At 72.6% G+C, this 56,196-nt stretch carries 53 protein-coding genes (2 of these 53 cut by a window edge); 27 read left to right on the top strand and 26 right to left on the bottom strand.

Going from position 1 to position 56,196, the window contains the following annotated elements; all coding sequences use genetic code 11:
- The 3 genes from ACF08F_RS06250 to ACF08F_RS06240 form a co-directional block, all read right to left on the bottom strand.
- Window positions 1–303 carry the 5' portion of an MFS transporter gene (locus tag ACF08F_RS06250; protein ID WP_392297334.1) on the bottom strand. Its footprint begins 882 nt before the window's first position, so 303 of the gene's 1,185 nt are visible here — the first part of the coding sequence; its start codon is at window positions 301–303; its stop codon lies beyond the left edge, outside the window.
- Window positions 304–521: 218 nt separating this feature from the next.
- Window positions 522–2,147 carry a GAF domain-containing protein gene (locus tag ACF08F_RS06245; protein WP_392297297.1) on the bottom strand — a complete coding sequence of 542 codons (1,626 nt, stop codon included), beginning with the start codon at window positions 2,145–2,147 and terminating at the stop codon, window positions 522–524.
- A 63-nt stretch (window positions 2,148–2,210) separates the two neighbouring features.
- A complete protein-coding gene (locus ACF08F_RS06240) occupies window positions 2,211–3,272 on the bottom strand; it encodes a rod shape-determining protein (protein WP_150270593.1) in 1,062 nt (353 codons plus the stop codon).
- 354 nt (window positions 3,273–3,626) lie between these two features.
- Here ACF08F_RS06240 and ACF08F_RS06235 point away from each other — a divergent pair, with 354 nt between their 5' ends.
- Window positions 3,627–4,550, top strand: a complete 924-nt coding sequence (locus ACF08F_RS06235) for a hypothetical protein (protein ID WP_392297296.1) — start codon at window positions 3,627–3,629, stop codon at window positions 4,548–4,550.
- 76 nt (window positions 4,551–4,626) lie between these two features.
- On the opposite strand, the gene ACF08F_RS06230 is transcribed toward ACF08F_RS06235, so the two are convergent.
- Window positions 4,627–5,061 carry a MarR family winged helix-turn-helix transcriptional regulator gene (locus tag ACF08F_RS06230; protein WP_392297295.1) on the bottom strand — a complete coding sequence of 145 codons (435 nt, stop codon included), beginning with the start codon at window positions 5,059–5,061 and terminating at the stop codon, window positions 4,627–4,629.
- Window positions 5,062–5,167: 106 nt separating this feature from the next.
- Between ACF08F_RS06230 and ACF08F_RS06225 the strand changes: the two genes are divergently transcribed.
- The 4 genes from ACF08F_RS06225 (at window position 5,168) to ACF08F_RS06210 (ending at window position 8,504) form a co-directional block, all read left to right on the top strand.
- Window positions 5,168–6,187, top strand: a complete 1,020-nt coding sequence (locus ACF08F_RS06225; RefSeq protein WP_392297294.1) for an NADP-dependent oxidoreductase — start codon at window positions 5,168–5,170, stop codon at window positions 6,185–6,187.
- A 63-nt stretch (window positions 6,188–6,250) separates the two neighbouring features.
- A complete protein-coding gene (locus tag ACF08F_RS06220) occupies window positions 6,251–6,673 on the top strand; it encodes an organic hydroperoxide resistance protein (RefSeq protein WP_030693363.1) in 423 nt (140 codons plus the stop codon).
- A 164-nt stretch (window positions 6,674–6,837) separates the two neighbouring features.
- The gene (locus ACF08F_RS06215; protein WP_392297293.1) at window positions 6,838–7,677 is read left to right on the top strand and encodes an EI24 domain-containing protein; all 840 of its coding nucleotides are present in this window, start codon (window positions 6,838–6,840) and stop codon (window positions 7,675–7,677) included.
- An 11-nt stretch (window positions 7,678–7,688) separates the two neighbouring features.
- On the top strand, window positions 7,689–8,504 hold the full coding sequence (locus ACF08F_RS06210) for a pectate lyase (RefSeq protein WP_392297292.1): 816 nt from the start codon (window positions 7,689–7,691) through the stop codon (window positions 8,502–8,504).
- Between the two features lie 49 nt (window positions 8,505–8,553).
- Here the strand turns inward: ACF08F_RS06210 and ACF08F_RS06205 are convergent, their stop codons facing one another.
- A complete protein-coding gene (locus tag ACF08F_RS06205; protein ID WP_392297291.1) occupies window positions 8,554–9,516 on the bottom strand; it encodes a LysR family transcriptional regulator in 963 nt (320 codons plus the stop codon).
- A gap of 147 nt (window positions 9,517–9,663) precedes the next feature.
- Here ACF08F_RS06205 and ACF08F_RS06200 point away from each other — a divergent pair, with 147 nt between their 5' ends.
- Window positions 9,664–11,880, top strand: a complete 2,217-nt coding sequence (locus ACF08F_RS06200; RefSeq protein WP_392297290.1) for a M4 family metallopeptidase — start codon at window positions 9,664–9,666, stop codon at window positions 11,878–11,880.
- 111 nt (window positions 11,881–11,991) lie between these two features.
- On the opposite strand, the gene ACF08F_RS06195 is transcribed toward ACF08F_RS06200, so the two are convergent.
- Both ACF08F_RS06195 and ACF08F_RS06190 read right to left on the bottom strand, forming a co-directional pair.
- Entirely contained in the window at window positions 11,992–12,714 is a 723-nt protein-coding gene (locus ACF08F_RS06195; protein WP_392297289.1) for a carbon-nitrogen hydrolase family protein, read from the bottom strand.
- Between the two features lie 23 nt (window positions 12,715–12,737).
- On the bottom strand, window positions 12,738–13,646 hold the full coding sequence (locus tag ACF08F_RS06190; protein WP_392297288.1) for a LysR family transcriptional regulator: 909 nt from the start codon (window positions 13,644–13,646) through the stop codon (window positions 12,738–12,740).
- Window positions 13,647–13,704: 58 nt separating this feature from the next.
- On the opposite strand from ACF08F_RS06190, the gene ACF08F_RS06185 reads away from it, so the two are divergent.
- Complete coding sequence (locus ACF08F_RS06185; RefSeq protein ID WP_392297287.1) at window positions 13,705–14,505, top strand: NAD(P)-dependent oxidoreductase; 801 nt, start codon at window positions 13,705–13,707, stop codon at window positions 14,503–14,505.
- A gap of 6 nt (window positions 14,506–14,511) precedes the next feature.
- Here the strand turns inward: ACF08F_RS06185 and ACF08F_RS06180 are convergent, their stop codons facing one another.
- Complete coding sequence (locus ACF08F_RS06180) at window positions 14,512–15,084, bottom strand: TetR/AcrR family transcriptional regulator (RefSeq protein WP_392297286.1); 573 nt, start codon at window positions 15,082–15,084, stop codon at window positions 14,512–14,514.
- A 155-nt stretch (window positions 15,085–15,239) separates the two neighbouring features.
- Between ACF08F_RS06180 and ACF08F_RS06175 the strand changes: the two genes are divergently transcribed.
- Entirely contained in the window at window positions 15,240–17,708 is a 2,469-nt protein-coding gene (locus tag ACF08F_RS06175) for a beta-glucosidase (RefSeq protein ID WP_392297285.1), read from the top strand.
- Window positions 17,709–17,844: 136 nt separating this feature from the next.
- Here the strand turns inward: ACF08F_RS06175 and ACF08F_RS06170 are convergent, their stop codons facing one another.
- Window positions 17,845–18,771: an SGNH/GDSL hydrolase family protein gene (locus ACF08F_RS06170; protein ID WP_392297284.1), complete on the bottom strand. Its 927-nt coding sequence runs from the start codon at window positions 18,769–18,771 to the stop codon at window positions 17,845–17,847.
- Window positions 18,772–19,029: 258 nt separating this feature from the next.
- On the opposite strand from ACF08F_RS06170, the gene ACF08F_RS06165 reads away from it, so the two are divergent.
- Window positions 19,030–19,524, top strand: a complete 495-nt coding sequence (locus tag ACF08F_RS06165; RefSeq protein WP_055643740.1) for a DUF3145 domain-containing protein — start codon at window positions 19,030–19,032, stop codon at window positions 19,522–19,524.
- A 225-nt stretch (window positions 19,525–19,749) separates the two neighbouring features.
- Here ACF08F_RS06165 and fabF read toward each other — a convergent pair whose 3' ends face one another.
- The 5 genes from fabF to fasR all read right to left on the bottom strand — a co-directional run bounded on the left by fabF (window position 19,750) and on the right by fasR (window position 24,677).
- The gene (gene fabF / locus ACF08F_RS06160) at window positions 19,750–21,012 is read right to left on the bottom strand and encodes a beta-ketoacyl-ACP synthase II (protein ID WP_358468873.1); all 1,263 of its coding nucleotides are present in this window, start codon (window positions 21,010–21,012) and stop codon (window positions 19,750–19,752) included.
- Between the two features lie 79 nt (window positions 21,013–21,091).
- A complete protein-coding gene (locus ACF08F_RS06155) occupies window positions 21,092–21,340 on the bottom strand; it encodes an acyl carrier protein (protein WP_150270618.1) in 249 nt (82 codons plus the stop codon).
- Between the two features lie 60 nt (window positions 21,341–21,400).
- Entirely contained in the window at window positions 21,401–22,471 is a 1,071-nt protein-coding gene (locus ACF08F_RS06150; RefSeq protein WP_392297283.1) for a ketoacyl-ACP synthase III, read from the bottom strand.
- A 17-nt stretch (window positions 22,472–22,488) separates the two neighbouring features.
- A complete protein-coding gene (locus ACF08F_RS06145; protein ID WP_392297282.1) occupies window positions 22,489–23,406 on the bottom strand; it encodes an ACP S-malonyltransferase in 918 nt (305 codons plus the stop codon).
- A gap of 89 nt (window positions 23,407–23,495) precedes the next feature.
- Complete coding sequence (gene fasR, locus ACF08F_RS06140; RefSeq protein ID WP_055643746.1) at window positions 23,496–24,677, bottom strand: fatty acid biosynthesis transcriptional regulator FasR; 1,182 nt, start codon at window positions 24,675–24,677, stop codon at window positions 23,496–23,498.
- A 95-nt stretch (window positions 24,678–24,772) separates the two neighbouring features.
- Here fasR and ACF08F_RS06135 point away from each other — a divergent pair, with 95 nt between their 5' ends.
- Window positions 24,773–25,489, top strand: a complete 717-nt coding sequence (locus tag ACF08F_RS06135; protein ID WP_392297333.1) for a pirin family protein — start codon at window positions 24,773–24,775, stop codon at window positions 25,487–25,489.
- A 13-nt stretch (window positions 25,490–25,502) separates the two neighbouring features.
- Here the strand turns inward: ACF08F_RS06135 and ACF08F_RS06130 are convergent, their stop codons facing one another.
- Window positions 25,503–26,684 (bottom strand): Ig-like domain-containing protein, encoded by a 1,182-nt coding sequence (locus ACF08F_RS06130; protein WP_392297281.1) that lies wholly within the window; start codon window positions 26,682–26,684, stop codon window positions 25,503–25,505.
- A gap of 206 nt (window positions 26,685–26,890) precedes the next feature.
- On the opposite strand from ACF08F_RS06130, the gene ACF08F_RS06125 reads away from it, so the two are divergent.
- From ACF08F_RS06125 to ACF08F_RS06105, 5 genes are read left to right on the top strand one after another with little or no spacing between them, the layout of a single operon-like run.
- Entirely contained in the window at window positions 26,891–28,081 is a 1,191-nt protein-coding gene (locus ACF08F_RS06125) for a lipid II:glycine glycyltransferase FemX (protein WP_392297280.1), read from the top strand.
- Entirely contained in the window at window positions 28,078–29,730 is a 1,653-nt protein-coding gene (gene murJ / locus ACF08F_RS06120) for a murein biosynthesis integral membrane protein MurJ (RefSeq protein WP_392297279.1), read from the top strand. The genes ACF08F_RS06125 and murJ overlap by 4 nt, the downstream gene beginning before the upstream one ends.
- A 49-nt stretch (window positions 29,731–29,779) precedes the next feature.
- Window positions 29,780–30,463 carry a response regulator gene (locus tag ACF08F_RS06115; RefSeq protein WP_392297278.1) on the top strand — a complete coding sequence of 228 codons (684 nt, stop codon included), beginning with the start codon at window positions 29,780–29,782 and terminating at the stop codon, window positions 30,461–30,463.
- Window positions 30,460–32,001 carry a sensor histidine kinase gene (locus tag ACF08F_RS06110; protein WP_392297277.1) on the top strand — a complete coding sequence of 514 codons (1,542 nt, stop codon included), beginning with the start codon at window positions 30,460–30,462 and terminating at the stop codon, window positions 31,999–32,001. The genes ACF08F_RS06115 and ACF08F_RS06110 overlap by 4 nt, the downstream gene beginning before the upstream one ends.
- Window positions 31,998–32,720 carry a hypothetical protein gene (locus ACF08F_RS06105; RefSeq protein WP_392297276.1) on the top strand — a complete coding sequence of 241 codons (723 nt, stop codon included), beginning with the start codon at window positions 31,998–32,000 and terminating at the stop codon, window positions 32,718–32,720. The genes ACF08F_RS06110 and ACF08F_RS06105 overlap by 4 nt, the downstream gene beginning before the upstream one ends.
- Before the next feature lie 15 nt (window positions 32,721–32,735).
- On the opposite strand, the gene ACF08F_RS06100 is transcribed toward ACF08F_RS06105, so the two are convergent.
- Entirely contained in the window at window positions 32,736–33,569 is an 834-nt protein-coding gene (locus tag ACF08F_RS06100) for a serine hydrolase domain-containing protein (RefSeq protein WP_392297275.1), read from the bottom strand.
- 87 nt (window positions 33,570–33,656) lie between these two features.
- Between ACF08F_RS06100 and ACF08F_RS06095 the strand changes: the two genes are divergently transcribed.
- Both ACF08F_RS06095 and ACF08F_RS06090 read left to right on the top strand, forming a co-directional pair.
- A complete protein-coding gene (locus ACF08F_RS06095) occupies window positions 33,657–34,070 on the top strand; it encodes a MerR family transcriptional regulator (RefSeq protein WP_392297332.1) in 414 nt (137 codons plus the stop codon).
- Complete coding sequence (locus ACF08F_RS06090) at window positions 34,067–35,083, top strand: aldo/keto reductase (protein WP_392297274.1); 1,017 nt, start codon at window positions 34,067–34,069, stop codon at window positions 35,081–35,083. Before ACF08F_RS06095 ends, ACF08F_RS06090 begins: the two co-directional genes overlap by 4 nt.
- A gap of 22 nt (window positions 35,084–35,105) precedes the next feature.
- Here ACF08F_RS06090 and ACF08F_RS06085 read toward each other — a convergent pair whose 3' ends face one another.
- From ACF08F_RS06085 to ACF08F_RS06055, 7 genes are all read right to left on the bottom strand, one after another.
- Window positions 35,106–36,323, bottom strand: a complete 1,218-nt coding sequence (locus ACF08F_RS06085; RefSeq protein WP_392297273.1) for an acyltransferase — start codon at window positions 36,321–36,323, stop codon at window positions 35,106–35,108.
- A complete protein-coding gene (locus tag ACF08F_RS06080) occupies window positions 36,320–37,309 on the bottom strand; it encodes an alpha/beta hydrolase (RefSeq protein WP_392297272.1) in 990 nt (329 codons plus the stop codon). Before ACF08F_RS06080 ends, ACF08F_RS06085 begins: the two co-directional genes overlap by 4 nt.
- Window positions 37,310–37,499: 190 nt before the next feature.
- Window positions 37,500–38,180 (bottom strand): response regulator, encoded by a 681-nt coding sequence (locus ACF08F_RS06075; protein ID WP_392297271.1) that lies wholly within the window; start codon window positions 38,178–38,180, stop codon window positions 37,500–37,502.
- Window positions 38,181–38,271: 91 nt separating this feature from the next.
- Window positions 38,272–39,618, bottom strand: a complete 1,347-nt coding sequence (locus tag ACF08F_RS06070; protein ID WP_392297270.1) for a sensor histidine kinase — start codon at window positions 39,616–39,618, stop codon at window positions 38,272–38,274.
- 194 nt (window positions 39,619–39,812) lie between these two features.
- Complete coding sequence (locus ACF08F_RS06065; RefSeq protein ID WP_392297269.1) at window positions 39,813–40,787, bottom strand: DUF4429 domain-containing protein; 975 nt, start codon at window positions 40,785–40,787, stop codon at window positions 39,813–39,815.
- A 74-nt stretch (window positions 40,788–40,861) separates the two neighbouring features.
- Entirely contained in the window at window positions 40,862–42,076 is a 1,215-nt protein-coding gene (locus ACF08F_RS06060) for an alpha/beta hydrolase (protein WP_392297268.1), read from the bottom strand.
- A 75-nt stretch (window positions 42,077–42,151) separates the two neighbouring features.
- Complete coding sequence (locus ACF08F_RS06055; protein WP_392297267.1) at window positions 42,152–42,808, bottom strand: TetR family transcriptional regulator; 657 nt, start codon at window positions 42,806–42,808, stop codon at window positions 42,152–42,154.
- 125 nt (window positions 42,809–42,933) lie between these two features.
- On the opposite strand from ACF08F_RS06055, the gene ACF08F_RS06050 reads away from it, so the two are divergent.
- Both ACF08F_RS06050 and ACF08F_RS06045 read left to right on the top strand, forming a co-directional pair.
- Window positions 42,934–44,559, top strand: a complete 1,626-nt coding sequence (locus ACF08F_RS06050; protein WP_392297266.1) for an MFS transporter — start codon at window positions 42,934–42,936, stop codon at window positions 44,557–44,559.
- Window positions 44,560–44,711: 152 nt separating this feature from the next.
- Entirely contained in the window at window positions 44,712–45,155 is a 444-nt protein-coding gene (locus tag ACF08F_RS06045; RefSeq protein ID WP_392297265.1) for a peptidase inhibitor family I36 protein, read from the top strand.
- Here ACF08F_RS06045 and ACF08F_RS06040 read toward each other — a convergent pair.
- Both ACF08F_RS06040 and aceE read right to left on the bottom strand, forming a co-directional pair.
- On the bottom strand, window positions 45,136–45,993 hold the full coding sequence (locus ACF08F_RS06040) for a potassium channel family protein (protein WP_392297264.1): 858 nt from the start codon (window positions 45,991–45,993) through the stop codon (window positions 45,136–45,138). The genes ACF08F_RS06045 and ACF08F_RS06040 overlap by 20 nt on opposite strands.
- A gap of 80 nt (window positions 45,994–46,073) precedes the next feature.
- Window positions 46,074–48,806, bottom strand: coding sequence for a pyruvate dehydrogenase (acetyl-transferring), homodimeric type (gene aceE / locus ACF08F_RS06035; protein WP_392297263.1), 2,733 nt, complete (start codon window positions 48,804–48,806; stop codon window positions 46,074–46,076).
- Between the two features lie 437 nt (window positions 48,807–49,243).
- Between aceE and ACF08F_RS06030 the strand changes: the two genes are divergently transcribed.
- The 6 genes from ACF08F_RS06030 (at window position 49,244) to ACF08F_RS06005 (ending at window position 53,685) form a co-directional block, all read left to right on the top strand.
- Window positions 49,244–49,666: a DUF3052 domain-containing protein gene (locus ACF08F_RS06030; protein ID WP_150270660.1), complete on the top strand. Its 423-nt coding sequence runs from the start codon at window positions 49,244–49,246 to the stop codon at window positions 49,664–49,666.
- Window positions 49,667–49,829: 163 nt separating this feature from the next.
- Window positions 49,830–50,288, top strand: coding sequence for a peroxiredoxin (locus tag ACF08F_RS06025; RefSeq protein ID WP_392297262.1), 459 nt, complete (start codon window positions 49,830–49,832; stop codon window positions 50,286–50,288).
- 137 nt (window positions 50,289–50,425) lie between these two features.
- Entirely contained in the window at window positions 50,426–51,001 is a 576-nt protein-coding gene (locus ACF08F_RS06020) for a TerD family protein (RefSeq protein WP_026058190.1), read from the top strand.
- 84 nt (window positions 51,002–51,085) lie between these two features.
- A complete protein-coding gene (locus ACF08F_RS06015) occupies window positions 51,086–51,661 on the top strand; it encodes a TerD family protein (protein WP_056639976.1) in 576 nt (191 codons plus the stop codon).
- Window positions 51,662–51,690: 29 nt separating this feature from the next.
- Complete coding sequence (locus ACF08F_RS06010; RefSeq protein ID WP_392297261.1) at window positions 51,691–52,839, top strand: DUF475 domain-containing protein; 1,149 nt, start codon at window positions 51,691–51,693, stop codon at window positions 52,837–52,839.
- 108 nt (window positions 52,840–52,947) lie between these two features.
- Window positions 52,948–53,685 carry a Tellurium resistance gene (locus tag ACF08F_RS06005; RefSeq protein WP_392297260.1) on the top strand — a complete coding sequence of 246 codons (738 nt, stop codon included), beginning with the start codon at window positions 52,948–52,950 and terminating at the stop codon, window positions 53,683–53,685.
- Between the two features lie 94 nt (window positions 53,686–53,779).
- Here ACF08F_RS06005 and ACF08F_RS06000 read toward each other — a convergent pair whose 3' ends face one another.
- On the bottom strand, window positions 53,780–54,664 hold the full coding sequence (locus tag ACF08F_RS06000; protein ID WP_392297259.1) for a TerD family protein: 885 nt from the start codon (window positions 54,662–54,664) through the stop codon (window positions 53,780–53,782).
- Between the two features lie 177 nt (window positions 54,665–54,841).
- Between ACF08F_RS06000 and ACF08F_RS05995 the strand changes: the two genes are divergently transcribed.
- Window positions 54,842–56,038 (top strand): HpcH/HpaI aldolase/citrate lyase family protein, encoded by a 1,197-nt coding sequence (locus tag ACF08F_RS05995; RefSeq protein ID WP_392297258.1) that lies wholly within the window; start codon window positions 54,842–54,844, stop codon window positions 56,036–56,038.
- Between the two features lie 18 nt (window positions 56,039–56,056).
- Window positions 56,057–56,196, top strand: partial view of a phosphoribosyltransferase gene (locus ACF08F_RS05990; protein WP_392297257.1) — the 5' end (the start) only. Its footprint extends 2,425 nt past the window's final position; only the first 140 of its 2,565 coding nucleotides appear in the window; it begins with the start codon at window positions 56,057–56,059; its stop codon lies beyond the right edge, outside the window.

Below are 56,196 nucleotides of genomic sequence, written 5' to 3'. Positions count from 1 at the left end.
CGTGCCGCCGAGGCCCAGGAGGAAGCCGACGACCAGCATCAGGGCGTAGCTGTCCTTGGCGACGATCAGGAGCAGCACGGGGATGATCGTCAGCGCCGAGACGACAGGGAACATCAGCTTCGCGCCGTACTTGTCGGTCAGGGCGCCGGCCGGGATGCGGCCCACCGAGCCGACCAGGACGGGTACCGCGACGAGCAGCGACTGCTGGAAGGAACTGAGGTCGAGGCGGTCGCCGTACCAGCTCGCGATCGGTGCGATCAGGTCCCAGGCCCAGAAGGTGAGCGTGAAGCCGATGGTGGCCATCACCAGGTTGCGGTAGGCCGCCGCTGTCGGGGGTTTGGTCTCGGTGTCCACGCCTCCAGTCAAGATCGGGGCGGGGACGGCGGCGCGCGGGACTGCTCCGTCCGGGCCTCTCCGGCCCCGGTGGCGCAGACGAGCCCCCGTGGCGCCGGCAAGCCCCATGGCCCGTACGGCACCTACGGCCTCTCCGGCCTCTCCGGCCTCTACGGCCTCTACGGCCTCTACGGCCTCTCCGGCCTCTGCGGCCAGACGACCGTGGTCGGCGGGGTCCCGTCGTCCTCGACCCGCAGCCGTACGCCCTCGCCGCCGGCCGTCACCTCGACCGTGATCGCGGTGATCCCGGGCCGCCGGTGGGCCGCCGCGAGCGCCCCGCGCAGGGCGGCGAGCAGCTTCCCTGCCTCCTCGTCCTCGACGAGCGTGTCGACCGCGCCCGAGAAGTGCACGGACGGCTGGAAGCCGAGCAGGGCCGCCGCGCCGCCCGTCTCGCGCAGGACCCGGCCGCGGAAGGAGGTGGGCGCGTCCGCCGGGGGCTGCTGGAGCGCGAAGATGGTCGTCCGGACCTCCTGGATCGTCGAGTCCAGCTCGTCCACGGCCCGGCCGAGGAGCGCGGTCTCGTCGTAGGCGGAGCCGTCGGAGCCCTCTGGGCTGTCGGGGCTGTCGGGGCGCGCGGTGCCGTGGGAGCTGTCGGCGCCGGCCGCGCGCCGGCGGGTCGACTCCAGCATCATCTCCGTGGCGAACAGGCGTTGGACGACGAGGTCGTGCAGGTCCCGCGCGATCCGGTCCCGGTCCTCGTACACCGCGAGCCGCTCCCGGTCGTGCCGGGCGTCCGCGAGGACCAGCGCGAGCGCGGCCTGCGAGGCGAACTGCGAGGCCAGGAGGCGGTCCACCGCCGAGTACGGCGGCCCGCCGCGCCGCCGGGGGAGGGCGAGGGTGCCGATGAGCTTCCCGCCGCTCTGCAGGGGCAGCATCATCGACGGGCCGAACCGGGACCGGACATGGGTGGTCATCCGGGGGTCCGTCGCCGAGTCCTCCACGAAGACGGGTTCCCCGCCGAGGAGTTGGACGAGGACGGGGGAGCCGGGCGCGATCGTCGTGCCGACCAGCTCGCCGGGGTCGTCGTTGGTCGAGGCGGCGACGATCTCCATCCCGCCCTCGGGGGTGGGCTGGAGGACGACGCCGGCCGAGGCGTCGGCGAGGATCCTGGCCTGCTCGGCGACGGTCATCAGGGCGTTCTCGGCGGACTCGCCGGTGAGGAGGGCGGTGGTGACGGCCGCCGCGCCCTCGATCCAGCGCTCCCGCTGCCGGGTCGTCTCGTACAGGCGGGCGTTGCCGATGGCGATGCCGGCCTGGGAGGCGAGGATCCGGAGAAGGCTGAGGTCCTGCTCGGTGAAGGGGCCCGTCCGCTTCTCGGTGAGGTAGAGGTTGCCGAAGACCTGGGTGTGGACCCGGATCGGGACGCCGAGGAAGGAGCGCATCCGCGGGTGTCCCCCGGGGACTCCGGACGAGCGGGGATCGGACGTCAGGTCGTCGATCCGCAGTGGCTGCTGGTCCTGCGCCAGGAGGCCGAGCAGCCCGGTGTGGCCGTCGGGGAGCCCGCCGACCCGCTGCCGCTCCTCGTCGGTCATGCCGTGGGTGAAGAGGTCGGTGAGCCGGTGGCGCTCGGGGTCGACGACCCCGAGCGCTCCGTAGCGGGCCCCCGTCAGTTCGGCCGCCGAGTCCACGAGGTGCTGGAGGGTGGCGTGGAGTTCGAGATCCGTACCGACGCTGAGGACGGCTTCGAGCAGCAGGGGCAGGAGGGCGCCGTGCTCGTCCACGCCGCCCTCGTCCACGTCTTCGGACCCGTCCATGATCGTCACGGTCTCATTGTCGTACGAATCGTATGAATCGCACGAATGGGGTGGAGGCGGGGGTCAGTCGGCATCGGCGAGCGGGTCGCGCACCGACAGCGGGTCGAGCACCATCGGCTGGACCTTGCCCTCCAGCATCGCGCCGAGCCCCAGGACCGCGCAGACGTCGGGGCGTTCGGCGATGTGCACCGGCATGCCGGTCGCCTCGCGCAGCATCTGGTCGAGGCCCGGCAGCAGGGCGCTGCCGCCGACCATCATGATCCCGCGGTCCGCGAGGTCGGCCACCAGGTCCGGCGGGCAGTCGCGCAGCACCTTCCCGATGCCGTCGAGGACCGCGGTCAGCGGGGTGTGGATCGCCTCCCGTACGGCGGCGGTGTCGACGGTCACCGAGCGGGCCAGGCCCGTGGCGACGTCCCGGCCGTGGATCTCCGTGGAGGCCGGGCCGTGCGGCGTCAGGCCGTTTCCGCTGAGGGCGAGTTGGAGCGGGCGCACCGACTGGCTCGGCAGCATCAGCTCGTGGTGGTGGCGCAGGTGCTGGATGACGGCGTGGTCGATGGCGTCGCCGCCGATCGGGATCCGCTCCGCCGTGACGATCGCGCCCAGCGAGAGCACCGCGACCTGCGTGGTCGCCGCCCCGCACACCATGATCATGGTGGCGGTCGGCTGCTCGACGGGGAGACCGCAGCCCACGGCCGCGGCGATCAGGGTGTCGACCAGCTCGACCCGGCGCGCCCCGAGACCGACGAGGGTCTCCACGGCGGCGCGCTGCGCGAGCGGGTCGCTGTCGTGGGGCGTGCAGGCCGCCGCGCGCAGCCGCGGCTTGCGACGGAGCTGACGGCGCAGCTTCTCGCCCAGCAGGTGGCGGAGCATCCGCTGCGCCATCTCGATGTCGACGACCGTGCCGCCGGAGACGGGCCGGGCGACCCGGATGTAGTCGGGGGTGCGGCCCGTCATCTTCTCCGCCAGCGCGCCGACGGCGATCAGCGCTCCGGTGCGGGTGTTGACGGCGGCGACGCTGGGCTCGTCGACGACGAGTCCGGCGCCCTTGACGAAGACCCGGGTGCGCGCGGCCCCCAGGTCGACGGCGACATGGCAACGGCGCAGTTGCTCAAGGCTGACGGTCACGGCGGATCCTCCGGAATGCGGTGCTGGCACGGGCGAGGTGTTTCGCGTTGCGCGGTCCTTGGGGGTGTCCTGCCGATCAGGCCGGGGTCGCGACGCCTGGTGTCGCGCCCCGCCGCCCTGGTCCGGCCCGATCGGCAGGACACTCCCTAGTTCGCATCGTGCGACCGCCCCGGGCCCGGCGCGCGCTGGGCTGAGCCGCCCGGGGCCACCGGAGGGGGGACGGGCGGGGCCCGAGACGATCCTGACCGAAGCGGGAGAATCGCGACGCACCGCCGACGACCTGCGGTTTCCTCACAGGATCCTCACCTCCGCGCCTACCTGTCGCCGCACCGCGCCGCATAGCCTGCGGGCCCCATGGACTACTGCCACGCGTGCCGGCGGCATCTCAACGGGGCCCTCGCCTGTGCCGGGTGCGGGACCCCTGTCGAGGAACTGCGGTACGAGACCCCCCACGCTCCCGTTGCGCCCGCCGGGCCCGAGTTCGTCGAGCACGTGCGGTACGAGACCCCCCACGCACCCGCTCCGCCCGTCGAGCCCGAGTTCGTCTACGAACTGGACGTCGTCGAGCCGCCGCGCCCCGCCACGGGCGGCCGTCGCGCCGCCCGGACCGCCGCGCGGGGCCGGTCCGCCCCGCGCGGGAGCAGACGGGCGCGGGCGCGCCGGGGGCGGACGGTGCTGCTGGGGACGGTGGGCCTGGTCCTCGCGGCCGGGACGCTGGGCGTGGTGCAGCTGGCCCTGCAGGAGCCGGAGGCGAGCGGCGCGGCCACGGCCGTGCGGGAGCAGGAGGTCGCGGAGACCTCGGTACCGCCCGTTCCTCCCGAGATCACGGAGAGCGCCGAGAGCACCGAGGGCCCGGAGGGTGACGGCCCGCCGGACGGCTCCCGGCCGCCCGAGGTCACGTCCGCGCCACGCACGAACGAGCCGACCCGCGAACACCAGGTGGGCACGGGCTCCGGCGCGGGCACGGGATCCGGTACGGGTGCAGGTACGGGCACGGGAAGCGGTACGGGCTCCGGTTCCGGTACGGGGGAGGGGGACGGTGGCCCCCCGGCCGAGACGCCGACGCCCACCGGTCCGGCGTCCCCGACCGCCACGCCCGACGTCCCGCAGCCCGGCACGCCGACCGCCCCGGGCACGGCGACGGCCACGCCCACGGCCACCGGGCCCACCCCGAGCGGCTCACCGTCCGGAACGGCGACGGCGACGGCCACACCGAGCGCCACCCCGACCCCGACCCCCAGTCCGACCTGCACCCGCTTCCTCTGGTGGTGCGTCTGAGGGGGGCGTGTCCGATGGGGCGCGTGTCCGAGGCCGCTGCGCCCGCGGCGGCCCCTCAGCCCCGGGGCGGGACCCCCTAGACCGGGCCCTCGCCGAGCATCCGCCTCAGCAGGTCCCGGAGGAGGGTCCGCTCGACCTCGGTCAGTTCGCCGAGGGGCTCGCGGGCGAAGTCCAGGGACTCGCGCAGCCGCCGGGCGGTGTCCTGGCCCTCGTCCGTGGGGACGGCGAGCTTGACCCGCCGGTCGTCGGGGTCGGGCCGGCGCTCGACCAGGCCGCGGGCCTCCAGGCGGTCCACGATCCCCGTGATGTTGGACGGCTCGCACTTCAGCTTCTGGGCGATCCTGCGCATCGGCAGCGGATCGAGCGAGAGCAGCCCGAGGACCCGGGCCTGCGCGCCGGTCAGCGAGTGCTGAGCGGCCGCCTGCTCGTACTCCTCGTAGTAGCGCGCCACGACCGTGCCGATCAGCTCGACGACTTCGAGGGTCAGGGGGTCCGTGCGTGAGGTGGCCATGGGCATCATCCTACCCAGATACTTGACAACATGAAATATCCAGGCGCATGGTTGTTTCAGTCAGTGAAACATTTGCGTTCCGAAGCTTTGCCTGGAGGCCGTGCTCATGTCCGTACTTCCCGCGTCCAGCCGTGAGTGGCACCTCGTCGCCCGTCCGCACGGCTGGCCGACCGCCGCGGACTTCGCCCTGCGCGAGGTGCCGGTGGCCGAGCCCGCCGAGGGCCGCATCCTCGTGCGCAACCTGCACTTCTCCGTCGACCCGTACATGCGCGGCCGGATGAACGACGTGAAGTCGTACATCCCCCCGTTCAAGCTGGACCACCCCATGGACGGCGGCGCGGTCGGCGAGGTCGTCGCGTCCAACGCGGAGGGCTTCGCCGTCGGCGACCACGTCCTGCACGGCCTCGGCTGGCGCGAGTACGCCGACGTCCCGGCGCAGCACGCGACCAAGGTCGACCCGGCGCTCGCCCCCCTCTCCGCCTACCTCGGTGTGCTCGGCATGACCGGCCTCACGGCCTACGCGGGCCTCTTCGAGGTCGCCTCCTTCAAGGAGGGCGACACGGTCTTCGTCTCCGGCGCCGCCGGGGCCGTCGGCAGCCAGGTCGGCCAGATGGCGCGGCTCAAGGGCGCCTCCCGGGTCATCGGCTCCGCCGGATCCGACGAGAAGGTCAAGTTCCTCGTTGAGGAGCTCGGCTTCGACGCGGCCTTCAACTACAAGAACGGCCCGGTCAAGGACCAGCTCCGCGAGGCCGCCCCGGACGGCATCGACGTCTACTTCGACAACGTCGGCGGGGACCACCTCGAAGCCGCGATCTCCTCGCTCAACGTGCACGGCCGCGCCACCATCTGCGGCATGATCGCCCAGTACAACGACACGGAGCCGGTCCCCGGGCCGCGCAACATGGCGATGATCATCGGCAAGCGGCTCCGTCTCCAGGGCGTCCTGGTCGGCGACCACTACGGCCTGCAGGACCGGTTCGTCCAGGAGGTCGGCGGCTGGCTCGGCTCCGGCGAGCTGAAGCACCGCGAGACCTTCGCCGAGGGCATCGAGAACGGCGTGGACGCCTTCCTCGGTCTGCTGCGCGGGGACAACACCGGAAAGATGATCGTCTCGGTGAACCGCTAGTCTTCCCTCAGCCGTCGCGATCGTGGGCGCGAGTCGCGGCGAACCGATGAAGGAATGACCAGCATGTCCATTCAGCACTCCGACGTTCTCTACACCGCCGTCGCCACCGCCGAGAACGGCCGTGACGGCCGGGTCGCCACCGACGACGGTCAGCTCGACGTCGTCGTGAACCCGCCGAAGGCGATGGGCGGCTCCGGCGCGGGCACCAACCCCGAGCAGCTCTTCGCGGCCGGCTACAGCGCCTGCTTCCAGGGCGCGCTGGGCGTCGTCGCCCGCAACGAGAACGCCGACGTGTCCGGCTCGACGGTCACCGCCGAGGTGGGCATCGGGAAGAACGACGACGGCTTCGGCATCATCGTCAAGATCTCGGCGACCATCCCGAACGTGGACGCCGAGACCGCCAAGAGCCTGATCGAGAAGGCCCACCAGGTCTGCCCGTACTCCAAGGCGACCCGCGGCAACATCACGGTCGAGCTCGCTGTCTGAGCTCCGAACGGGCACACTGAGTGAGGGCCGCACCCCGACCGACCGGGGTGCGGCCCTCACCGCGTCCGCGGCGGCACCACGGGACCGCCGCGCGGCCCGTCAGGCCACGTCAGGCCGCCTCCGGCCGGTCCGGCCCGTCCGACCGGCCCCAGTAGGCTGAGTCCATGCGTGATCTCGGGGTGGGTTTCAAGTATCTGGTCCAGGGCCAGAAGTGGGTCGGCCGGCACGGACGGTGGTTCGGATTCGGACTGCTGCCCGGTCTCGTGACCTTCGTCCTCTACCTGGGGGCGCTCGTCGGCCTCGGCTACGGAGCCGACGACCTCGCGGCCTGGGCGACGCCGTTCGCCGACGACTGGAGCTCGCCCTGGCTCGGGCTCCTCCGGGGCACGCTCACGGGCCTCGTCCTCGCCTTCGGACTCTTCCTCGCGGTCATCACCTTCACCGCCGTCACCCTCCTCGTCGGCCAGCCCTTCTACGAGTCCCTCTCGGAGGAGGTCGACCGCAGCCAGGGCGGCGACGTGCCCGAGTCCGGGCTCCCGCTCTGGCGCGAGCTGTGGATCTCGGCCCGCGACAGCCTGCGGGTCCTGCTCCGGGTCGTGTTCTACGGCATCCTGCTCTTCGCCTGCGGCTTCATCCCGGTGATCGGTCAGACCGTCGTCCCCGTCCTCGGCTTCTGCGTCTCCGGCTTCTTCCTCGCCGAGGAGCTCACCGCCGTCGCGCTCCAGCGCCGGGGCGTCGAACTCAAGGAACGCCTCACCCTGCTGCGCGGCCGCCGCCTGGCCGCCCTCGGCTTCGGCGTCCCGCTGACCCTCGCCTTCCTGGTGCCGTTCGTCGCCGTCTTCCTCATGCCCGGCGCCGTCGCCGGAGCCACCCTGATGGCCCGCGACCTGCGCGGCGAGACGTCCGGCGACGACCGGGACGACGACTCCCCGGAAAACGGTCACGTGCGCGGCAACCTTCCGTCCTTCGGTGGCGACAAGGGGGTGCACCACCTCCCCCACTGAGGAAAGAGCACATGACGTCACACAAGCGGAAGACCGGCCGCCGCCGCGCACTCGTCGGCGGCCTGAGCGCCCTCGGCATCACCGGCGCGGCGATCGTCACCACCAGCCTCCTCGCCCCCGCGGGCGCGGCGACGCTGCCCGCCTGGCCCCAGGCCAAGGGCAGCACGCCGGTCGCCACGACCATCGAGGTCGCGGGCACCTACGACGGCAAGCTCAAGCGCTTCGCCGGAACCGGGGAGCTCGGCTCCGACGGGCAGAGCGAGAGCCAGCAGCCCCTCTTCGTCCTCCAGGACGGCGCGACCCTCAAGAACGTGGTCATCGGCACCCCCGCCGCCGACGGCGTTCACTGCCTCGGCAGCTGCACCCTCCAGAACGTGTGGTGGGAGAACGTCGGCGAGGACGCCGCCACCTTCAAGGGCACCTCGAAGACCGCCGTGTACGCGGTGCACGGCGGCGGCGCGAAGGGCGCCTCCGACAAGGTCTTCCAGTTCAACGGCGCCGGCAAGCTGGTCGTGAACAGGTTCCAGGTCGCCGACTTCGGCAAGCTGGTCCGCTCCTGCGGCAACTGCAAGAAGCAGTACCCGCGCACGATCCTGATCAACGACGTCGACATCACCGCACCCGGCAAGTCGATCGTCGGCGTCAACGCCAACTACCGCGACACCGCGAGCCTGCGCAACGTCCGGATCCACGGCGACACCAAGAAGAAGATCAAGCCGTGCACCCGCTTCACCGGCAACGACACCGGCAAGGAGCCCAAGGAGATCGGCACGGGCCCGGACGGCACCGCCTGCCGCTACGCGGCCGGGGACCTCTCGTACGACTAGGGCGTGTTGCGCCCCAGGACCCACCGCGACTGCACCCGGTCCGCGCGCCTCAGGCGTCCAGGACCGGGTGCAGTTCCGGTCGCGCGTCCCACCAGTCCCGGTAGAAGGCGTTGTTGTCCACGTTCGCCAGATAGGCCCGGCCCGCCGCGCGGTACAGCAGCTCCGCGTGCGGGGCCGGGACCGCGGCCCGGTTCCAGGCCAGCCGGATCCGCCCCAGGACCGGGTCGCCCTCCAGCGGCCGCAGCACCGTGCCCGCCGCGGCCGGCGCCGTGGGCTGGCTCATCGAGATGGCCCGGCCGGCCGCGATCAGGTCGTAGTGCATCTTCCGGTCGGCCACCCGGTGCCGCAGCGAGGGCGTGAACCCGGCCTTCGCACAGGCCGCGACCAGCGCCTCGGGGCCGCCGTCGTCGTCCTCCACCAGCGTCATCCAGTCCTCGTCGGCCAGCTCGGCCAGCGCGATCCGCTCCTTCCCGGCCAGCGGGTGCCCGGCCGAGAGTCGCACGCAGAACGGCTCCCTGGCCACCAGGGTGCGGGCCGTCGTGCCCTCCGGCAGCGGCACCTCGTGGTCGTTGACCTCCCCGTACAGCACGGCGTCGTACCGGCCCGCGCCGAGCTGCCGGGTCAGCGTCGTCGCCGAGTGCTCCACCGTCACCGCGATCTCCTGCCCCGCGATGACCCGCTCCAACTCCCCGAGCAGCCTGTCGACGAGGACGAGCAGGATGCAGCCGAGGCGCAGCGGCGTGTGCGGGGAGACGGCCCGCGCCCCGGCGGCCAGCGCGTCCATCTCGCCGAGCACGAGCCGCGCCTTCGACAGCACGAACTCGCCCAGCGGAGTGGGCTCCACGCCGTGCCGTCCGCGTAGGAACAGCTCCCCGCCCGCGACCCGCTCGATCCGCTTCAGCTGTGCCGAGAGGGCCGGCTGCGAGACCCCGAGCCGGCCGGCCGCACGTCCCAGACTGCCCGCTTCCGCTATCCGGCAGACGGCCTCAAGATGCCTCAACTCCAGCTGCATTTCAGCAGCGTACGCAGCACGGGACGGCCGCACCATAACCCGCGTCTTATGCCGGATGAGATGTCCCGAACTGGCCATGTCCACGCCCATACTCGGCGCGACGATCCGTCTCCCCCACGCTGATCCCCACCCCGATCGGAGCAGACGTTGCACCCCACCAGACTCACGGCCTCCAGAGTCACGGCGACCGTCGCCGCCCTGGCGCTGTCGGCGAGCCTCGCGACCGCCCTCGCCGGACCGGCCACCGCCGCGCCGGACGTCGCGGCCCCGCAGTCCCAGCCCGTACCGCCCGGGCACGGGAAGTCCCTCGCGCTCGCCGCCGCCGACCGGGCCGCGGACAGCGGTCTCGACGAGCTGCGGCACGGAGCCGACGAGGAACTCGTCCGCACCTCCGTCACTCCCTGGTCGAACGGCCTGTACTACGCCTCGTACGAGCGCACCTACCGCGGCCTCCCGGTCGTCGGCGGTGACGCGGTCGTCGTCTCCGACAGCGCCGGCAAGGTCCGCGAGGTGACCGGAGCCAAGTCCCCGTCCATCAAGGTCTCCACCAAGGCCACGGTGACCGCCGACGCGGCCCTCGCCACCGCGCGGAAGCAGCTCGCCTCCGTGGAGAGCGCGAGCACCCCCGAGCTGACCGTGCTCCTCAAGGGCGGCAAGGCCGTCCTGACCTGGCACACCCGGGTCGTCGGCCAGACCGCGCAGAACGCCCCGAGCGCCCTCGACACCTATGTCGACGCGCGCACCGGCTCCGTCGCCCAGGCCGTCGACAAGGTCCTGCACGCCGACGGCCGCGGCTACCACAACGGCAACGTCACCATCGACACCGCCGCGAGCTCCATGACCGACACCAGCCGCGGCGGCTTCAAGTGCGGCGGCCAGAACGGCAGCGCCTACACCGGCTCCTCGCCGTGGGGCAACAACGGCGCCAACGACCTCGTCACCGCCTGCGTCGACATCATGTACGCGGCCCAGCGCGAGTCCGACATGCTCAAGCAGTGGCTCGGCTACAACGGCATCAACGGCCAGGGCGGCATGGTCCCGGCCCGCGCCGGACTGAGCCAGGTCAACGCGTACTACGACGGTACGAAGACCACGTACGGCCGCAACCAGAACGGCACCAACCAGCTCACCGGCATCGACGTCGTGGCGCACGAGTACGGCCACGAGATCTTCGACCGGACCCCGGGCAGCGCCGGCTCGTCCAACGAGAACGGCGGCATGAACGAGTCGACCGGCGACATCTTCGGCGCGCTCACCGAGCACTTCGCCAACAACCCGAACGACACCCCCGACTACACCGTCGGCGAGGAACTGAACTTCACCGGCAACAACCAGCCGATCCGCAACATGTACAACCCCTCGCTCATCAACAACGACCCCAACTGCTACACCCAGTTGACCTCGGGCACCGAGGTGCACGCGGCGGCCGGCCCGCAGAACCACTGGTTCTACCTCCTCGCCGAGGGCTCCAACCCGGGCAACGGCAAGCCCAACAGCCCCATATGTTCCGGCGGTCCCTCCTCGGTGACCGGCATCGGCATCCAGAAGGCCGGCAAGATCTTCATGGGCGCCCTGCTCATGAAGACCTCCTCCTGGAACCACCTGGCCGCCCGCAAGGCCACGCTGACCAGCGCCAAGAACACCTACGGCAGCACCGAGTGCAACGCGGTGAAGGCGGCGTGGAACGCGATCGGCGTCCCGGCCCAGTCCGGTGAGACCGACTGCGGCGGCACCACCAACCCGGACTTCTCGCTCGCCCTGAACCCCGCCACGGGCTCGGTCCAGCCGGGTGCCTCCGTCACCTCGACGGTCAGCACCAGCACCACCGGCGGCAGCGCGCAGACCGTCCAGCTCTCCGCGAGCGGCGCCCCGAGCGGCGTCACGGTCTCCTTCAGCCCCTCCTCGGTGACCTCCGGCTCCTCCTCCACGATGACCGTGCAGGTCGCGGCCGGCACGGCCAACGGCGCCTACCCGATCACCGTCACCGGTACGGGCTCCGCCACCCACACCGTCACCTACCAGCTGTCGGTCGGCACCACGACCCCGCCCACCGGCTGCGGGAACTCCGAGTACAGCTACCAGGGCAGCCTGACGTCCGGTCAGACCGGGGTCCAGCCCGACGGCTCGTACTACTACTCGGCGACCCCGGGCACCCACGTGGGCTGCCTGCGCGGCCCGGCCGGCACCGACTTCGACCTCTACCTGCAGAAGTGGAACGGGTCGGCCTGGGCGGACGTGGCGGTCGGCGGCACGGCGAGTGCCGACGAGAACACCAGCTACTACGGCACCGCGGGCTACTACCGGTACGTGGTCCACGCGTACAGCGGCTCCGGTGCGTACACGCTGGGCCTGAGCACCCCGTAAGGGGGGCGGGGCACCGTCACGGGCCGGGGGTCCCGTGACGGTGCCCCTCCGGGCCGGGCGGCCGAATGTCCCACGGCCGCCCGGCTCCTCTCCATGAGCCGGTCCCGCCGGTCAGCCGACCTCGGCGAGCACGAACCCCTGCTCGTCCGGGCCCGCGTCCGCGATCCGTCGGCCGTCCGGGCCCCAGGCCCCGGCCAGACCGGTGCCCACCCCGTCCTCGTTGGCCCCGAGGACGTTGCCGAGGACCACGTACAGGCCGAAGTCCCGCGCCCGTACCGGGTACACCGTCTCGAACGAGTCGTTGTCGGCGGAGAGCACCGAACTCGCCAGATACACCGCGCAGCCCTCGGCCGCGGCCCGCTCGGCGAGCCCGGGGAAGCGGTTGTCGTAGCAGGTGGCCGTCGCGAACCGGACCCCGTCGAGCGAGAACCGTCCGTCGGCCTTGCCCGGGGCGAAGACCTCCTGCTCGATCCCGTACAGGTGCTGCTTGTCGTAGCGGGCGAGGAGCCCGCCGTCGGGACCGATCACCAGCGTGGTGACCCCGGTCCGCCCGTCGGCCGTCCGCACCGGCCCGTTGACCACGGCCGCCGCCGAGACCTCCCGGCAGGCCTCCCGCACCGGTTCGAGGCGCGGGTCGTCCTCGGCGAGGACGAGCGCGGGGGTGTCCCGGATCAGCGAGGGCTCGTACCCGCTGAGGCAGAGCTCGGCGAAGACGACCACGCGGGCCCCCTCGGCCCCGGCGGACCGGACGAGCCCGGCGATCGTACGGACGTTGGCGTCGATGTCCCCGGCGACCGGGGCGAACTGGGTGGCTGCGATGATCACGGCGGCCATCATCCCGCGCCCTTCTGTAAGGGTCAAGGGCGGTCAGGGGGTATTAGCTCCTCGGCCGTCTCGCGCAGCACGCCGAGGAAGGCGGTCGCCGCCACCGTCGGCGCGCTCGGCGCGGCCGCGCAGATCCGGCGGTACGGCACGTCGCCCGGGTGGATCGTCACGAGCGCGACGTCCGGGCGCACCGAGGCCGCCGCGAGCGCGGGCACGAGCGTGACCCCGAGGTCCGCCGCGACCGCCCCCAGCTTGGCGATCCAGTCGTGCACGAGCAGCCCGACGCGCGGCCGGAACCCGGCGGCGACGGCCGGACGGAAGAGCGTGTCCTCCAGGCGCTCGTGGCCCGTGATCCACTCCTCGTCGGCGAGTTCGGCGAGCCGCACCGCCCGCCGCCCCGCGTGCCGGTGCCCCTGCGCCAGGGCCACCAGCATCGGCTCGTCGAGCAGGTGGTGCAGCGTCACACCCGGCGGCGGGGGAGCGGTGGGCGTCGGGCCGACCACGGCGAGGTCCTCCTCCCCGGCCGCGACGAGCCCGAGGTGCTTGACCGACGGCCCCTCGACCCGCGTGACCACCACCCCCGGATGCCGCTCGCGGAACGCGGCCTGCGCGCGCGGCACGAGGGAGGCGGTGGCGCTGGAGAAGGCCCCGAGCCGCAGCAGCCCGCCGTCGAGCGTGCGCAGCGAGGCCAGTTCCGCCCGGGCGGCGGCCAGTCGGTCCCGTACCGCCTCGGCGTGCGGAAGCAGCACCCGGCCCGCCTCCGTCAGCCGCACCCCGCGCGGCAGCCGCTCGAACAGCTCGGCCCCCATCTCGTCCTCCAGCGACTGGACCTGGCGGGAGACCGCGGACTGCGTGTAGCCGAGGGCGTGGGCGGCGGCGGTGAGGGAGCCGGCGTGGGCGACGGCGAGGAACGCCTCGTACAGGCCATGCGAGACAGGCATGGCAGCCATGCTAGACATTCGCTTGTCGCATGAAGAAGGCGGTCCTAGCGTCGGGGGCATGGACAACACCGCCCCGCAGAAGATCGCCTTCCTCGGCCTCGGATCCATGGGCCTGCCGATGGCCCGCCGCCTCCTCGACGCCGGACACCCCCTGACCGTCTGGAACCGCACGCCCGCCAAGGCCGACCCCCTCGTCGCCGACGGAGCCGTCCGGGCCGCCGACCCCGCCGAGGCCGTCCGGGACGCCGACGTCGTCGTCACGATGCTCGCGGACCCGGCCGCCGCGCTCGCCGTCGCGGACCGGCTGATCCCGGCGCTGCGCCCCGGCACCCACTGGATCGACACCTCGACGGTCGGTCCGGACACGGTCGCCGCCCTGGCCGCCCGGCTCCCCGGCGGGGTCACCCTGATCGACGCGCCCGTCATGGGCAGCGTCGACCGGGCCGCCACCGGCGAGCTCCTGATCCTCGCGGGCGGCGACACCGCGCCCGTCGCCGCCGTCCTCGACCTGCTCGGCGCCACCACCCCGTGCGGCGGCCCCGGCACCGGCGCCGCCCTCAAGCTCGTGCTCATCAACGCGGCCATCGGCGGCGTCGCCCTCGTCGCCGAGACCCTCGCGCTCGCCGGTGCCCTGGGGCTGCCCCGCGAGCTCGCCCTCCGCACCCTCGGCGCGGGCCCCCTCGCGGGAGCCGTCGGGCGCGCCACCGCCACCGGGTCGTACTTCCCGGTCGCCCTCGCCGCGAAGGACGTCGCCCTCGCGACGGCGCTGGCGAAGCTGCCCGTCCTGGAGGCGGTCCACACCGCGCTGACCGCGGACCCGGCCCTGCTCGGCGAGGACCTGGCGGCCGTGGCCCGCTGACTCCCCTCAGCCGTCGCCGCCGCCCCGCAGCAGGCGCAGGAAGTCACGGAAGGCGGCCGGCATGTCCACGGCCGCCGGGTCGAGGAGCCACTGGTACTGGAGCCCGTCCAGCACGGCCGTCAGGATCGGCGCGGCCTGCTCGGGGGTGAGCCCGCCCGGCAGCCGGTCGCCGAACTCCAGGCGCAGCACGTCCGCCATGCTCGCCCGCACCTGCCCGTACCGCTCGGTGAAGAACTCCCGCGCCGGGTGCCCGTCCGTGACGCTCTCGCCGAGGAGGGCGGAGAAGGTCTGCACGATCCCGGGCCGCATCGCGTTGTACTCGACGAGGGACTCCATCAGGTCCAGCCGCCAGTTCTCGCGGTCCCGGCCGCCGCTCGTGTCCCAGCGGTCGCGCTCCTCCAGGACCGCGATGAGCAGCGCCTCCTTCGTCGGGAAGTAGTGCAGCAGCCCCTGCTGCGTCAGCCCGACGCGCTCGGCGACGGAACCGAGGGTCGCGCCCCGGTAGCCGCGCTCGGCGATCACTTCGAGGGCGGCCCGCAGGATCTCCGCCCGCCGCTCCTCGCTCCTGGCCCGCACCATCGCCGCGGCCTCCTCTCGCAGGGTCGTCCCAGGACGGTACCCCTTCGCCGCGGCCTTGAGATAACGGAAGCATCACGTAACCTACCGATCTACAGGTAGGTGGGTGCACGATGGGCGCATCGGGGTCATCGGTACGTCAACGAGGAGGTACGGCCATGGCGGAGAACAGCGCGGAGACCGCGCGGAACGCGGCCGTCGAGACGGCGCTCGGCAAGCTCGACCTGGACACCAAGACGCGGCTGCTCGGCGGCCAGGACATGTGGTCCCTGCCCGCCCTGCCGGAGATCGGCCTGAAGTCCCTGGTCATGTCCGACGGACCCATCGGTGTCCGCGGCGTCCGCTGGACCGCCGACGACCCGTCCGTCGCCCTGCCGTCCCCGACCGCGCTCGCCGCCGCCTGGGACCCCGCACTCGCCCGCCGCGCCGGCCGGCTCCTCGCGCAGGAGGCCCGCCGCAAGGGCGTCCACGTCCTCCTCGCGCCCACCGTCAACCTGCACCGCTCACCCCTCGGCGGCCGCCACTTCGAGGCGTACAGCGAGGACCCCCACCTCACCGGCGCGATCGGCACCGGCTACGTCCAGGGCGTCCAGGACGGCGGCGTCGGCACCACCGTCAAGCACTTCGTCGCCAACGACGCCGAGACCGACCGCTTCACCGTCGACAACAAGGTCGCCCCGCGCCCGCTCCGCGAGGTCTACCTCGCCCCCTTCGAGGCCATCGTCAAGAACGCCCACCCCTGGGGCATCATGACCGCCTACAACCAGGTCAACGGCGTCACGATGACCGAGCACCGTCACCTCGTCGAGGAGGTCCTGCGCGGCGAATGGGGCTTCGACGGCTGCAACGTCTCCGACTGGATGGCCGCCCGTTCCACCACCGGCGACATCGAGGGCGGCCTGGACGTCGCCATGCCCGGCCCGCACACCGTCTACGGCGAGGCCCTCGCCGCCGCCGTCCGCGCCGGCGAGGTCGAGGAGTCCGCCGTCGACGCGGCCGTACGCAACGTCCTGCGGCTCGCCGCCCGCGTCGGCGCCCTCGAAGGCGCCCCGGCGGTCGTCACCGAGCACCCCGCCGCCGTCGACGGCGACGCCCTCGCCCGCGAGATCGCCCGCCGCTCCTTCGTCCTCGTCCGCAACGAGAACCGGGCCCTGCCCCTCAGGAGCGGCACGGTCGCCCTCTCCGGCGCCGCCGCCCGCGACGCCCGCGTCCTCGGCGGCGGCTCCGCCCAGGTCTTCCCCGACCACGTCGTCTCCCCGCTCGCCGGCCTGACCGCCGCCCTCCCCGAGGGCGCGCTCACCTTCACCGTCGGCGCCGACCCCAGCGACGAACTCACCCCCGCCGGCGCCAACTCGCCGGGGTTCACCCTCCGCGCCCGCTGCCGCGACGCCGAGGGACGGATCCTCGGCGAGGGCTCCCTGCCCAACGGCCAGGTCCAGTGGATCGGCGACGACCTGCCCGCCGGCGTCACCCACGAGGCCCTCGCCTCCATCGAGGTCCTCGGCACCTTCACCCCGCGCGAGTCCGGCGAGCACGCCTTCGGCACCCGCGGCCTCGGCGCCTTCGCCCTCACCGTCGGCGGCGTCCCCGTCTTCGAGGGCGTCCAGGCCATGGGCCCCGAGACCGACCCCTTCGAGGCCTTCTTCGGCTCCCCGGTCGAGCGCGCCAAGGTCGCCCTCACCGCCGGCGAGCCCGTCGAGGTCTCCCTGCTCCACACCCTGGACAAGGAGTTCGCGGCGCCGCTGCCGGCCGTCATGTTCTCCTTCGTCCACCTCGGTCCCCGCCGCGACCCCGACGAACTGATCACCGAAGCCGTCGAGGCCGCCCGCGCCGCCGACACCGCCGTCGTGGTCGTCGCCACCACCGAGCGCGTCGAGTCCGAGGGCTTCGACCGCAAGGACCTCGCCCTCCCCGGCCGCCAGGACGACCTCGTACGGGCCGTCGCCGCCGCCAACCCGAACACCGTCGTCGTCGTCAACGCCGGCTCCCCGGTCGAGATGCCGTGGCGCGAGGACGTGGCCGCCGTCCTGCTCAGCTGGTTCCCCGGCCAGGAGGGTGGCGACGCCCTCGCCGACGTCCTCACCGGCGCCGAGGAGCCCGGCGGCCGCCTCCCCACCACCTGGCCCGCCGCCCTCGCCGACGTCCCCGTCACCGAGGTCACCCCCACCGAGGGCGTACTCGACTACACCGAGGGCGTCTTCATCGGCTACCGCGCCTGGGACCGGGCCGGCGCCGTCCCCGCGTACGCCTTCGGCCACGGCCTCGGCTACACGGCCTGGACGTACGACTCCCTCACCGCCACCCCCGAGACGGTCACCGTCCGGCTCACCAACACCGGCGACCGCCCCGGCCGCGAGGTCGTCCAGATCTACCTGGCACCCGTCTCCACGGAGCCGACCGGCGTGCGGAGCACGACCGCGGAGCGCCCGGCGCGCTGGCTGGCCGCCTTCGCGAACGTCGGGGCCGCGCCCGGCGAGACCGTCGAGACCGGGATCGCGCTGCCCCGCCGCGCCTTCGAGATCTGGGACGAGGAGAAGAACGACTGGGTCTTCGTCCCCGGCGCGTACGAGGTCGTGGCGGCCCACTCCCTCACGGACGCCCGCCTGACCGCCACCCTGGAGCTCTGACCTCCGGATCTCCCTGCCGGATCCCCACGCCGGATCCCCACGGCCGATCCCCACGCCGGATCCTCACGGCGGATCCCCGCGGCGGATCCCGCGAACCGGGCCCCGGGACGGAACCTGACAACCGTCCCGGGGCTCCTCACTCCTCCGTGATCCGCCGGTACGCGAGCTCCGCGAGCCGCGCCTGCCCGTCCCGGCTCGGATGGAACCAGTCCCACGGGCTCAACTGCCCGCCGTCGAACCGGAAGCCGAAGACGGCCCCGCCGTCGTACCGGCAGCGCTCGTCCTCGGCGCAGACCTCCTCCAGGACCTTGTTGTACGCCACGACCCGCTCCCGGACCGTCGTCCGGCGCCGCTCCGCGGCCGGACCCAGGTCCTCCGCGTCCGCGAGCATCGAGCCGCAGATCCCCAGCTTCCACACCTTCAGCCCCGCCGGGCTGAGCCGCCCCGTCGCCCACAGGTGCTTCAGGTCCGGCACGCTCGACACGTACACCTGCGCCTTCGGCGCACCCGCCCGCAGCCGGGCCAGCGCCGTCTCGAAGGAGAAGCGGAAGTCGGCGACCGGGGTCATGAGTTCCGGCGTCGGTCGGCAGGCGTCGTTCGCGCCCATCATCACCGTCACGAGCTCCGGCCTCTCGGCCGCCGCCCCCGCCATCGGCTCGGGCAGCTCCGCCATCCGCGCCCCCGTCCGCGCCAGGTTCCAGCTGCGCGTGGCCACCTTCCCCGGGCCCAACAGCCGCAGCGCCAGGCTGTTGACGGACGCGTCCGTCCCGGTCGCCCAGGACACCTCGGGGCAGTCCGCGAGGACCGCGCAGGCGTCGAAGGCGCGGGTGACGGAATCGCCGACGGCGGCGACGGAGCCGGGGGAGACGTCCCACGACGAGGCGGGCGTCGGGCTCGGCGTCGGACTCGGCGGCACGCTCCGCGCGGGCCCCGCCGGGGCGCGGCTGTCGGCCGGAGCCGCCGCGCCCGGGCTCCCGGACGTGCAGCCGGAGGCCGCCGCCGCGCACAGCAGCGCCGCCGTCGCGGAGACGGCGGCGGTACGGATCCTGCGTCGGCCGCGCATCCCCCGGCCCTCCTTCGGCGTCCTGGCGGGTGAAAGGTTGGTGTTCCCCGGCCCTCGGACCGACCGTACGTCACACCGACGACGGCGCGGCACGGTAGCTTTTCCCCCGTCGAACCAGAGGCGCCATCGCCGACGGGCTCCGGTAAATTACATCACGTCACATGCTGTCCCCTTTTTGATGGTTTGCGATGTTTTTCTCCGGATGCTGTTAACTGAGGCCGCTGGGAAGGCGAACCTCGTCCCACACTGGAGGTCCCGGTGACGACACGTGGAGTCCTGTACGTACACTCCGCACCGCGCGCGCTGTGCCCGCACGTCGAATGGGCGGTCGCGGGTGTCCTCGGTGCGAGGGTCCAGCTCGACTGGATCCGCCAGCCGGCGTCCCCCGGCACCTGGAGAGCCGAGTTCTCCTGGAAGGGGCAGACCGGCACCGCCTCCAAGCTCGCCTCCGCGCTGCGCGGCTGGCAGATGCTCCGCTTCGAGGTGACCGCCGAGCCCTGCCCCACCGCCGAGGGCGAGCGCTACAGCGCCACCCCCGACCTGGGCATCTTCCACGCCGTCACCGGAATGCACGGCGACATCCTCATCCCCGAGGACCGCCTGCGGGCCGCGCTGGCGCGCTCCCTCCAGGGCGAGACGCAGCTGGAGGCCGAGGTCGCCAGACTCCTCGGAAAGCCCTGGGACGACGAGCTGGAGCCCTTCCGGTACGCGGGCGAGGGCGCGCCGGTCCGCTGGCTTCACCAAGTCGTCTGACGCACTTCACCGAGGCGTCGCGGATGCGCGCCGGGGCGGGCAGAGGGCGCCGGGAGCCGGCGCCCTCGCCTCGGCGCGCCGTACGGCCGCGCAAGCGGGCCGGGCGGCGGCGAGGACCGCCAGGACGCGGCTTCAGGGGCGCTGTGCCGGAATCCGTCCCGGCCGGTGTACGACGAAGGCCCACGCCCGGGCAGGGCGTGGGCCTTCTCGATGTCCCGCGTGGGGTCAGACCGTGCGGAACGCCAGGACCACGTTGTGGCCGCCGAAGCCGAAGCTGTTGTTGATCGCGGCGATCGTGCCCTGGGGGAGCTCGCGGGGCTCGCCGCGGACGATGTCCGCGTCGACCTCGGGGTCCAGCTCGTCGACGTTGATCGTCGGCGGGGCCAGACGGTTGTGGAGCGCCAGGACCGTCGCGACGGTCTCGATGCCGCCGGCGCCGCCCAAGAGGTGACCGGTCATCGACTTCGTCGCGGAGATCGCGACGTGGTCGAGGTCGTCGCCCAGGACCTTCCGCAGCGCCTTGATCTCGGCGACGTCGCCCTGCGGCGTCGACGTGGCGTGCGCGTTGAGGTGGACGACCTCGGACGGCTTGAGGTCCGTCGAGTCGAGCAGGTTCTGCATCGCGGCGGCGATGCCCCGGCCGGTCGGCTCGGGCTGCGCGATGTGGTGGCTGTCGGCCGACAGGCCCTGGCCGAGGACCTCGCAGTAGATGCGCGCGCCGCGCGCCTTCGCGTGCTCCTCGGACTCCAGGATCACGACGCCCGCGCCCTCGCCGAGGACGAAGCCGTCCCGGCCGGTGTCGTACGGACGCGAGGCCTTCGTCGGCTCCTCGTTGTTCTTGGACATCGCCATCATGTTGGCGAAGGCGGCGATCGGCAGCGGGTGGATCGCGGCCTCGGTACCGCCGGCGATGACCACGTCGGCACGGCCGGTGCGGATCATCTCGACGGCGTAGCCGATCGCCTCGGCACCCGACGCGCACGCGGAGACCGGGGTGTGGACGCCCGCGCGAGCGTTCACCTCCAGACCGACGTTGGCGGAGGGGCTGTTCGGCATGAGCATGGGCACGGTGTGCGGGGAGACGCGGCGGACGCCCTTCTCCTTCAGCACGTCGTACTGGTCGAGCAGCGTGGTGACACCGCCGATGCCGGAGGCGATGACGGAGCCGAGCCGCTCGGGCACGATCTTCTCGTCCTCGCCGGCGGGGGCGGTGTAGCCCGCGTCGGCCCAGGCCTCGCGGGCCGCGATCACGGCGAACTGCGCCGAGCGGTCCAGCTTGCGGGCGAGCGGGCGGGGCAGGACGTCGCCGGGGTCGACGGCGGCGGCCGCGGCGATCTGGACGGGCAGCTCCGCGAAGCGCTCGCCCTCCAGGGGCTTGACGCCGGAGCGTCCCGCAAGCAGACCTTCCCAGGTCGTTGCGGAGTCGCCACCCAGCGGTGTGGTTGCGCCGATACCGGTGACGACCACGGTGCGATTGGTCGAGCTCACAGGAATTCGTTCTCCATGTGTGTGATGGTCGGAATACGGCGCCACCGCCGGGTGGCGGACCGAGTCAGCAGGGGCCGAATCAGGCCTGGTGCTTCAGGATGTAGCCGGCGGCGTCGCCGACCGTCTTGAGGTTCTTGACGTCCTCGTCCGGGATCTTGACGTCGAAGCGCTCTTCGGCGGCGACGACGACCTCGACCATGGACAGGGAGTCGACGTCCAGGTCGTCGGTGAAGGACTTGTCCAGCTGGACGTCTTCGACCGGGATGCCGGCGATCTCGTTGACGATCTCGGCGAGACCCTCGACGATCTGCTCCTGGGTGTGAGCCATAGTGGCGCTCCTTCTTGCGGTTACTTCGGTAAAAGGGGGGCTTCCGGAAGATCCGGGTGCCTAGGGGAGGGTAACGACCGTCGCGGCGTAGACGAGACCCGCCCCGAAGCCGATGACGAGCGCGGTGTCGCCGCTCTTCGCCTTCCCGGTCGCCAGGAGCCGCTCCATCGCGAGCGGGATCGAGGCGGCCGAGGTGTTGCCGGTGGTCTCCACGTCACGGGCGACCGTGACGTGCTCCGGCAGCTTCAGGGTCTTCACCATCGAGTCGATGATCCGCATGTTCGCCTGGTGCGGGATGAAGACGTCCAGGTCGTCCGCCGTGATGCCGGCGGCGTCCATCGCCTGCTGGGCGACCTTCGCCATCTCGAAGACGGCCCAGCGGAAGACCGCCTGACCCTCCTGCGTGATGGCGGGGAACTTGACCTCGCCGGCCTCGTTGAGCGGCAGCTTCGAGACGTCGCCGCTGGGGGTCCCCCCCGCTCGAGCGGAGTCGAGAGCTTGGGGGAGGAACTCGTTCCACGGCACGGTCTGCTTGATCGTCTCGGACTTGTCGCCCTCGGAACCCCAGACGGTCGGGCCGATGTGCGGCACGTCCGAGGGGCCGACGACCACGGCACCGGCGCCGTCGCCGAACAGGAAGGCCGTCGCGCGGTCCTCCAGATCCGTCAGGTCGCTGAGCCGCTCGACGCCGATGACGAGGACGTACTCGGCGGAACCCTCGACGACCATGCCCTTGGCGAGCGTCAGGCCGTAGCCGAAGCCCGCGCAGCCGGCGGAGATGTCGAACGCGGCCGGCTTCCCGGCGCCGATCTTGTCGGCGATCTCGGTGGCCACGGCCGGGGTCTGCTTGAAGTGCGAGACCGTGGAGACGACCACGGCACCGATCTGCTCCGGGGTGATCCCGGCGTCGGCGATGGCCTTGCCGGAGGCCTCCACCGACATGGCGGTGACGGTCTCCTCCGGGGAGGCCCAGTGGCGGGTGGCGATACCGGAGCGCGAGCGGATCCACTCGTCGGACGAGTCGATCGTCTCGAGGATCACCTCGTTCGGCACGACCCGGGTCGGGCGGTAGCCGCCGACACCCAGGATCCGCGCGAACGGGGCGCCCTTGCTGGGCTTGATCTTCGACATCTTCTCGACACTCCTTCTCAGACGGCCGCGTGCTGGGCGATGAGCGTACGGGCCGCGTCGAGGTCGTCGGGGGTCTTGAGGGCGACCGTGGCCACACCCGGCAGGGCGCGCTTCGCGATGCCGGTGAGGGTGCCGCCGGGGCACACCTCGATCAGGGCGGTCGCGCCGAGCTCCTGGAAGGTCTCCATGCACAGGTCCCAGCGGACCGGGTTCGCGACCTGGCCGACCAGGCGCGAGAGGACCTCGGCGCCGGTGGCGACGGTCCGCCCGTCCTTGTTGGACACGTACGTCACGGCCGGGTCCACCGGGGACAACTCGGCGGCCGCCTCCTCCAGCTTCGCGACCGCGGGCGCCATGTGGTGCGTGTGGAACGCGCCGGCGACCTTGAGCGCGACGACCCGGCGGACGCCCTCCGGCTTGTCCGCGTCGAGGGCGGCCAGCTGCTCCAGCGTGCCGGCGGCCACGATCTGGCCCGCGCCGTTCACGTTGGCCGCGGTCAGCCCGAGCTTCTCCAGGTGCGGGACGGTCACCTCGGGGTCGCCGCCGAGCAGCGCCGACATGCCGGTCGCGGTGACCGCGGCGGCCTCGGCCATCGCGAGACCACGGGCCCGTACGAGCTTCAGCGCGGCGGTGTCGTCGAGGACCCCCGCGAACGCGGCGGCGGTGAATTCGCCGACGCTGTGGCCGGCGACGACGCCGGGCGCGACGTCACCGAGGGCCGAGGCCGAGAGCAGGCCGGCGGCGACGAGCAGCGGCTGCGCCACGGCGGTGTCACGGATCTCGTCCGCGTCGGCCTTCGTGCCGTAGTGGACGAGGTCGAGACCGATGGCCTCGGACCAGGCCGCGATGCGGTCGGCGGCACCGGGAAGTTCGAGCCAGGGAGTCAGGAAGCCGGGCGTCTGAGCGCCTTGGCCGGGAGCGACGAGTACGAGCACCCTCACACTCTCTCTTGCGGACGGCTCCCGGCGCCCGTGAGGACAAGGACGAAGAACCGTCGGGGGAATTGTTGGTCTTCGACAAAAGTCTAGGACTGGGCATCCCCGTCGGCCAAGCGCCCGAGAATGAGCGCGATCCGCAGCGTGAACGCGGAGCGGACATCGGAGGGTGACCAGCCGGTGACGTCGGTCACACGTCGAAGCCGGTAGCGCACGGTGTTCGGGTGCACGAACAGCATCCGCGCCGCGCCTTCCAGGCTGCTCGCCTGCTCCAGGTACACGCTCAGCGTTTCGAGGAGCGCCGAGCCCGCCTCCTCCAGCGGTCTGTAGATCTCCTCCACCAGCTGCTCGCGCGCCGAAGGGTCGGAGGCGATGGCGCGCTCCGGGAGGAGATCGTCCGCGAGAACGGGCCGGGGCGCGTCCTGCCAGGCGGAGCAGGCCTTGAGGCCGGCCGCCGCGGCCTGCGCGGAGCGGGTCGCGGCCAGCAGGTCGGGGACGACGGGACCAGCCACGACCGGACCGGACGCGTACGGGCCGATCAGCGACTTCGCCACGGCGAGGGGGTTGTCGTTGCCGCCGGCGATGACGACGAGCCGGTCGCCGAGGACACCGGTGAGGACCTGGAGCTTGGCGTGCCGGGCGGCCCGCCGGATCGCCTCCACGGTCAGCTCGCTGTCCCCGTCGGGGGCCGTGCCGAGGATCACGCAGACATGGTCCGGCGAGTTCCAGCCGAGGGCGGCGGCCCGCGAGACGGCGCCCTCGTCGGCCTCGCCGGAGAGCACCGCGTTCACCACGAGCGACTCCAGGCGCGCGTCCCAGGCGCCCCGGGCCTCGGCGGCCTGCGCGTACACCTGGGCCGTGGCGAAGGCGATCTCCCGGGCGTAGACGAGCAGCGCCTCGCGGAGCACGGACTCGTCGCCGGGGGCGGCGACCTCGTCGATCGCCGACTCCATGACCTCGATCGTGGTGCGGACCATCTCCACGGTCTGGCGCAGGGTGATCGCCCGGGTCAGCTCACGGGGCGCCGTGCCGAAGACGTCCGTCGAGATCGCCTGCGGCGTCTCGGGGTGCCGGAACCACTCGGTGAACGCGGCGATACCGGCCTGGGCGACCAGGCCGATCCAGGAACGGTTCTCGGGCGGCATCGCCCGGTACCACGGCAGCGTCTCGTCCATGCGGGCGATCGCGCCGGCGGCGAGCCTCCCGGAGGACTGTTCGAGGCGCTTCAGGGTCGCGGAGTGCGGATGAGCGGCGTTCGTGGGTTCTGGCACGGGGACAAGACTGCCTTATCAGGGCGCCGACGTGCGGGGGCGGGGCGGATTCGCCCACGGGGACCGGGGCCCGCGCCGGATACCGTGAGCCCGTGATGCGCATCCAGCGGGCAGACGAGCGGTACCCCGGGGGCGAGCCGGCGGCCGGGATCGAGACCCGGCACGCCCTCTCCTTCGGGCCGTACTACGACCCCGACAACCTCCGCTTCGGCGCGGTCCTCGCCTGCAACGAGGAGCGGCTCGCTCCCGGCGCGGGCTTCGACGAGCACCCGCACAGCCACACCGAGATCGTCACCTGGGTCGTCGAGGGCGAGCTCACCCACCACGACACCGCCGGTCACACCACCGTCGTCCGCCCCGGCGACCTCCAGCGGCTCGGCTCCGCCGGCGGCGTCCGGCACGTCGAGCGCAACGACGCCGACGTGCCCCTGGTCTTCGTGCAGATGTGGCTCGCGCCGCTGGTGCCGGGCGGGGAGCCCGCGTACGAGCTGGTGCGCGGCGGCGAGGGCTCCTGGTCGTACGAGCTGCCGACGGCCGACGCGCGCCTGCACGTCCTGCGTCCGGCGGCCGGCGAGCACGCCGCCGTACCGGCCGCCGACTTCGCGTACGTCCACGTCGTACGCGGCACGGTCCGCCTCGCCGACACGGCGGACGGCGAGGCGCTCGGACCCGGTGACGCGGCGGACGGCGAGGCGCTCGGACCCGGTGACGCGGCCCGGCTCACCGGTGCCGAAGGGGGCACGCTCGTCGCCACGACCGATGCGGAGGTCCTGGTCTGGGAGATGCGGGACCCGCGCAGGAGCCTCGGCTGACCCGGCCGGACCTTCAGCCGAGCGCGCTCTTCGCCTTCCACTGCGCCCAGCTCAGGTTCCACGCCCCGTAGCCGTTGCCCTCCGCGACCGTGCCCTTGGTGTCGCGGCCGGTGATCTCGAAGGGGTCGCCCACGTTCACCGAGGCGTAGAACGACGCGGCGTTCGCGTCGCTCATGCCGATGCAGCCGGAGCTCCGGTTGGCCTTGCCGAAGTACGCCGCGTTCCACGGGGCCGCGTGCGCGTACATGCCCGACCAGGTCAGCCGCATCGAGTGGTCGACCATCTTGTCGTAGGCGTCGCCGAGGCCCACCGTCTCCGAGTTCATGTTGATGGTGCCCTCCTTCGCCATCAGGACGGCCGTGCCCCGCCAGGACCGCTTGTCGCCGCCCGGCGTGCCGCCGGAGACCGGGATCGTGCGCACCGCGCGCCCGTCCCGCTCCAGCGTCAGCTTCTGCCGGTCCAGGTCGACCTTGACGACCTGTGCGGCGCCGACGGTGAAGCCGGTGCGGTAGTCCCGGACGAACCAGCCGCCGCCCGAGTCGGTGCCGTCGAGGTCCGCCTGCAGGGTGACCTTCGTGCCGGGCTTCCAGTACTCCTTGGGCCGCCAGTCCGCCCGGTCGCGGCCCGACCAGTCCTTCACCCAGCCCCAGGACCCCTCGGTGGCGTTCGAGGTGGTGACCTTCAGCTGCCGCTCCACGTCCGCCTTCTTCGTGACCGGCAGGTCGAAGACGATCGACAGGGGGTGCCCGATGCCCACCGTCGTGTTCTTGCCGGGCGCCAGGGTCAGCTTGTTGACCGCCTTCGGCTCCGGCGTCTCGAAGGACGACCGGGTGGTCGACTCCTTGCCGTCGGCGGTACGGGAGGTCACCTCCACCGTGTACGAGGTGCCCGGCACCGCCTTGCGGTCCGACGTCCAGCTCGTGCCCCCCGCGCCCGTACGACCGGAGAGGACCCCGCCCTCCGCGTCCGCGACCTTCACGACCGCGAGCGTGCCGCCCGAGGCCGTCACCGAGACCGGCCGGCCGGCCGCCGGGTCCACGACCGTCACCTTCGCCGGTGCGGCCGCCGCGCCGGGTTCACCCGCCTTCGCGGGGCCGGCGCCGGGGCCGCTCGCCGCCTGGGCGGAGCAGGCGGTGAGCGAGACGCCCAGCGCGACGGCCACGAGAACGGAACGGGGCGTGCGTATCGGCAGCACGGAAGACCTCCGCGGTGAGGGAAGAAGGTGGGATGTTCCGGACTGTAGGCCGACCGGCCGTCCTGTGGGCCGCCGGAGGCCCGTATGACAAGGGCTGCGGCGGAACGGTCATCGTCCGGTCACAATGACCGTGCGCTTCCGTCGAATTCGGCTGTGAGCCTGCTGTGCGCCCCACCACCGAGGGGCGGAACCAGGAGGCTCCCGTTGTGTCAGCGCTGCTCGTGACGGCCGCACCCACCGACCGCCGTGCCCCCGCGGGCCCGGTCAGGCTCGGACCCGTGACACCCGAGACGTACCGCGCGTTCCTCGCCTCCCGCGCCACCGGCGCGGACGGACCCAGCTTCCTCCAACTGCCCTCCTGGGCACAGGTCAAGGACGGCTGGACCCACCAGCTCATCGGCTGGGGGCCGGAGTCCGGCGAGCTCACCGGCGTCGCCATGGTCCTGCTCCGCGCGTTCCCCGGCACCCGCAAGTACTTCGCCTACCTCCCCGAGGGGCCCGTCGCCGACTGGTCCGACCCCGACCTGGACGGCTGGCTCGACCCGCTCCTCCGCCACCTCCGCGCCTCCGGCGCCTTCGCCGTGCGCATGGGCCCAGGGCCCGCGTACCGCCGCTGGACCGCCGCCACCGCCAAGGCCGCCACCGGCCCCGGCCGCCGCCTCGCCGACGTCCTCGCCGACGAGGTCGACCCGCTCGGCACCGTCGTCGCCGAACGCCTCCGCGCCCGCGGCTGGCGCAAGTGCGGCGGCGACTCCGAGGACGGCGCCGACGCCCAGCCCCGCCACGTCTTCCAGGTCCCGCTCGCCGGCCGCTCCACCGACGACCTCTGGTCCGGCCTGAACCAGGAGTGGCGGCGCAACGTCCGCAAGGCCGGCAAGTCCGGCGTCGAGATCACCATCGGCTCCGCCGCCGACCTGCCCGAGTTCTACCGGCTGCTCCGCATCACCGAGGAGCGCGACGGCTTCCGGCTCGGCCGCTCCCTCGCCTACTACGAGCGCCAGTACGCCGTCCTCAACGCCGAACAGCCCGGCCGGATGCGGCTCTACCTCGCCCGCCACGAGGGCGAGATCCTCGCGGCCCACACCATGGTCACCGTCGGGGCCCGCGTCTGGTACCAGACCGGCGCCTCCGCCGACCACCGCCGCGAGGTCCGCCCCTCCAACGCCCTCCAGTGGCGCATGATGCGCGACGCCCATGCCCTCGGCGCCGCCGTCTACGACCTCCGCGGGGTACCCTCCACCCTCGATCCGGACGACCGTGCCCACGGGCTCCTGCGCTGGAAGCTCGGCACGGGCGGACAGGTCGTCGAGACGCTGGGGGAGTGGGAGATTCCGATGCAGGGCACGACCAACGGGGCGCTGTTCCGCGCCTTCCAGGCATATCTGGCCCGCCGATGACGGCGACGCTCACCGAACCCGCGGCACCGCGGAAGGCGGCCGCGCCCTCCGCGCTCCGCAGCGGGGCGCTCATGGCGGCGGGCTCGCTCGTCTCCCGCGCCACCGGCTTCGTCCGGGCCGCGGTCGTCGCCGCCGCGCTCGGCGCGGGCGTGGTCGCCGACGGCTACGCGGTGGGCAACTCCGTCCCCACCATCGTCTACATGCTGCTCCTCGGGGGCGCCCTCAACGCCGTCTTCGTCCCCGAGCTGGTCAAGGCCGCGAAGGAGCACGAGGACGGCGGCGTGGCCTACACCGACCGGCTGCTCACCCTCTGCGCGCTCGCCCTCACCGCGCTCACGGCCGCCGCCGTGTTCGCCGCGCCGCTGATCGTCGACACGTACACCGACTACGTGGGCGAGCAGCGGGAGATGACCGTCGCCTTCGCGCGCGCGTGCCTGCCGCAGATCCTCTTCCTCGGGCTCTTCACCCTGCTCGGCCAGGTCCTCAACGCCCGTGGCCGGTTCGGCGCCATGATGTGGACGCCCGTCCTCAACAACGTGGTCGTCGTCGCCGTCTTCGGCCTCTTCCTCGTCGTCGGCGACGGAGGGGAACTCACCCCCGGCGAGACCGCGCTGCTCGGCTGGGGCACCACCGCCGGCATCGCCCTCCAGGCCCTCGCGCTCCTGCCCTCGCTGCGCGCCGCCCGCTTCCGCTGGCGGCCCCGCTTCGACTTCCGCGGCAGCGGCCTGGCCGCACCGCTGCGCTCGGCCGGCTGGCTGGTGCTGCTCGTCCTCACCAACCAGGGCGCGTACTGGGTGACCACCTGGCTCGCCACCTCCTCGGGCAGCGAGACCACCGGCGGTTCGGGCCTCGCCGGGTACAACAACGCCTATCTGCTGTGGGCCGTCCCGCACGGCATCGTCACCGTCTCCCTCGTCACCGCGCTGCTGCCCCGGATGAGCGCCGCAGCCGCCGACGGCGACCTCGCGGGCGTCCGCCGGGACGTCGCGTACGCGCAGCGGACCAGCGCGGCGGCCGTCGTCCCGGCGGCCTGCGCGCTCCTCGCCCTCGCCGTCCCGCTGATGACGGTGGTCTTCGGGTACGGGGCGACCGACGGCGACGACGTCCGCGCGATGTCCTGGATCCTGATGGCCTTCGCGCCCGGCCTCGTCGCCCTCTCCGGCCAGTACGTGTGCACCCGCGCGTTCTACGCCCTGCGCGACACCCGTACCCCCTTCTTCCTCAACCTGGTGATCGCCGGCCTCAACGCCGGGCTCTCCCTGGCCGCGCACCACTACCTTCCGGCCCACTGGGCCGTCGCGGGCATGGCCGCGGCCTACTCGCTCGCCCTGTGGGCGGGCTGGGCCCTCACCGCGTACGTCCTCGGGCGCCGGCTGCGGGGGACCGCCGACGCGGGCACCTCCCGGGAGGGCGACGGCGCGGGTTCCGCGCTCGCGCGGCTCCTCGTCGCCGCCCTGCCCGCCGCCGGATACGGCCTCGTCGTCGCCGACCTGACCGGTCCGGCCGGCGCCGTCGCCGCCGGACTGGCCGGCGGCCTCACCGTCCTCGGCGTCTTCGCCCTGCTGGCCCGCCCCCTGCGCCTCGTCGAGGTGCAGGCCCTGCTCGCCACCGGCACCACCCGGCTCCGCGCCCTCGGGCGCCGGGCATGACCCACCGCCCCCTTCCGGGGCGTCGACACGACCCTGGGATACTCCACAGATGCCCCGCGTGCTCCTCATAGAAGACGACCCCTCCGTCCGCGAGGGCGTCGAACTCGGGCTGCGCCGCCGCGGGCACGAGGTGCGGACCGCGGCCACCGGGGAGGCCGGGCTCGCCGCCCTCGGGGAGTTCCGCCCCGACCTGCTCCTCCTCGACCTCATGCTGCCCGGCATGAACGGCGTCCAGGTCTGCCACCGCGTCCGGGAGAGCAGCCAGCTCCCGATCATCATGCTCACCGCCCGCGGGGACGACTTCGACGTCGTCATCGGCCTGGAGGCCGGTGCCGACGACTACATCGTCAAGCCCGCCCGTACCGAGGTCATCGAGGCGCGGATACGGGCCGTGCTGCGGCGCATCGAGGAGCCCGGAACGGGCCGCCCCGGCATCGAGTTCCACGGGCAGCTCGCCGTCGACCGGGCCGGACTCACCGTCGCCAAGGCCGGCGAGCGGCTCGCCCTCGCCCCCTCCGAGCTGAAGCTGCTGCTCCACCTCACGGCCGCCCCCGAGCAGGTCTTCAGCCGGCAGCAGCTCCTCGAACACGTCTGGGAGCACAGCTACCACGGCGACGCCCGGCTGGTCGACGCCTGCGTCCGGCGGCTGCGCAACAAGATCGAGGACACCCCCGGCGAACCCCGCTACATCCAGACCCTGCGCGGCTTCGGCTACCGCTTCGGACCGCTGTGAGGTCCTGCGCGGCCCCGGAGACGGCGGAGGACGCGGCCGCCGGGGCGGAGACGGGAACGGAGACGAGGACGGAGACGCGGCGGCGCAGGGCCCGGCGCCCCCGATGGCGCCCCTTCGGCCTGCGGACCCGGCTCGTCCTGGCGTTCCTGCTCGTCGCCGCCGTCGGCTGCGGCACCACCGCCGCCCTGACCTACCGGGCCGCCCGCAACGCCATCCTGGAACAGGCCCAGAACACCGCCCTCTCCGCCTTCCGCGAGCAGGTCCAGGGCCTCAACACCGCCCTGCCCCCCTCGGCCGACTTCCTGGGGGACCAGGTCCGCCGGATCGCCCGCCAGGGCAAGCCCCGCACCTGGCGCGTCTACGCCGAGTACGGCGACGTCCGGGTCTCCTCCACCGACCGCCCGACCTCCTCCGTCATCACCCCCGAGCTGAGGGCCCGGGCCCACGCGAACGCCGAATCGCCCCACGGCAGCTTCCAGCGGGTCGTCAAGAACGGCACCCCGTACCTGACCATGGCCGTCCCCGCCCTCTTCCACGCCTTCTCGCCCGAGGACGCGGCCCGGCCCACCGGCCTCGTCCTCTACGCGGTCATGGAGCTCGACGAGGAGGAGGCCAACGTCGAGGCCATGGTCACCGCCGCCCGCGACGGAGCCCTCCCCGCCCTCGCCGTCGCCCTGATCCCCGCGCTCATCGCCTCGCGTGGTGTCCTGCGCCCCGTACGGGAACTGGGCATCGCCGCCCACAACATGGGCCGCGGCCGCCTCGACACCCGGATCCACGCCAAGGGCAGCGACGAACTCTCCGACCTCGCCCGCACGTTCAACGAATCCGCCGCCGAGCTCGAACGGTCCGTCGCCGAACTCCGCAGCGCCGAGGCCCGCGCCCGCCGCTTCGCCTCCGACGTCTCGCACGAACTGCGCACCCCGCTCGCCGGCATGCTCGCCGTCACCGAGGTCCTCGACGAGGACGCCGCCGCCGGGACGCTCGACAGCGACACCGCCCGCGCCGTCCGGCTGGTCAGCGCCGAGACCGGCCGGCTCGCCGTCCTCGTGGAGGACCTGATGGAGATCTCCCGCTTCGACGCGCGCGCCGCCGAGCTCCACACCGACGAGGTCGACGTCGCCGACTGCGTCCGCAAGACGCTCCAGAACCGGCACTGGACCGACCCCGCGTCCGTCGCCCCGTACCTCGCCCCGGGCATCAGGGCCCGGCTCGACCCGCGCCGCTTCGACGTCGTCGTCGCCAACCTCGTCGGCAACGCCCTGCGGCACGGCGGGGCGCCGGTGACCGTCCGGGTGTACGAGGAGGGGGACCACTTCGTGACGGAGGTCGCCGACCGGGGTCCGGGCATCCACCCGGACGTCCTGCCGCACGTCTTCGACCGCTTCTACAAGGCGGACCCCGCCCGGACGCGCTCGGCGGGCAGCGGGCTCGGCCTCGCGATCACCCTGGAGAACGTACGGCTGCACGGCGGCACCGTGGAGGCCGCCAACCATCCCGAGGGCGGCGCCGTCTTCACGGTGCGGATGCCGCTGTGACCGGCCGCCCGACCCGCCGCCGGGCCGTCGCCGCGACCTACCGCCCGGCTGTTGCCGCGACCTACCGCCCGGCCACCGCCGCGACCCGCCGCCCGGTCTTTGCCGTGATGCGCCGCCGGGTGGCCGCCGCGGCCCTGGCCGGGCTCCTACCGCTGGTGGCCGCGTGCGGGATCCAGGGGAGCGACGTCGTCGAGGCGGGCGGAGCCCCGACCGTCCTGGTCGGGCCGAACCCCGAGTCCCGGATGCTGCTGTTCTTCGTCGGCCCGGACGGCCACTCCATGCCGGTGGCCCGCGACGTCGGGTTCGGGAGCTCGGACAACCCGTTCGGACCGGACTACGTCCTGGGCAACGGGGAGGGCCACGAGACCGACGCGCCCGACAGCGCCCTCCTGGCGGAGCGAGGGGTCGTCGGCGACAAGGTGCTCGCCGCGCTCCTCGCCGGACCGAACGACGCCGAGACCGCCGCGGGCCTGACCACCGCCCTCCCGCGCGGCGTGGCCGCCCCGCACGTCACGGAGGACAAGCCGGGCGGCACCGAGGGCCGCCGGCTGCTGCGCGCGCGGGCCCCGTTCGCGGTGACGAGCCTGTCGGAGCCGGCCGTGCGCCAGCTCGTGTGCACGGCCGCCTACGCGAAGGACAGACTCGGCCTGGCGGAGGTCGTCCTCATCGGCCCGGACGGCGCCCTGCCCGTGGCCACCTGCGGCGACGACACCGGCTGAGGAGCGCCGCGTGGGTCAGGCGGCGCGCAGCTCGGCGAGGACCGCGTCCGTGAACGGCGGCCAGGCCTCGATCGCCCACGGCCCGAAGGGCCGGTCGGTGAGGGCGACGCACGCGGCCCGCGCGTCCGGGTCGATCCACAGGAACGTCCCCGACTGCCCGAAGTGCCCGAAGGTGCGCGGCGAGGAGCCGGCGCCCGTCCAGTGCGGGGACTTGCCGTCGCGGATCTCGAAGCCGAGCCCCCAGTCGTTCGGCCGCTGGTGCCCGTAACCGGGCAGGATGCCGGTCAGGCCGGGGTACGTGACGGTCATCGCGTCGAGGACGGTCCGGGCGTCGAGCAGCTGCGGCGCCTGCACCTCGGCGACGAACCGCACCAGGTCGTCGACGGTCGACACGCCGTCCTTGGCGGGCGAGCCCTCCAGGGCCGTCGACGTCATGCCGAGCGGCTCCAGAACGGCCTGGTGCAGGTACTCGGCGAAGGGGATGTCGGTCGCCTTGGCGACGTGGTCGCCGAGCGCCTCGAAACCGGTGTTGGAGTAGATCCGGCGGGCGCCGGGCGCCGCCATGACCCGGTTCTCGTCGAAGGCGAGCCCCGAGGTGTGGGCGAGGAGGTGGCGGACGGTCGCGCCCTCCGGCCCGGCCGGCTCGTCGAGGTCGATCGCCCCCTCCTCGTACGCGACGAGGACGGCGTACGCCGCGAGCGGCTTGGTGACCGAGGCGAGCGGGAAGCGCCGCCCGGTGGGGCCGTGGGACCCGGCCAGGGTGCCGTCCGCCCGCACGACGGCGGCGGCCGCGGTGGGGACGGGCCAGTTCTCGATCGACGCCAGGCTCGGGACGCTGCTGCTCTGCATGGGGCCGAGCCTACTTGCTTCGAGTGCACTCCAACGTTTTAGCGTGGGGTCATGAGCGTGATCGCGAGCACGGCCACGAGTACGGCCATGAGTACGCCCACGGCGACGGGAACGGGCGGCGCCCGTGCGTCGCACTACACCATCAGCGAGGTCGCGGCCCTGACCGGCCTGTCGGCGCACACCCTGCGCTGGTACGAGCGGATCGGCCTGATGCCGCACGTCGACCGCTCGCACACCGGGCAGCGCCGGTTCAGCGAGCGCGACCTCGGCTGGCTGGGCTTCGTCGGCAAACTGCGGCTGACCGGCATGCCCGTCGCCGACATGGTCCGGTACGCCGAACTCGTCCGCGAGGGCGATCACACCCGCAACGACCGGCGGGAGCTCCTGGAGGCCACCCGGCGGGACGTCCTCGCCCGGATCACCGAGCTCCAGGACACGCTCGCCGTGCTCGACGTCAAGATCGGCCACTACGGGACCCCATGCGGAGGCACACCCACATGACCAGGATCGACACCGTACGTCTCGGCGGCCAGGACGGCCCCGAGATCGGCGTGCAGGGCTTCGGCGCCATGGGCATCAGCGAGTTCTACGGCGACACCGACGAGGCCGCCGCCCGCGACACCCTCGACGCGGCCCTGGAGGCCGGCGTCACGCTGATCGACACGGCCGACATCTACGGCAGCGGCGCCAACGAGGAGTTCCTCGCGCCCTTCGTCGCAGCCCACCGCGACGAGCTCACCCTCGCCACCAAGTTCGCGATCGAGCGGCGCGCCGACGACCCGTCGTACCGGGCCGTCCGCAACGACCCCGCGTACGTCAAGCGGGCCGCGGAGGCCAGCCTGCGCCGCCTCGGCGTCGAGACGATCGACCTCTACTACATGCACCGCCGTGACCCGGCGATCCCCTTCGCCGAGTCCGTCGGCGCGATGGCCGAGCTCGTCCAGGAGGGCAAGGTCCGCTTCCTGGGGCTGAGCGAGGTGACCGGGCCCGAGCTGCGCGAGGCCCACGCGGTGCACCCGATCGCCGCGCTCCAGTCGGAGTGGTCGCTCTTCTCCCGGGACGTGGAGCGCAGCGCCGTCGGCGCCGCCGCCGAGCTCGGCGTGACCTTCGTGCCGTACTCGCCGCTCGGCCGGGGCTTCCTGACCGGGGCGTTCGCCGACGCGGGCAAGGAGCTGTCCGGCGGCGACTTCCGCCGGTACCAGCCGCGGTTCACCGGCGAGAACGCGGAGCGGAACGCCGCCCTGCTCGACCCGGTCCGGAAGATCGCCGCCGCGCACGCGGCGACACCGGCGCAGATCGCCCTCGCCTGGGTGCAGCAGCGGTCCGCCGTGCACGGCCTGACGGTCGTCCCGATCCCCGGCACCCGCAAGCGCTCCCGCCTGGAGGAGAACGCGGCCGCCACCCGGATCGTCCTCACCGCGGCCGAACTGGCCGAACTGGAGCCGATCGCGGGCCTGGTGGCGGGGGACCGGTACCCGGACATGAGCCACACGTCCCTGGCCCGCGAGGCCTGAGGCCCGCGGCCGCCCCGCGCCGTCACCCGAGCCCCAGGGCGAAGACCCCGAATCCGGCCGCGAGGAGTCCCGCCAGGACGCGGCGCGCCGGACCGGTCCTCGTCCAGGGGGACTCGAAGCCCCGCGCGAACCGCCCGATCAGGACGAGCAGTCCCGCGAAGACCGGCATCCAGGCCAGCCGGGCCAGGATCCAGCCGACCGAGTCGGGCGCGCCGACCAGGCCGGGGACCTCCCCGAGGTACGAGCCGGGGACCGCCGCGGCGAGCATCGCCGTCTGGTGCCAGCACAGGATCGTCATCGCGGACAGGTTGACCACCACGACCGGCGCCCACAGCGCCGGCCGCTTCAGGAGCCGGCCGAGCCTCTCGCGGAGCAGGATCGCCGCGCCGCTCTGCGCGGCGGCCAGGGCGAGGACGAGCAGCGACGGCGGGTGCGAGTTGGTGCGGGCCTCACCGGGGACACCGACCATGGACGCCGGGTACCCGAAGGCGAGCAGGAGGGTCGCGAAGAGCGCGGCGCCGCCGAGCAGCAGCGCCCAGGCGTGCCTGCGGGTCACCCGGCCCTCGCCCCACGAGACGCCGAGCTGATAGGCGAAGAGCCAGCCGGGCAGGATGTTCAGCAGGCTCAGCCAGGACGGCACGGCGTCGGCGTACGGCCCGTAGCGGAGGAAGTCGACGACCGCGACCGAGCCGAGCAGCGGCGCGGCGGCCCAGACCCCGAGGCGGCGGGCGGCCCGGACGCAGTACGGGGTGAGCGCGGTGACCACCGTGTAGACCCCGACGAACCACAGCGGCTGGACGACGAGCGTGGACGCCGTCCGCAGGGTGTCGACGGGCACCCCGGCGCCGAAGTGGAGCAGCGGCAGCAGCGCCGCCCACACGGCGGTGACCCCGAGGACCGGGCGGCCGAGCCGGGCCAGCCGGCCCTTCAACCACGCGCCGGTCGAACCCTTGCGGCGCCGGTAGGAGAGGACGGAGGCATAGCCGCCGACGAGGAAGAAGATCCCCAGCATCTGGAGGACCCAGCTGGCCGGGGCGAGCTTGGCGAAGGTGCCGAGCGGGCTCGCGTTGTGGAGGGCGCCGTCGGCGGAGAGGGTGAAGCCGCCGAGCAGCCAGTGCCCGGTCGGCACGGCGAGCAGGGCGAGGGCGCGGAGCCCGTCGATCGCCCGGTCGCGGTGGGCGGGGGTGGAGGACTCGATCTTCGCGGCCGTCCTCCGGGCCGCCGTGGCGAGGGCGCTCATCGGACGTCTCCCTCGGCGATCGCGGCGAAGGCGCGCAGGGAGCTGGTGCCGGGCGCGAAGTAGCCGCCGTGGCCGGTGGCGTCCTCGGCCGGGATCCGGCGGGCCCCGAAGGCCGGGTCGGTGGGGTCGGCGCCGTGGCCGAGCCCGGCGAGCTCGACGTTCGGGATCCGGTCGATCCAGTCGGTGGGGTCCTTCGCCGCCCAGACGCGGGCGGAGGTGCCGAGTCCGGTGACGTTCGCGGCGCGCATCCCGGGGGAGCCGAGGACCACGAGGTCCTTGGCCTTCAGGTCGCGGGCGGCGAGCCCGCAGACGACGGAGCCGTAGCTGTGGCAGAACACCGACGGCTCGGCGGCCCCGGCGGGCCGGACGGCCGCGAGACCGTCCACGAAGCGGGCGAGGCGGTCGGCCCCGGCCTCGGCGAGCCGGGCGGTGGCCGCGTCCAGGCCGACGCCGACGGGGGTGGTGTAGCCGGCCCAGGCGACGACCGCCGTGCGGCCGCCGGTCGCCCGGTGCAGCTCCCGCGCCATGTCCGTGAGCGGGGTGAGGTGGCCGGCGTCGGTGTCGGAGCCGGGCACGACGACCGCGACCTGCTCGGCCCGCGCCAGGTCCCCGTACACGAGGGCGACCTGACCCCGGCCGCGCGGATCGTGGGCGAGGACCTTCGCCCCGGCGAACCGGCCGTGCGTGGCACGCTCGTTGGCCTCGTACCGCAGGGCGAGGGGGGCGCCGTCGAGGTTCCCGACGACCGTGGGGTGCGTGCGGGCCAGTTCCCTCTGTCGTACGGGGGCGAGTCCCGCGAAGAACCGCGCGGTCCCGGCCGGGTCCATCCGCTCCGGGTCCGGCAGCCCCGCATCCCGCCAGGCCCCCGTTCCGACAGGTGCTCCGGTGACGGCCTCCTGGGCGTCCCCGGACGCCCAGCCGGCCGTTCCGGCGATGACCGCGGCCACCACGGCCACGGTCGTCAGGGTCCTCGCAAAGCGGCGCATGGGGTCGCCCCTCCCTCTCCGGTTCTCGCTCGTTCGTCGGCGAGAGGAAGGTAGGAAGACGACGGGTGACGGCACGTCACACCGGGGAGCCAACTGCGGTTTGATACCGGGGTAGGGGGTGGACGACTGGCCAACCCGAGGGCGGGGGTGGGGTTTTCCCCCGGGGGCGTGCCGGGGGGTCCGGGGGCGCTCAGCTCGCGCCGGGGGTCACCAGGCCCGACTCGTACGCGAAGACGACGGCCTGCGCCCGGTCGCGCAGGTCCAGCTTGGCGAGGACCCGTCCGATGTGGGTCTTCACCGTCTGTTCGGCGAGGACCAGCCGGTCCGCGATCTCCTGGTTGGACAGGCCCCGGGCGATCAGCTCCAGGACCTCCGTCTCGCGCGGCGTGAGGCCGTTGAGGCGCAGGGCGGTGGTGTCCCGGCGCGGGGCGGGCCGGGAGGCGGCGAAGTCGGCGATGAGACGGCGGGTCACCGACGGGGCGAGCAGCGCCTCGCCCGCCGCCACGATCCGTACCGCCGCGATGAGGTCGGCGGGCGGCGCGTCCTTCAGGAGGAAGCCGGACGCGCCGGCGCGCAGCGCCTCGTACACGTAGTCGTCCACGTCGAAGGTGGTCAGCATCAGGACCTTCGGCAGGTGGGTGACGCCGGCCGGCGGGTGGAGGATCTCGCGGGCCGCCGCGAGCCCGTCCATCTCCGGCATCCGCACGTCCATCAGCACGACGTCCGGATGCGTCGAACGGGCCACGTCCACGCCCTGCCGGCCGTCCGGCGCCTCGCCCACCACGTCGATGTCGGGCTGGGCGGCGAGCAGCGCGGCGAAACCCGCCCGCACCATGGCCTGGTCGTCGACGATGATCACGCGGATGGTCACTCGGGGTCCTCGGGGTTCGGGGTCGGATCCGGGATCGGGTTCGGGGTCGGATCCGGGTTCGGGGTGGGGGCCGGGCCGTCACCGGCACCGGTCAGGGCGCCGGCTCCGGGTCCGGGGCGGGTGCGGGGTCCGCCGTCAGCGGGAGCCGGGCGGCCACCCGGAAACCGCCGTCCGGCAGCGGCCCGGTGTCCAGCGAGCCGCCCGTCAACCGTACGCGCTCCCGCATCCCGACGAGGCCGTGCCCGGTGCCGGCCGCACCGCGCTCCACCCCGGAACCCGCCTCCGCGCCGGGCCCGTTGACGACCAGCACCGTCAGCCAGCCGTCCTCCGAGGCCCGCACCGACACGCGGGTCGCGGCGCCCGGCGCGTGCCGGACGACATTGGCGAGGGCCTCCTGCACGATCCGGTACGCGGACAGGTCCACCGCCTGCGGCACGTCCTTCAGCCCGGCGGCGAGCGACAGTTCGGCCGGCACCCCGGCCCGTACGGTCGCCTCGACCAGCTGCTGGACCCGGTCGAGACCCGGCTGCGGCGCCCGCTCGCCCTCGCTGCCGTCGCTGCGCAGCACCGAGAGCAGCCGCCGCATCTCGGCCAGCGACTCCCGCGCGCTCGCCGCGATGGAGGTGAACTCCTCCCGGGCCGCGTCCGGGAGGTCCGGGATGCGGTACGGGGCGGAGTCCGCCTGCACGGTGATCACGGACATGTGGTGGGCGACGACGTCGTGCAGCTCGCGCGCGATCCTCGCCCGCTCCTCCAGGAGCGTGCGGCGGGAGCGCTCGGCCTCGTTGATGATCTCCTGCTCGACGAGCCGCCGCTGCGCGTCGCCCCGGGCGCGCACGGCCGAGGTGAGCAGCAGCAGGACGCCGCTCAGCACGAGCAGCAGGGTGTGGACGCTGGTGGTCCCGTCGGGCCGGAAGGCCTCCAGGGCGTATCCGGCCGCGCCGGTCGCCAGCCAGACGCCGAACAGGGCCCGGCGCGACTCGCGCAGCCCGAGCGCGACCATCAGCGCGCAGTAGCCGACGACGACCGGCGGGGTCCAGGGCCACAGGTCCGCGTGGGGGCCTTCCGAGCCGAGGAGGGCGAGCGCGCCGAGCACGTCCGCGGTGAAGATCACCCACCAGGCCTGGAGGGGGCGGGAGACGGCGAGCAGCAGCGGCGCGGTCTGCGCGGTGGCGATGGCCCCGGCGAGGCCGCCGTTCACGCCGTAGTCGTTGAGGAGGACGGTGATCGTGGTGGGCAGGAGCGAGGCGACGAACGCGACGGCGACGACGTACGGCAGCAGGCGCACCCACCGCGAGGAGGCCTCGGAGAGCAGGGGCGCGCCGGGGGTGGTCGGGGTGGTGAGCGCGGCCCCGAGGCCCTGGAGCAGCTCACGTGACCGTGCGCTGAACCGGCCGAGGCGGGCGGTGGGCGGCTCGTGCCGCTGTTGGGTAGCCATGACCCGCCCAGGGTAGGCAGCGGCCTTGCGCGCGGGCGTCATACCCGGGTGGGGCCGGGACCCGATACCGGGGTATGACACCGGGGGCCTTCCGAGCCTCGTCGGCCCCTCGGCCCGTCGGCCTGCCGGCTCCTCGGCCCGTCGGCTCCTCGGCCCGTCGGCTCCTCGGCCCGTCGGCCCGTCGGCTCCTCGGCTCAGAGCTCCGCGAGGAGTTCCGCCTTCTTCGCCGAGAACTCCTCGTCCGTCACGAGCCCCGCCCGGTGCAGGTCGCCCAGGTGCCGGATCCGCTCCGCCACCGCCCCCGGGTCGCGGAGCGCGCTGTCCGGGGCGACGGCGGCGACGGAGACGGGCACGCGGTCCTTGCCGCGGATGGCGGCGAGCACGGCCGCCGCGAAGGGGAGGGACTCGTGCACGGGCCCGTAGCCGAGACCGAAGACGACCGAGGCCGGGTCCCGGTCGGGCTGGGCGGGCCGGGCGACGCCGTCGCGGGGCACCAGCCGCAGGTAGCCGTCGAGGATCTCCGGCGAGCGCCACTCGACGCCGCTGAGCTCCCGTACGGAGAAGGTCTGGTCGCCGGCCTTCCACTTCTCCGAGGACGCGCCCGTCCAGGACCAGCGGAAGGCGACCTCGGAGGTCCCGTCGAAGCTCGCCCGCCCGTCGTACGTCTTGAAGGACAGCGGCCCCGAGGGCGCGGCCACCAGGAAGCCGTCGGTGGGCCGCACGGCCGGGTCGTCGTCTCCGACGCCCCCGCCCTCCGCGAAACCGCCCTCCGCGAAGCCGGCCTCGGTGAAGCCCGCGTCGGCGAAGCCCGTGTCGGTGAAGCCCGCGTCCGCCGGGAGCAGCGCCCGCAGCTCGTCCCGGTAGTACTCGGCGAGCGTCTCCTTGTCCGCCGGAAGCACCAGACGGTACGGGTCGCACGCCTCCTTGAGCTGCCCCGCGGCCGCTTCCATCAGAGGATCGGCGCCGGGCCGGGGCACGGCGTGCAGCACGACGGTGCCCCGCTTGCCCGGCGTGAGCGTCACGGACGCCAACGCCTCGTGCGGTACCCGTCGCTCGCGTAGCGCGCTGAAGAGCTTCGGCGTGTTGCGGTTCCCCCGATCGAAGCGGATGACGAGGGCATCGCTCTCGAACTCCCAGGTGGCATGAATTCCGGCCAGCACATCACCCATACGCCTCATCGTATGCGGCGTATGCCCGTGCGTCGCCCCTGTGAAAGGTCGGGAAATTACGTGATCTACGCGCGTCAGGCCGCTTCCGCACCGGATATTCCGCGGTGGCAAGCGCTGTCGGCACGTGCGCAGACCAGGTCCCCGTACGCACCGACCCCTATCGCGGCGAAGTTGCCGAGGCTCTCCGTGCCCGGCTCGAAATAGCCGCTGTGCCCGGCCGCGCCGCCCGCCGAGAGCAGCCTCGCGCCGAATTCCGGTTCCACCGGGTCCGCGCCGTGCCCGACCCCGCCGACCTCCAGGTGGGGCACGTCCTCGATCCAGTCGTCCGGGTCCCGCATCGCCCACACGCGGGCCGGGGTGGCGAGCTCCGCGGCGTGTTCCACCCGCATCCCGGGGCTGCCGGCCACGGCGAGATCCGTCACCCGCGCGGGCAGTTCGGGCGCCGCGAGCCCGCAGAGGACGGAGCCGTAACTGTGGCAGAAGAGCGCCACCCGGGCGTCGCCGGGCAGCGCCGAGGTCAGCTCCACCAGCCGTACGGCTCCGTTCGCGGCCAGCCGGCCGGTCATCGCGTCGACGCCGACCCCGGAGGGCGCGGTGTAGTCGGCCCAGGCGATGACGGCGACCCGGGCGGCGGGGGAGGTCCGCCGCTCGGCGGCGTACAGCGCCTGGGCCATGCCGGCGGGAGCCGCGTACCGGCCGTGGGTCTTCTGGAAGGTGAGGAGGGTGGTGTCGACGCCCGGCACGATCACCGAGACCCGCCGGGCCCGCTCCAGATCGCCGAGGACCTCGGCCGCGCGGCCCTTGCCCGTCGGGTCGAAGGCCAGGACCTGGCGGCCGGGCCGCATCAGGGAGGCGAAGCGGTCCGCCCGGCGCCGTGCCTCGTGGCGGCCGTCGGCGGAGAGCCGCGGGTCGTCGAGCCTGCCCCGCTCGGCGTCGAGGGACTCCGCGAGCGTGAACCGGTTGGCGCGGTAGCGGAGGGCGACGGGGACGCCGTTGAGATTGCCGACGACGAGCGGGTGCCGCTCGGCGAGCCGCCGGCCGCCGGCCGGTCCGAGCCGGGCGAAGAACGCGGCGACCGCGCGGGCCGGGGTGGCCGCCGGGTCGGGCAGCGGGCGGTGGCCGACGCGGTCGCGCGCCCACGCGGCGAGCGCGTCCGCACGGGACGGTCCGGGCTCGGGCCGGTGCCGGATCGCGGTCCACCCGGTGGTCGCGAGCAGCACGAACACGACGGCGAGCGCGAGGAGCGTGCGCAGCACGGCGAGGGTGGGCGAGGCGTCGGCTGAGGTCACGGGGCGCCACCCTACGGGGGCCGGAGCGCGTGGCCCAAAGGGTGTCGCCGGCCACTTCGGAGCGGTACGGGGCGCCTACGCGGCGTCGTCGGCCGTCCCGGTCCGCCAGTGGGGAGCGAGTGCCGGTCCGAGATGGTCGAGGTAACGCTCGGTGAGGGCGCGGATGCCCTCCAGGCTCTGGTCCGTGCCCCGGCCCCACATCTGGGCCGTGACCCGCATGACCCCGCTGAAGGCCGCCACCGCGATCCGGGGGCGGGGGTCCTCGTCCACGTCGAGGCCCTCCCGGTCGGCGATGATCCGGGCGATCGTCTCCTCCGTCTCGGCCGAGCGGCGCAGATGGAAGGCGAGGAGCGCGGGCGTCGACTCGATCATCTGGAAGTTCCGCAGGTACAGCTCGACGGGGACGACGTCGGCGATCGCCTCACCGGCGTGGTCCCACGCGCTGAGGACGGCCTCCCGCAGGGCGTCGAAGGGGCCCTCGCCGGGCGGCCGCCGGTCGAGGGCGCTCACGAACAGCTCCTCGACCATGTGCTGGACGGCGAAGGCGACCTCTTCCTTGGAGCCGAAGTAGCGGAAGAAGGTGCGCTGGGAGACCTCGACGGCGTCGACGATCTCGTCGACGGTCGTCCGCTCGTACCCCTGGGTGGTGAAGAGCTCCAGGGCCACCCGGATCAGCGCGTCGCGTGTGCGCTGCTTCTTCCGCTCGCGGAGGCCGGGGGTGGGAACGGTCAATTCGAATCTCTTTTCAGGTGTTTCGTCCGGCTGCGGGAGTAGTCAGGGTACCTGTGAGCTACGTGACAGTTACCGGCGTGTGAATCGCTTTGTCAATTGTCAGTGGCTGACATTAGCCTCGTCGCATGACTAGTCAGACCACCGTGGAAAAGGCCCCGCAGGGTCAGGGGGGCGTCGTCCGGGAACCCGCACCGGGCCCGGCGAAGGGACTGCGCGGTCACCCGTGGCTGACCCTGTTCGCCGTCGCCGTGGGCGTGATGATGGTCGCGCTCGACGGCACGATCGTCGCCATAGCCAACCCCGCCATCAAGACCGACCTCGGCGCCACGCTCGCCCAGGTCCAGTGGATCACCAACGGCTACCTGCTCGCGCTCGCCGTCGCGCTGATCACCGCCGGCAAGCTCGGTGACCGCTTCGGCCACCGCCAGACCTTCCTCATCGGCATCGCCGGCTTCGCCGCGGCCTCCGGCGCGATCGGCCTGTCCGACTCGATCGGCGCCGTGATCGCCTTCCGCGTCCTCCAGGGCCTCTTCGGCGCCCTGCTGATGCCGGCCGCACTCGGCCTGCTGCGCGCCACCTTCCCCGCCGAGAAGCTGAACATGGCCATCGGCATCTGGGGCATGGTCATCGGCGCGTCCACGGCGGGCGGCCCGATCGTCGGCGGCCTGCTCGTCGAGCACGTCAGCTGGCAGTCCGTCTTCTTCATCAACGTCCCGGTCGGCGTCCTCGCGCTCGTCCTCGGCCTGGTCATCCTCAAGGACCACCGCGCCGAGAACGCGCCGCGCTCCTTCGACGTCCTCGGCATCCTGCTGCTCTCCGGCGCCATGGCCTCCCTCGTGTGGAGCCTCATCAAGGCCGGCGAGTCCTGGGGCTGGTCCAGCGGCAAGACCTGGGGCTGTCTGATCGGCGCGCTCGTCCTGTTCGGGCTCTTCGCCTTCTGGGAGACCAAGGTCAAGGAGCCGCTGATCCCGCTGGCCATGTTCCGCTCCGTGCCGCTCTCGGCCGGTGTCGTCCTGATGGTCCTCATGGCCTTCGCCTTCATGGGCGGGCTGTTCTTCGTGACCTTCTACCTCCAGGGCGTGAAGGGCCTCAGCCCGGTGGACAGCGGTCTGCACCTGCTGCCGCTGACCGCGATGATGATCGTCTCCTCGCCGCTGGCCGGCGCGCTGATCACCAAGTTCGGCCCGCGCGTGCCGCTCGTCGGAGGCATGGTCTGCACCGCCGTCGCCATGTTCGGCATGATCACGCTCTCGGCCGGTACGGGCACCTTCGCGATGTCCCTGTGGTTCGCGCTGCTCGGCCTGGGCCTCGCCCCGGTCATGGTCGGTGCCACCGAGGTCATCGTCGGCAACGCCCCGCTGGAGCTCTCCGGCGTGGCCGGCGGTCTGCAGCAGGCCGCCATGCAGGTCGGCGGCGCGCTCGGTACGGCGGTGCTCGGCGCCGTCATGTCCTCCAAGGTGGCGGACTCCTTCGCGGGCAACTGGAAGGAGGCCGGCATCCCTGCCCCGGTCAACCCGCAGCTGGAGCAGGCCGCCGAGTTCGGCATGGCCCCGCCGGAGCTCGCCAAGGCGCCGGGGATGACCCCCGACCTCTTCGACAAGATCTCGGGCGTCATCCACGACACCTTCCTGGACGGCATGGGCCTGGCCTTCACCGTCGCCGGCGGCGTCGCGGTCGTCGCGGCCCTCGTCGCCACGCTCACCAAGCGCGGCGAGAACGCGGAGGCGGGCGGCATGGGCGGTCACATCTGACGTCCGTCTGACGACCGTCTGACGTCCGCCGTCAGGGTTCCCGTAGGGGGCCGTCACCCGTTCGCGTGAACGGGGGCGGCCCCTCTTCCGTCGTGGGGGAGACCTCCGCCATGCTCGTGATTACAGAGAGTAATCGAGTGGGGGTCATCGACATGAAAACGCACACGCACAGGTACGGGTCCTCGTATACGAAGTCGGGTATCGCGGCAGCGGTGGCGGCCGTCCTGACCGGCGTCCTGACCGCGCTCCTGACCGCGGTCCCGGCCGCCCCCGTGGCGGCGGCGGACGCGACGGCGGCGCCGTCCGGGACGCTCCTCGGGCCCTGCGGTCCGGGCCGCCTCTGCCTCTGGCCCAAGCCCGATTTCAAGGGGCGCGTCCAGAGCCACGAGCTGGCCACGACCGACATCGAGAGCTGTGTCGCCCTGCCGCCGGGCACCTCGGCCCAGTCCCTCGCGAACCGCACGGGACGGCCGGTCACCACCTACCAGTCGGCGGAGTGCGCGGAGACGGGCGAGTTCGAGACGTACCCGGGGCGCGGGACATGGATGCCGCAGACGCCCTACGAGGTCAGAGCGTTCAAGATCTGGGAGCGCTAGGGACGGCGGGTCCGTCGGGCCCGACCGGGCCCGCGGGCGCGGGGACGGCGGGTGCGGGGACGGTGGGCGCGGGGACGGCGGGCGTGGGGACGGCGGGTGCGGGGACGGTGCGTGATCCGTCCGGCGGGGAGAGCCGCGCGACCTCCGCGCGGAGCTCCCGCACCTCCTGGGTCAGCGCCTCCAGCAGCTCGGTCTGCCGGCGTTCCACCGCGTCGTCCCGGTCGAAGCGGGAGATGAACCAGGCCGCGATGTTGGCGGTGACGACACCCAGCAGGGCGATGCCCGAGAGCATCAGCCCGACCGCGAGGACCCGGCCGAGACCCGTGGTCGGGGCGTGGTCGCCGTAGCCGACCGTGGTCATCGTGGTGAAGGACCACCAGACCGCGTCCCCGAGCGTCTTGATGTTGCCGTCCGGGGCGTCGCGCTCGACGTGCAGCACGGCCAGCGAGCCGAACATCATCAGCCCGACCACCGCGCCCGCCACATAGGTGGTGAGCGTGATCTGCGGGGCCATCCGGGCCCGCCGGCCCACGAGGAGGAGCGTGGAGACGACGCGCAGCAGCCGCAGCGGCTGCACCATCGGCAGCACGACCGCGAGCAGGTCCAGGGGGTGGGAGCGGACGAAGGCCCAGCGGGCCGGGGCGATGACGAGCCGGACGAGGTAGTCGAGGGCGAAGGCCGCCCACACCACCCACTCGACCCGGGTGCACAGCCGGTGCACCCACGGGGCGGCGCCGGGGGCCACGATCGGCACGGCGTAGGCGAGGCCGAACGCCACCGCGAGCGCCAGCAGCGGCGTCTGCGTGCGCTTTTCCCAGCTCTTCCAGCGAACCTTCATGCGGGGCATCGTAGAGAACGCCGAAGGGCGGCGGGACCATCGGTCCCACCGCCCCTCACCAGGCGCTATGCGCTACGGACTCAGGCGTCGCCGCCCGCGGGGCCCGGGTCGGCGGCCGCCACGTCGAGCAGCTGGTAGCGGTCCACGGCCTGCTTCAGGGCCGACCGGTCGACCTTGCCCGCGCGGGCCAGCTCGGTCAGCACCGAGAGCACGATCGACTGGGCGTCGATGTGGAAGTAGCGGCGGGCCGCACCCCGCGTGTCCGCGAAGCCGAAGCCGTCCGCGCCCAGCGAGGTGTACGTCCCCGGCACCCAGCGGGAGATCTGGTCCGGGACCGCGCGCATCCAGTCCGAGACCGCGACGAACGGGCCCTCGGCGCCCTGGAGCTTGCGCGTCACGTACGGGACGAGCTGCTCCTCGTCGGGGTGGAGCAGATTGCGCTCCTCGACGGCCACGGCCTCGCGGCGCAGCTCGGTCCACGAGGTCGCGGACCAGACGTCGGCCCGGACGTTCCACTCCTCGGCGAGGATCCGCTGCGCCTCGACCGCCCACGGCACGGCGACGCCGGAGGCCATGATCTGCGCCGGGATCGTCCCGGCCTCGGCCGGCTTGAAGCGGTGGATGCCGGCGAGGATGCCCTCGACGTCCACGTCCGCCGGCTCGGCCGGGTGCTGGATCGGCTCGTTGTAGACGGTCAGGTAGTAGAAGACGTCCTCGGCGGCCGGGCCGTACATCCGGCGCAGGCCGTCCTTGACGATGTGCGCGATCTCGAAACCGAAGGCCGGGTCGTAGGCGATGCAGGCCGGGTTGGTCGAGGCGAGCAGGTGCGAGTGGCCGTCCGCGTGCTGGAGGCCCTCGCCGGTCAGCGTCGTACGGCCGGCGGTGGCGCCGAGCACGAAGCCGCGCGCCAGCTGGTCGGCCATCTGCCAGAACTGGTCGCCGGTCCGCTGGAAACCGAACATCGAGTAGAAGACGTACACCGGGATCAGCGGCTCGCCGTGCGTGGCGTAGGCGGAGCCCGCGGCGATCAGCGAGGCCGTGCAGCCGGCCTCGGAGATGCCGTCGTGCAGCATCTGACCGGTCGGCGACTCCTTGTAGGCGAGGAGGAGTTCGCGGTCCACCGCCTCGTACTGCTGACCCAGCGGGTTGTAGATCTTGGCGCTCGGGAAGAAGGCGTCCATGCCGAAGGTGCGGTACTCGTCGGGGGCGATCAGCACGAAGCGCTTGCCGATCTCCTTGTCCCGCATGAGGTCCTTCAGGATGCGGACGAAGGCCATCGTGGTGGCGATCGACTGCTGCCCCGAGCCCTTCTTGGCCGCCGCGTAGGTCTTGTCGTCGGGGAGGACCAGCGGCTTCGCCCGCACGACACGGGTCGGCACGTACCCGCCCAGCGCGCTGCGCCGGTCGTGCATGTACTGGATCTCCTCGGAGTTGCGGCCCGGGTGGTAGTACGGCGGCAGGCCGTCCTCCAGCTGCCGGTCCGTCACCGGGATGTGCAGCCGGTCGCGGAAGCGCTTGAGGTCGTCGACCGTCAGCTTCTTCATCTGGTGGGTCGCGTTGCGGCCCTCGAAGTTCGGCCCCAGCGTCCAGCCCTTGACGGTCTGGGCGAGGATCACGGTCGGCTGGCCCGCGTGCGCCTTCGCCGCCGCGTACGCCGCGTAGATCTTCTTGTGGTCGTGGCCGCCGCGGCCCAGGTGCAGGACCTGCTGGTCCGACATGCCCTCGACCATGGCCCGCAGCCGGTGGTCGTCGCCGAAGAAGTGGTCGCGGATGTACGCGCCGGTCTCCGTCGCGTACGTCTGGAACTGCCCGTCCGGGGTGGTGTTCAGCTTGTTCACCAGGATGCCGTCGCGGTCCTGCGCGAGCAGCGGGTCCCAGGAGCGGTCCCAGATCAGCTTGATGACGTTCCAGCCGTTGCCCCGGAAGACCGACTCCAGCTCCTGGATGATCTTGCCGTTGCCGCGGACCGGGCCGTCGAGCCGCTGGAGGTTGCAGTTGACGACGAAGGTCAGGTTGTCCAGGCCCTCACGGGCGGCGATGGAGAGCTGGCCGAGCGACTCGACCTCGTCCATCTCGCCGTCGCCGAGGAACGCCCAGACGTGCGACCTGGAGGTGTCGGCGATGCCGCGCGCCTCCATGTACCGGTTCATCCGCGCCTGGTAGATCGCGCCGAGCGGGCCGAGGCCCATCGACACGGTCGGGAACTCCCAGAAGTCCGGCATCAGCCGGGGGTGCGGGTACGAGGAGAGCCCGTTCGGGAACTTCGACCGCTCCTGGCGGAAGCCGTCGAGCTGCGTGTCGTTCAGCCGGTCCAGGAGATACGCGCGGGCGTAGATGCCGGGGGAGGCGTGTCCCTGGAAGAAGATCTGGTCGCCGCCGTCGCCCTCGTCCTTGCCGCGGAAGAAGTGGTTGAAGCCGACGTCGTAGAGCGAGGCCGAGGAGGCGAAGGTGGCGATGTGCCCGCCGACGCCGATGCCCGGGCGCTGGGCGCGCGACACCATCACGGCCGCGTTCCACCGGGTGGCGTTGAGGACCTTGCGCTCGATCTCCTCGTTGCCGGGGAAGAAGGGCTCGTCCTTGGTGGCGATGGTGTTGACGTAGTCCGAGCTGCGCATCTCGGGCACGGCCACGCGCTTCTCGCGTGCCCGCTCGATCAGTCGGAGCATGAGGTAGCGGGCCCGCTCACGGCCCCGCTCGTCGACGGCCGCGTCGAGGGAGTCGAGCCATTCCTGGGTCTCTTCCGGGTCGAAATCCGGGACCTGACTGGGAAGGCCGCCAATGATGATCGGGTTGCGATCGGATCCGGGAGCCACGCTCTTCCTTCACTGTCGGTGGTGCCCACGGGGCCACGGAGTGGTCGGGTTGTCCATCGTGTACCCCGTCGGCGCCAGACGTCACATTTACCGGGGGGTAACCCCTACGGGGGTCCCAGCGGCGTCCGCGGTGTCCTCCACGTGTTCGGATGTGTTCAAATCGCAACCTTACGCCCAACTCGCGCATGCGTTTCGTCCGGACGTTCGGCAGACTGAAACCTCAGAAGTCCATAAACCGGGATGAATCATGTGGGACTGATCACGGAGTGCGGCCGGAGCGTGCCGGAAGTTGGGGCGAGACGGCCCCAAACGTCACCGTTTCGGCGGTCTCCGCGGCCCAGTACTTGCGCGATGAGGCCCGGCACGTGTGGACTACGGCCAGCGCCGCGCGCATACGCGTGGCCCACAGCATTTTCCGAATGAGCAGGAGGCAAGCCGTGAGCGCGACCGCGGACCACGCGGAGGAGCGGACCAACCCGGCAGCGAGGCTGGGGTTCGAGCCCGGACAGGTGGTCCAGGAGATCGGCTACGACGACGACGTCGACCAGGATCTCCGTGAAGGCATCGAGTCCATCATCGGCGCCGAGCTCGTGGACGAGGATTACGACGACGTCGCCGACGCCGTCGTCCTCTGGTTCCGCGACGAGGACGGCGATCTCACCGATGCACTGGTGGACGCCATCGGTCTTCTGGAGGACGGCGGCGTGATCTGGCTGCTGACGCCGAAGACCGGCCGTGACGGCTACATCGAGCCGAGCGATATCAACGATGCCGCGCAGACTGCTGGTCTCTCCCAGACCAAGAGCATCAGCGTCGCCAAGGACTGGGCGGGCGCCCGCCTGGTGGCCCCCAAGCGCTGATCACCGTGTTGTGAGACGCCCCCGCCGGTACACCCGGCGGGGGCTTTCGCGCGCAGGCCGTAGGCTGGCCTCACCGTTTCGGCCCAAAGGGCCGATTCGCCCCGCGGGCCGGACCGGACCGGACCGATCCGGGGTCGGCTCCGGCGGAAGGGATGCGTGGGCGATGGCGATCGAGGTCGGCACCGAGGCCCCGGGATTTGAGCTGAAGGACAACCACGGGCGCACCGTGCGGCTCTCGGACTTCCGCGGCGAGAAGACCGTGGTGCTGTTCTTCTACCCCTTCGCCTTCACCGGCGTCTGCACCGCCGAACTGCGCGGGCTGCGGGACGACCTCCCGACGTTCGTCAACGACGACACCCAGCTCCTCGCCGTCTCCAACGACCCGATGCACACGCTGCGCGTCTTCGCCGACCAGGAGGACCTGGACTTCCCGCTGCTGTCCGACTTCTGGCCGCACGGCGAGGCCTCCCGCGCCTACGGCGTCTTCGACGAGGAGAAGGGCTGCGCGGTGCGCGGCACCTTCGTCATCGACAAGGAGGGCGTCGTCCGCTGGACCGTCGTGAACGGCCTGCCGGACGCCCGCGACCTCGGCGAGCACGTCAAGGCGCTCGAAGCCGTCTGAGCCGCACCGCGGCCGACACCTCGGATTCGCCGGGCGAATCGACTGTTTCGACCGGGAACCCGTCACTAGGATCCACTCGTTGATCCGATGCCAACGCACGACTGGGGCGCTGCCCCTGAAAACGTATGGAGGGACTCGTGGGAGTCAGCCTCAGCAAGGGCGGCAACGTCTCGCTGACCAAGGAGGCCCCTGGCCTCACCGCCGTGACCGTCGGTCTGGGCTGGGACGTCCGCACCACCACCGGGACGGACTTCGACCTCGACGCCAGCGCCATCCTGGTGAGCGAGGAGGGCAAGGTCCGGAACGACCAGGACTTCGTCTTCTTCAACAACCTGAAGAGCGCCGACGGCTCGGTCGAGCACACCGGTGACAACCTCACCGGTGAGGGCGAGGGCGACGACGAGCAGGTCAAGGTCAGCCTGGCGACCGTGCCGGCCGATGTCGCCAAGATCGTCTTCCCGGTGTCGATCTACGACGCCGAGAACCGCCAGCAGTCCTTCGGTCAGGTGCGCAACGCGTTCATCCGCGTCGTGAACCAGGCCGGCGGCGCCGAGATCGCCCGCTACGACCTCTCCGAGGACGCCTCGACCGAGACCGCCATGGTCTTCGGCGAGCTGTACCGCCACGGCGCGGAGTGGAAGTTCCGCGCGGTCGGTCAGGGGTATGCCTCTGGTCTGCGCGGTATCGCGCAGGACTTCGGCGTCAACGTCTGAGCCGAGAGTTCGAACCGTCCGGCGCCGCACCTCCCGTGCGGCGCCGGACGTGCCTCATCACCACCCCGGGGAGGAACTGATCACATGGGCGTCACACTCGCCAAGGGAGGCAATGTCTCCCTCTCCAAGGCCGCTCCCAACCTCACCAAGGTCCTCGTCGGACTCGGCTGGGACGCGCGCTCCACCACCGGAGCCCCCTTCGACCTCGACGCCAGCGCCCTGCTGTGCCAGTCGGGCCGTGTCCTGGGAGACGAGTACTTCGTCTTCTACAACCAGCTCCGCAGCCCCGAGGGCTCCGTCGAACACACCGGGGACAACCTCACCGGCGAGGGTGACGGGGACGACGAGTCCCTCATCGTGGACCTCACGCAGGTCCCGGCCCACTGCGACAAGATCGTCTTCCCCGTCTCGATCCATGACGCCGACAACCGGGGGCAGAGCTTCGGCCAGGTCAGCAACGCCTTCATCCGGGTAGTGAACCAGCTGGACGGTCAGGAGCTCGCGCGCTACGACCTCTCCGAGGACGCCTCCTCCGAGACCGCGATGATCTTCGGCGAGCTCTACCGCTACAACGGCGAATGGAAGTTCCGGGCCGTGGGCCAGGGGTACGCGTCCGGGCTCCGGGGCATCGCTCTAGACTTCGGGGTCAACGTTTCGTAAAGCCATGTAATTTCACGATGGGGTAGACAGTGGTTCTGAAAACCTTCGGCTGGTCGTTCGCGATCACTGCGCTCGGTCTGGTCGCAGCGGTGTTCTACGGGGGGTGGGAGGCCTTCGGGATCGTCGCGATCCTCTGCGTCCTCGAGATCTCGCTGTCCTTCGACAACGCGGTGGTCAACGCCGGAATCCTGAAGAAGATGAATGCCTTCTGGCAGAAGATCTTCCTCACGATCGGTGTGCTCATCGCCGTCTTCGGTATGCGACTGGTCTTCCCCGTCGTGATCGTCGCGATCAGCGCCAAGATCGGCCCCATCGAGGCCGTCGACCTCGCGCTCAACGACGCCGAGCGCTACGAGCAGCTCGTGACCGACGCACATCCGTCGATCGCGGCCTTCGGCGGCATGTTCCTGCTGATGATCTTCCTCGACTTCATCTTCGAGGACCGTGACATCAAGTGGCTCGGCTGGCTGGAGCGCCCGCTGGCCAAGCTCGGCAAGGTCGACATGCTGTCGGTCTGCATCGCCCTGATCGTCCTGGCCGTCAGCGCCATGACCTTCGCGACCCAGGCCCACCAGCACGGCGGCACGCACGTCGACGCGGCGTCGACCGTCCTGCTCTCGGGCGTCTTCGGTCTCATCACCTACCTCGTCGTCGGCGGCCTCTCCAGCTTCTTCGAGAACAAGCTGGAGGAGGAAGAGGAGCGCGAGCACGAGGCCGAGGAAGAGGCCAAGCGCAGCGGCAAGAAGGTCACCGTCGTCCAGCTGGCCGGCAAGGCCGCCTTCTTCATGTTCCTGTACCTGGAGGTCCTCGACGCCTCCTTCTCCTTCGACGGTGTCATCGGCGCCTTCGCCATCACCAACGACATCGTCCTGATGGCGCTCGGACTCGGCGTCGGCGCCATGTACGTCCGTTCGCTGACGGTCTACCTGGTCCGCCAGGGCACCCTCGACGACTACGTCTACCTGGAGCACGGCGCCCACTACGCGATCGGCGCGCTGGCCCTGATCCTCATGGTCTCCATCCGCTACCAGATCCCCGAGGTCGTGACCGGTCTCATCGGCGTCGCCCTCATCGCCTGGTCCTTCTGGTCCTCCGTCCGGCGCAACAAGGCCCTCGCGGCGGCCGAGGGCGGCTCGGGCGGTTCGGGAGACAAGACCGAGGTGTCCGCCGGGGTGTGACACCCCCGGTAACGAGGAACGCTTCACTGCGGGGCGGTCGGTGCACCCGGCCGCCCCGCAGGCATGTGCACGGCGATCAGCGGGCGATCAGTGGGGGGTGAAGGCGTCATGGCCTTCTGGGACAACCTTTTTCCGGGGCGGGCGGCACAGTTCGACATGGGCGGCGCCGCGTCGAACACGATCGACCTGACGAAGCGGCGCCCGTCGGTCTCGCTCACCAAGCAGGGCGCCGCCACCGGCAACCTCCGGGTGAACCTCTCCTGGCGGATGCGGACCTCCGACCTCGAAGGCCGCTCCCGGCAGAGCGGCCGCCTGCTGCGCAACCCCTCGCAGCTCTTCAAGCCCGAGGTCGTCCAGGCCCACACCCAGGGCATGGTCAACGTCGACCTGGACCTCGGCTGTCTCTACGAGCTCGCCGACGGCAGCAAGGGCGTGGTGCAGCCCCTCGGCGGCTTCTTCGGCGACCTCAACGGCGCCCCGTACGTCAAGCTCAGCGGCGACGACCGCTTCGGAGGCTCCTCCGGAGAGACGATCTTCATCAATCTGGACCACAAGGACGAGATCAAGCGACTGCTCTTCTTCGTCTACATCTACGACCAGACGCCGGCCTTCGACCGCACCCACGCCAAGATCACGCTCTACCCGAGCAACGGCCCCCGCATCGAGATCGACCTCGACGAGCGGGCCCCGCAGGCCCGCTCCTGCGCGGTCTTCTCGGTGGACAACACCAAGGGCGAACTGACCGTCCGCCGCGAGGTGCGGTTCGTCTACGGGTTCCAGGCCGAGCTGGACCGCCTGTACGGCTGGGGACTCCAGTGGGGGCGCGGCTACAAGACAAAGGCGTGACGTGCGCCTCCGGGCCGCGGGGCGCGCCTCGGCCCCAGGGCGCTCCCGGCTTCCGGAGCGCCGCACGGAGCGCCGCACGGAGCGCCCCCCGGACTCAGGACCTGACGAACTGGGGGCCCATCGGGGGCATCCGGAACTCCGGGGCCGCGTGCGGGTCCGGCCGCTGGACGGGCTGCGGGTAGCCGTACGCGGGAGCAGGGGCGTTCGCCGGCGGTCCCTCCGGAGGGGTCCCCTGCGGGTACCCGTACGAGGGCGCCCGGTCCGGCATGGGCGGTACCGTCGGCTGCGGCGGTACAGGGGTGTGGACCACCGTCGCGTCGAGGTCCGGGGAACCGGCCGGGAGACCCGGGGCGCCGGCCGCGCCGTCCTGGGACTCGGGGAGGTCCTGAGCGCCCTGAGCGGCCTCCTGGGCCGCCTCCTGGGCGTCCTCGTCGACCGAGATGCCGAAGTCCGTGGCGAGGCCGACGAGCCCCGTCGGATAGCCCTGCCCCACCGCGCGGAACTTCCAGCCGTCCCCGCGCCGGTACAGCTCGCCGCAGATGACCGCCGTCTCCTCGCCGGTCTCCGCCGTCACGTCGAACAGCGCCAGCGGCTCACGGTCCGGTCCGGCCGTCGCGTCGTACAGCAGGATCCGCAGGTCCGAGACGGAGCGGAAGGTGCCGCCGTCGGAGGAGGCCGCGACGACCACCCGGTCGACCGAGGCCTCCAGGCTGCCCAGATCGGCCTCCACGGTGTCCGTCAGGCCCTGGGCCACCCGCTTCTTCGGCAGCCGCCGCACGCACCCCGAGGGATGGCGCGGCTGGTTGTAGAAGACGAAGTCCTCGTCGGACCGCACGCGCCCGTCGGCGCCCAGGACCAGGGCCGAGGCGTCCACGTCGGGGACCCCGGGGCCCGGGGTCCAGCAGAGCACGGCCCGTACGGCCGCGGTGTCGAGAGGGACGTTGGAGCCCTTCAGCATCGCGTGCGTCATGACCGTCATCCTGCCCTCCCGCCCGACCGGTGGACAACGCGGGGGCGTCACCGATACCGGGACGAGATGACTGATGCTGACGAGTTACCTGAATTTCATGCCGGAAGGGAACTACGGACACCCGCACCTACGTACTATTACCGGCCACATGTCGTCAGGGCCAGGAGAGGCAGACGGGGGACTTAGATGCGTCATTTCGGGCACATCCCGTCCGCAACGCGGAGCGGGTTGTTCCACAGCGAGCCGGCCGACTTCACGGCCGACTCGCCCGCGCGCACGCTCGCCGTGGCCCTCGGTGCCACGCTCTACAGCCCGGCCACCCGGCCGCGGCTGGCCGACGACATCCGCAAACAGGCGGCGCGCGGAGTGGTCTCCATGGTGCTCTGCCTGGAGGACTCCATCAGCGACGCCGACGTCGAGGCGGGCGAGAGCAACCTCGTCCGGCAGTTCGCCGACCTCGCGGCCGGAGCCGAGGCCCAGGACCGGACGGACACCGGGACCGTCGTCGACGTACCCCTCCTCTTCATTCGCGTTCGTGATCCGCGCCAGATCACCGACCTCGTCGCCCGACTGGGCGAGACGGTCCGCCTGCTGTCCGGATTCGTACTGCCCAAGTTCACCGAGACGCGCGGCCGCGCCTTCCTCGAAGCACTCGCCCAGGCCGAGCGGACCTGCGGCAGGCGCCTCTTCGCCATGCCCGTCCTGGAGTCCCCCGAGCTCCTCCACCTGGAGACCCGGGCCGAGACCCTCGCCGGCATCGCCTCGATCACCGACAAGTACCGGGACCGCGTCCTCGCCCTGCGCCTCGGCGTCACCGACTTCTGCTCCGCCTACGGCCTGCGCCGCTCGCCCGACATGACCGCCTACGACGTCAAGATCGTCGCCAACGTCATCGCCGACGTCGTCAACGTCCTCGGCCGCTCCGACGGCACCGGCTTCACCGTCACCGGGCCCGTCTGGGAGTACTTCCGCCCCGGCGAGCGCATGTTCAAGCCGCAGCTGCGCCGCAGCCCCTTCCTGGAGGGCCGCGCCGAGGACCTGCGCACCGCGCTCATCGAGCATGACCTCGACGGACTGCTGCGCGAGATCGAGCTGGACCGCGCGAACGGCCTCCTCGGCAAGACCTGCATCCACCCCACCCACGTGGTGCCGGTGCACGCGCTCTCCGTGGTCAGCCACGAGGAGTGGAGCGACGCCCAGGACATCCTGCGGCCCGAACAGGGCGGCGGCGGGGTGCTGCGCTCCGCGTACACGAACAAGATGAACGAAGTGAAGCCGCATCGCGCGTGGGCCGAGCGCATCCTGCTGCGCGCCGAGGTCTTCGGCGTCGCGCGGGAGGACGTCGGCTTCGTGGATCTGCTCACCGCCGGACTGGCCGGCTGACGAAGGGACGTCGACGACGTGGTGTGGACCGGAACGTGGGTCGCGGAGCGACTGGGCGTCGAATTGATCGGCGGCGAGGAGCTACCGGCCCTGTTGGGCCTCGCACTGCGCCGTAACCCCAAGCGGGCGCACCTGCTCGTCTCCAGCGTGCTCGGCAA

This window comes from Streptomyces sp. NPDC015130 (genome assembly GCF_043080005.1).
Classification (GTDB): Bacteria; Actinomycetota; Actinomycetes; order Streptomycetales; family Streptomycetaceae; genus Streptomyces.
Note: the sequence above shows the minus strand (reverse complement) of the source record. Positions and strands in the feature narration are given on the sequence as shown.

What these genes read in the sequence shown, in the direction of transcription:
- ACF08F_RS06245 (WP_392297297.1), bottom strand. Translation starts at nt 2,147, where the DNA reads ATGGACGGGTCCGAAGACGTGGACGAGGGCGGCGTGGACGAGCACGGC.
- ACF08F_RS06235 (WP_392297296.1), top strand. Translation starts at nt 3,627, where the DNA reads ATGGACTACTGCCACGCGTGCCGGCGGCATCTCAACGGGGCCCTCGCC.
- ACF08F_RS06230 (WP_392297295.1), bottom strand. Translation starts at nt 5,061, where the DNA reads ATGGCCACCTCACGCACGGACCCCCTGACCCTCGAAGTCGTCGAGCTG.
- ACF08F_RS06225 (WP_392297294.1), top strand. Translation starts at nt 5,168, where the DNA reads ATGTCCGTACTTCCCGCGTCCAGCCGTGAGTGGCACCTCGTCGCCCGT.
- ACF08F_RS06220 (WP_030693363.1), top strand. Translation starts at nt 6,251, where the DNA reads ATGTCCATTCAGCACTCCGACGTTCTCTACACCGCCGTCGCCACCGCC.
- ACF08F_RS06215 (WP_392297293.1), top strand. Translation starts at nt 6,838, where the DNA reads ATGCGTGATCTCGGGGTGGGTTTCAAGTATCTGGTCCAGGGCCAGAAG.
- ACF08F_RS06210 (WP_392297292.1), top strand. Translation starts at nt 7,689, where the DNA reads ATGACGTCACACAAGCGGAAGACCGGCCGCCGCCGCGCACTCGTCGGC.
- ACF08F_RS06205 (WP_392297291.1), bottom strand. Translation starts at nt 9,516, where the DNA reads ATGCAGCTGGAGTTGAGGCATCTTGAGGCCGTCTGCCGGATAGCGGAA.
- ACF08F_RS06195 (WP_392297289.1), bottom strand. Translation starts at nt 12,714, where the DNA reads ATGGCCGCCGTGATCATCGCAGCCACCCAGTTCGCCCCGGTCGCCGGG.
- ACF08F_RS06190 (WP_392297288.1), bottom strand. Translation starts at nt 13,646, where the DNA reads ATGCCTGTCTCGCATGGCCTGTACGAGGCGTTCCTCGCCGTCGCCCAC.
- ACF08F_RS06185 (WP_392297287.1), top strand. Translation starts at nt 13,705, where the DNA reads ATGGACAACACCGCCCCGCAGAAGATCGCCTTCCTCGGCCTCGGATCC.
- ACF08F_RS06180 (WP_392297286.1), bottom strand. Translation starts at nt 15,084, where the DNA reads ATGGTGCGGGCCAGGAGCGAGGAGCGGCGGGCGGAGATCCTGCGGGCC.
- ACF08F_RS06175 (WP_392297285.1), top strand. Translation starts at nt 15,240, where the DNA reads ATGGCGGAGAACAGCGCGGAGACCGCGCGGAACGCGGCCGTCGAGACG.
- ACF08F_RS06170 (WP_392297284.1), bottom strand. Translation starts at nt 18,771, where the DNA reads ATGCGCGGCCGACGCAGGATCCGTACCGCCGCCGTCTCCGCGACGGCG.
- ACF08F_RS06155 (WP_150270618.1), bottom strand. Translation starts at nt 21,340, where the DNA reads ATGGCTCACACCCAGGAGCAGATCGTCGAGGGTCTCGCCGAGATCGTC.
- ACF08F_RS06150 (WP_392297283.1), bottom strand. Translation starts at nt 22,471, where the DNA reads ATGTCGAAGATCAAGCCCAGCAAGGGCGCCCCGTTCGCGCGGATCCTG.
- ACF08F_RS06135 (WP_392297333.1), top strand. Translation starts at nt 24,773, where the DNA reads ATGCGCATCCAGCGGGCAGACGAGCGGTACCCCGGGGGCGAGCCGGCG.
- murJ (WP_392297279.1), top strand. Translation starts at nt 28,078, where the DNA reads ATGACGGCGACGCTCACCGAACCCGCGGCACCGCGGAAGGCGGCCGCG.
- ACF08F_RS06115 (WP_392297278.1), top strand. Translation starts at nt 29,780, where the DNA reads ATGCCCCGCGTGCTCCTCATAGAAGACGACCCCTCCGTCCGCGAGGGC.
- ACF08F_RS06100 (WP_392297275.1), bottom strand. Translation starts at nt 33,569, where the DNA reads ATGCAGAGCAGCAGCGTCCCGAGCCTGGCGTCGATCGAGAACTGGCCC.
- ACF08F_RS06095 (WP_392297332.1), top strand. Translation starts at nt 33,657, where the DNA reads ATGAGTACGCCCACGGCGACGGGAACGGGCGGCGCCCGTGCGTCGCAC.
- ACF08F_RS06090 (WP_392297274.1), top strand. Translation starts at nt 34,067, where the DNA reads ATGACCAGGATCGACACCGTACGTCTCGGCGGCCAGGACGGCCCCGAG.
- ACF08F_RS06085 (WP_392297273.1), bottom strand. Translation starts at nt 36,323, where the DNA reads ATGAGCGCCCTCGCCACGGCGGCCCGGAGGACGGCCGCGAAGATCGAG.
- ACF08F_RS06080 (WP_392297272.1), bottom strand. Translation starts at nt 37,309, where the DNA reads ATGCGCCGCTTTGCGAGGACCCTGACGACCGTGGCCGTGGTGGCCGCG.
- ACF08F_RS06070 (WP_392297270.1), bottom strand. Translation starts at nt 39,618, where the DNA reads ATGGCTACCCAACAGCGGCACGAGCCGCCCACCGCCCGCCTCGGCCGG.
- ACF08F_RS06065 (WP_392297269.1), bottom strand. Translation starts at nt 40,787, where the DNA reads ATGGGTGATGTGCTGGCCGGAATTCATGCCACCTGGGAGTTCGAGAGC.
- ACF08F_RS06050 (WP_392297266.1), top strand. Translation starts at nt 42,934, where the DNA reads ATGACTAGTCAGACCACCGTGGAAAAGGCCCCGCAGGGTCAGGGGGGC.
- ACF08F_RS06045 (WP_392297265.1), top strand. Translation starts at nt 44,712, where the DNA reads ATGAAAACGCACACGCACAGGTACGGGTCCTCGTATACGAAGTCGGGT.
- ACF08F_RS06040 (WP_392297264.1), bottom strand. Translation starts at nt 45,993, where the DNA reads ATGAAGGTTCGCTGGAAGAGCTGGGAAAAGCGCACGCAGACGCCGCTG.
- ACF08F_RS06025 (WP_392297262.1), top strand. Translation starts at nt 49,830, where the DNA reads ATGGCGATCGAGGTCGGCACCGAGGCCCCGGGATTTGAGCTGAAGGAC.
- ACF08F_RS06015 (WP_056639976.1), top strand. Translation starts at nt 51,086, where the DNA reads ATGGGCGTCACACTCGCCAAGGGAGGCAATGTCTCCCTCTCCAAGGCC.
- ACF08F_RS06005 (WP_392297260.1), top strand. Translation starts at nt 52,948, where the DNA reads ATGGCCTTCTGGGACAACCTTTTTCCGGGGCGGGCGGCACAGTTCGAC.
- ACF08F_RS06000 (WP_392297259.1), bottom strand. Translation starts at nt 54,664, where the DNA reads ATGACGGTCATGACGCACGCGATGCTGAAGGGCTCCAACGTCCCTCTC.
- ACF08F_RS05995 (WP_392297258.1), top strand. Translation starts at nt 54,842, where the DNA reads ATGCGTCATTTCGGGCACATCCCGTCCGCAACGCGGAGCGGGTTGTTC.